Origin of the sequence: Acidisphaera sp. S103, assembly GCF_009765975.1 — a bacterium.
GTDB lineage: Bacteria > Pseudomonadota > Alphaproteobacteria > Acetobacterales > Acetobacteraceae > Rhodopila.
In genome coordinates this window covers 256,336-299,427 of record NZ_LMUJ01000031.1, presented here as the reverse complement: position 1 = coordinate 299,427, position 43,092 = coordinate 256,336, and the positions used below count along the sequence as shown (strand labels likewise).

The window sequence follows — 43,092 nt, the reverse complement described above, 5'->3', positions numbered from 1 at the left end:
GGCCTCGATCCCGGTCCAGGACGGGTGGGCGCTTTCGGTGCCGATGATGCGGATGCCACGCTGCTCCAGCATCTGGAGGAACTGGGCCACGCCTTGCTGTTCGCGCGGGATGGCGCCCAGATCGACCACGACCGGGCGCGAGTCGAAGAAATTCGGCGACCGGTCCATCTGGGCGTCCAGGGCGTTCAGCCAATCGTTCAGCGGGGCTTCAGGCGCCAGCACCAGGGCCATGATGGAGCGGCCACGCAGTCGGATCAGCGGTTTTGTCTCGGATGTTGTCACACTTCCGACCTATCCGCTGACCGCGCGCTGGTCAACGGGAATCCGTGGGGGGTGGCACAAAATACTGTGGATAACCCTTCGCATCGACCGCTAGGTGTTGTGTTTGTGGTTTTCGGGGGCACTATAAGTGGTGGGGGTGGTCGCCATCGGACCGTCCGGATCCAGGCAGCGTGCCTTTATCGCCCGAGTCGAGTCGCGCCGGCCGCGATAATTTTTCTTGGCGGCCTCTGCGTTGAAAACCCCAGGCGTGAAGCCAGACCGGGCTCTCTTTTGGGGCGCCGGCGGCTACCGATCGTGTTCGCTCATAGTCTGCCTGTAACGCAGAGAACGCCGGGCGGGGCGCAAAGCGCTCCGAGATTGACTTTGGCGACCTTTGGCCAAGGGTAATGGCAACAATTCCCGAATCACACGCACCACTTCGTCACGATGAATGACGCTGCCCTGATCGCGTTCGTTTGGGGGCCATTCGAAGTGATAAATATCGGCGGTCCCTCCCGCCCGTGCGGTCAGGACGGATAGGGTCTTGCCATCGGAGAGGCCTCCGCCAGTGCGGCTTGCCGATCCGGCCGGGACGTGAAAACATCGGTGTCAAAGCTGGAGAAGCACGCCCATGATCGAAGAAATCCGTGATATCGCGACCCGCGCCGGCGCGATGGAGACGTTTATCGTGCACCCCGAACGGAATGGTTCGCATCCGGTTGTTTTTCTGCTGATGGATGCCCCTGGAATCCGCGAAGAACTCTACGATATGGCTCGGCGGCTGGGTACCTTCGGCTATTATGTCGTGCTGCCCAATTTGTACTATCGTGCGGGGAAAGATACGAAATACGGCCCTGATGTTACCACCAAGGGCAGCGCCGAGCAGGCCCGGATGCGTGCCGTCCGCACCAAGATGACGATTCCGCCGGTGATGGAGGATTTCGCCGACATGCTGGCCTTCGTCGATACGCAGCCGGCGGCGAAGAAAGGTCCTGTGGGAACGCATGGTTATTGCATGAGCGGGCCATACTCGCTGGCCGCGGCTGCCCGGTTTCCCGATCGTGTTGCCGCAGCGGCGTCGTTCTATGGCACGTGGCTGGTCAGCGAGAATGAGGAAAGTCCGCATCTGACACTGGCGAAAGCCAAGGGAGAACTTTATATCGGCTGTGCCGAACATGACGAACTGGCGCCGTTGCCGATGGTCGCCGAGCTGAAGGGCCTGTTCGACAAATCCGGTAATAGCGGGGAACTGGAAATGTACCCCGAAGTGCATCACGGTTTCGCTTTTCCGCAACGCTGGTGCTACGATAAAGCAGCCGCGGAACGGCATTGGGAACGGTTGATCGCGCTGTATCGGCGGCGCCTCGGGTAGTTCCACGATGACCGACATGGAACTGTGGAATCATTGCGAGAACCCTTATCCGTTCGTTCCGGCGGAGGTGTTGGACGCGGCTGAATCCGTCCGTGCCAGCCTGCCGAACAAATACTGCGAGCCGGACATCGCGGCCCAGTTGTATGATGAGGTGTTCGACGAATATCAGCTTTGTGACGATATCGGCCTGAATATCGTCACGAACGAGCATCACTCCGGTATCAACAATCTGTGGGCCGCCAGCCCGGTGATCACCGGCATCGTTGCCCGTTTGACGAAAAAAGTCCGTATCCTGTCGCTGGGGACCCTGGTCACCGTGCGCCCCGATCCGGTGCGTGTGGCCACGGAATACGCAACGATCGATGTTATCTCCCGCGGGCGGCTCGATATTGGCTTTGTCAAATCGGGCGCAACCGAGATGGTTTCAGGCGATGCCAACCCGATGCGCATCCGGGAACGGGAATGGGAAGCCATCGACCTGATCGAGAAATCCCTGACGTCCCACGATGGTCCGTTCAGTTGGGAGGGGAAGTTCTTCACTCACCCTCACGTGAATGTTTGGCCGCGGCCTTACCAGCAGCCGCGGCCGGAGTTCTGGGCGGCGACCAGCGATATGCCGACCTGCGCGGAACTCGGACGCCGCGGTATCGTCAATACGCTGCTGTTCGGCGGCTATGACCGCACCCGACAGGCGTTCGACACCTATAAGCAGGCTCGCCGCACCGCTGGCTTGCCCGCGCCGGGGGAAGACCGCTTTTCCTATATGGCGTTCTGCTACGTCGGCGACACGGATGAGGAGGCGTTCCGGATCGGTCAGAAAATTCCCTGGTTCCTGACGGTCAGTATCAAAAGCGCGCCGCAGATGTCGAAATTCATGCCCGGCCAGTTGCCGCCGGAGATGACGCCCGGTGCGTGGCGGGCCGGTGCTTCCAAACGCCCGACAAACCTGACGGTGGAGGCATTGATCGCCCAGGGCCAGATGTTCGCCGGCAGTCCTGACACGGTGGTGAAGCAGATCAAGACGTTCCGGGAACGTGTGGGTGGTGTCGGCCGCATCATCATGATGACGCGCCAGGGCCTGGTCACGCACGCCGAAGCGATGAAAAGCTTTCAGCGAGCCGCGAACGACGTATTGCCGCAACTCCGTGATCTGCCGCCGGTCGAACAGCGGGTTGCCGCGGAATGATGCGTCATGAATTGGAGATTTTGCGTGCCGGCGACGAGTCCGCCGATACGCTGCTGCTGATCCACGGGATCAACCCCATCAGTCCGCAGGCGCCGTTCGTGGCGGGACTGGCTCGTACGCGCTATGTCGTCGCGCCGTCGCATCCGGGTTTTGGCGCCTCGCCGCTGCCGGCTGATTTCGATACGATGTATGACCTGGTGAACCTTTACCTGGACGTACTGGACAATCTGCCGGGTGACGACATTGCTGTGTGCGGCTTTGGTTTTGGCGGTTGGATCGCGGCGGAGCTTGCCGTTGCCGGACACAATCGGCTGCGGCGGCTGATCCTGGTGGACCCGGTCGGGATCAAGATCGGCGGACGGGAGGAGCGGGATATCGTCCACATGTTCAATACGAACCCGGTGGAGTTGAACCGTCTCGCCTGGCACGATCCGGCGCGGCGTCCGGCGGGCATTTACGGGCTGGGGTGGCAGGCGACGATCAGCGATACCATGACGGACGCGGAGATGGTTTCACTGGCGCGCAACTGGGATTCACTGTGCCTTTTCGCCTGGCGGCCACATATGTTCAACCCGCAACTGCGGCACTGGCTGCATCGGATCAGCGTTCCCGCGTTGGTGCTGTGGGGAGAGAGCGACCGTATCGTTACGCCATCATATGGCCGTGGTTTCGCCGAGCTGATTCCGGGTGCGGTGTTTGAAACGGTGACGGAGGCGGGCCACCACCCGGAATTGGAGCAGCCGGGCGCTTTCGTCGCCAGTGTAGAACGGTTTTTGTCATGATCTTTATTGTCCGGATCGCCGCCGAACGGGTGCCGCCGTTGGACGTCAAGATGGTCCGGCAGACGCCGGCGATCGTGCCGGACGGTGCCGGATTGGTGGATTTCTTCTGCCTCGGCGACCCCGAGGCGGCGAAGGCCGCGGGCTGGCCGATCGTGCCGGTGCATGACGGCTGGTATACCGACGACGCTTCCGGCGGGATGGCGATCTGGGGGCAGGGATTGTTCTGGGAACTGCGAAGCACGCCGTTCACGGTGGTGGAAGCCTGTGGACCGGAGGCATGGCCGGCGGAGGCGAAACATGACGCCGGTGGCGAGGTCAATGTGCGGCAGGCGATTTTCCGGGGGTAGGCCACCCGGCCGTTGCTGCTCTCAATGGGCATCGGCCGGGGTGACTTTCGGCGCTGCCACCTTGCGCATGGCAGGCACCAGCAGGGTCGCGACGATGAAGGCCAACATGATCGCGCGGAAGGCGTCGGCGAAGGCCAGCGTCGAGGCCTCGCGGTAGGCCAGGTGCCAGAGTTGTTCGAGCGCGGCCTGGTGCCCGATGTCCGGGCCGCCCGGCAATGCCGCGTAGAGGTTGGTCATGCCCCGCACGAAGCGGTCCATCGACAGGTTGGCTGGCGTCAGGTGCGCCGCGATGCGCTGAAAGTGCAGGTTGGTTTGATCGTTGACGATCGCCGCACTGACGGCGATTCCAACGGCGCCGCCGAGGTTGCGCATCATGTTGAATAGCCCGCTGGCATATTTCAGCCGCTCCGGCGGCAGGCTGCCGAGGCCCAGATTGACACCCGGTGCCACCGCGAAGACCTGGGGAAAGCCGCGCAGGATCTGCGGCAACAGCAACTCGGCCGAACCCCAGTCATGGGTGATGAAGCTGTAGGTCCACATTGACAGGGCGAAGCAGCCAAGCCCGAACATCATCAACCAGCGCGTGTCGAACCGGCGCGCCAGCACGATATAGACCGGCGTTCCCAGCAGCGATGCGACGCCGGTAGAGAAGATCGCGATCCCGGTCTGCCATGCGCTGAAGCCGCGCACATACCCCAGGAACAGCGGCGTGAGGTAGATTGTCGTAAAGATGCCGACGCCGGTGATGAAGGACAACGCGCAGCCGATGGCGAAATTGCGGTTGCCCAGGGCGCGCAGATCCACCACGGGATTGCGGTAGGTCAGGCTGCGGGCAGCAAACAGCAGCAGCGTCACGCCGGCAATCCAGGCCGTTGTGGTGATCGTGGAGTCGCTGAACCAGTTCCAGCGCGTTCCCTCCTCCAGGGTGTATTCCAGGGTGCCGAGGCCGATCGCCATCAGCACAATGCCAGGATAATCCGCCCCACGCAGCAGCGACAGGTCCGGCTCATCGATGCGGACAAGCATCGGCACCAGGATGGTGATGGCAATCCCCGGCAGCAGGTTGATGTAGAACAGCCAATGCCAATTCAGCGAATCGGTGATCCAGCCGCCGATCACCGGGCCAAGCGTCGGCGCGATCGAGGCGATGGTGCCGATGACGGCGGCCGAATAGACCCGGCGCTGACCTTGGAAGAAGTAAAACGAGGAGGTGAACACCGTCGGGATCATCGAGGCGCCGAGCAGCCCCTGCAGGGCGCGGAACAGGATCATGCTCTGGATGTTCCAGGCCAGCCCGCACAACATGCTCGCGGCGGTAAATCCGGCCGCCGAAAGAGTGAACAGCCAGCGGGTGGAGAACACCCGCGTCAGCCAGCCGGACAGCGGGATCATGATGATCTCGGCGATCAGGTAGGCGGTCTGCACCCAACTAATCTCATCCTGCGCGGCGGACAATCCGCCGCCGATGTCCTGCAACGAGGATGCAACGATCTGAATATCCAGCAGCGCAATGAACATGCCGAGGCACATCACCACAAAGGGTAGTAGCGACGGCTGTTTTGCAGCGGGTTGGGTCATGGCGCGACCCGCCGATCTGTTGTTACGGCGACCGCCTGCGGGCTGGACCGCGTATCTACTCGCGTGGTGGTCGAAAGCCCCGGCCGCAGCATGCGAAGGTCGACGTCGTCGGCGTCGAGCAGGACGCGGACGGGCACACGCTGCACGATCTTGGTGAAGTTGCCGGTTGCGTTCTCGGCCGGGATCACGCTGAAGACCGCACCGGTCCCGGGCGCCACGCTGGCGACATGGCCATGGAAGACATGGTCGGGCAGCACGTCGGCAACCACCGAGGCGGAGTCGCCGTCGACCATGTGGGTCAACTGGTCCTCCTTGAAGTTGGCATCCACCCACAGCCCGTGGCTGGGGCTGACCGACAGCAGGTACGCACCGGCCGTCACATAGGCACCAACCTGAGCCGCCCGATTGCCGACATAGCCATCGATCGGCGCTCGTATTTCGGTGTAGCCGAGGTTGAGCTGCGCGGTGTGCAGATCGGATTGCGACTGCAGCAGATTCGCCTCGGCCTCGGCAATATCGGCCTCCAGCACCTTGAGTTGCTGACGGCCGGCATCCAGCGCCGCGGACGCGGCGAGTACGGTGTTGCGGGCCTGCTGCTCGAGCGATGAGGTGCGCTGCGCATCCTGGCGAGAGCCCGCGGCGGTCGAGGCCAGGGTGCGGTAACGGTCCGCATCCTGGACGGAGAAATTGAGCTGCGCCTGTTTGCTGGCGAGGTCGGCTTCCTGCTGGCGGATGGTGGATTGCTGCAGGACGTACTGGGCGCGCAATCCGTCCAGGGATGAGCGCCGCGCGTCGACGGCGGCGGCCGCATGGTCAAGCGCCGCCTGGAAGTCGCGGGGGTCCAGCCGGATGAGCACCTGGCCGGCCTGAACCGGCTGGTTGTCCTTCACCAGCACCTCGGCCACGAAGCCGCTGACGTGCGGGGCAAGGGAGGTGACGTTGCCGCCGACATAGGCATCGTCGGTGGTTTCGATAAACCGCCCCGTGGTCCACCAGTCGTGGCCATACCAGGCGCCCCCGGCCAGTATCGCCATAGCGACGCCGGCGAGGGCCAGCCGCTTCATGGGCAAGCGTTTGGTGGTCCGGATCGCAGGGCCTTGCGGCGGGGCGGGAATGGCCTCTCGGGCCACGACCGAACTAGACATGGGTGCCTCCTGTGGGTCGCGCGGCGCGGTGGATTGCTGGGATCGTGGAATGCGTGGTGGGCAGGGCGTGGCGCCTGTGCGTGTCATCGTTGGCGGCGGGACCCGGCGCGGTGCGGAACGCCGGCGCCTTCAAGGGACGCAGGCTGGTGCGATCCATCAGAACCGGGTCGGCCAGCGTGCCAGTCTCCGCGTCCACGATCACGACGCTCGGGCCTTCGGGGGCGAGATGGCGGTTGCCCCAGGCGAGCAACGCCCAAAGCACCGGGCGAAAATCGCGGCCGCGGTCGGTGAGCCGGTATTCGTCACGCGGCGGGTGGTCACTGTAGCGGTGTTTCTCAAACATCCCGGCCTCGACCAGCGCGACGAGGCGGCGGGTCAGGATGTTGGGGGCGATGCCAAGGCTTTTTTGGAATTGATCGAAGCGGGTTGCCCCGAGATAGGCGTCGCGCAGGATGAGGATGCTCCACCATTCGCCGACGCGGTCCAGGCTGCGGGCGATCGGGCATTGCAGGGTCTCAAAGCTTGTGCGGCGCATGGTCGACGGCCTTCGCTATCATCGTGCAAGCTATATAGCAGTCGATTGCATTATGCAAGTCTATTTTGTCGCGAGATCGGCTGGGGTCAGGCTGGTGGTGGAGGCGGGCGCCGATGCGCGCGCCTCGGAGACCGGCGCAGCTACGGCTGAGCCTTCATTTGCCGTTCAAGATTGGTGGGCTGGCAAACTGTCGCCGTCATGGCCGGACTTGTTCCGGCCATCTTCACACCGGCGGACGAAGCGCGGATGGCCGGGACACGTCCGGCCATGACGAGAGAGGGGTGTCCGGCCATGGCGGATGGGCCGCGACCCGTCCGGCCAAACAACTCTCCGTCGACCGCTTATTCCGATGGCGATGGGGTCAAGCCTGACCAGTTTTAGGAGAGTGTCCCCTCACCCCACCTTGATCAGGCCGGATGCCGACATCCGTTCGTGCGATTGCCGCATGCCCTCACCCACGGCCAGTGCCGCCGCCAGGGCGCGCCGTCCCACCGCGGCATCGACCAGAACCGGCGCGCCATCCAGCACCGATGCCGCGAACGCCGCGTGTTCGGCGGCCAGCGAGTCGTGATCGTCCCATGACACGTCCTCGATCCCGAAACCGGCCACGCCGGGCACGGGTTGCTGGCCGGGCGGCAAGCGGCCGTCGCTCCCCGGTGCGCGGGCGATGACGGTCAGCTTCCTCGCCGCGAAATCCGCTGCCATGTATGAATTTTGGGCGAAAATGCGCATCCGGCGTTCGGTTCGCGGGGAAATCCGGCTGGCGGTGATGGTTGCCACGGCGCCGTTGCGGAATCTCAACCTGGCGTTGGCGATGTCCTCGAACTGGCTGGCGACGGGGGCGCCGACGGCATCGACACTCTCGATCTCGCTGTCGATCAGCGCGAGGACCAGGTCGAGGTCGTGGATCATCAAGTCCAGGATGACGGACACATCGGTGCCGCGCGGCTTGAACGGCGCGATGCGGGTGGCCTCGATATACAGCGGTGCGCCGATCCTGCCCGCCATTGCCTGGTAGGCGGCGGAAAACCGCTCCAGATGGCCGACCTGCAGGACAAGGCCGCGTTCCTTCGCCAGGGCGCCGAGTTCATCCGCCTGCGCCAATGTAGCGGCGATCGGCTTTTCGACCAGGACGTGCTTGCCGGCTCGCAGTGCCCGGGCCGCCAGCGCGTAATGCGCCTCGGCCGGGGCGGCAACGATCACCGCGTCGGAGGCGGCCAGCAGATCTTCGTATGACAACTCCTGCGTGCCGGCTTCCCAGCCGACCGTCTTCGCACGCTCCTGGTCCGGATCGTGGATTCCGGTCAGTTTAGCGCGGGTGGAGGCGGCGACCTTCAGCGCGTGATAGCGGCCGAAATGGCCGGCACCGGCGATACCAACCCGCAGTATGGACTCCGGCATAGCAAACCTCGGCTGCGAAAGATGATGTGTGGTGGATGATCTGGCTGACCAGACATCCAATGCGTCACGGTCCTGTCAAGGGGTATCCGCATGGCGCATAGGGCTATCGCGGTTGATGCCGCTCGCCCCGATCGGAAGCAGGCGCGGTAAATCGCTGGAACGCACGGTCGTCCTGTGCTGAATCAGCCCCGCGGCGGCATAAGGAACCTGGCACGTGCGTATAACGATGATTGGCGGCGGCTATGTCGGCCTGGTGTCCGGCGCTTGCTTCGCGGAATTCGGCACCGAGGTGACGGTCGTGGAGACCGACGCCCCCAAGCTTGCCGCGCTGCGCGAAGGGCGGATGCCGATCTACGAGCCGGGGCTGGAACAGCTTGTGCGGGAAAACGTCAAGGCGGGGCGGCTGGCCTTCACCGGCGATCTGGCCGCGGCGGTCGACGGGACCGAGGCGGTGTTCATCGCTGTCGGCACCCCAACACGGCGCGGCGACGGGCATGCCGACCTGACCTATGTCTATGCCGCGGCGGAACAGGTCGCCAAGGCGTTAACCGGCTACGCGGTGATCGTCACCAAATCGACCGTTCCCGTTGGCACCGGCCGCCGCATCCAGGAGATCGTTCGCGCCGTCCGTCCCGACCTGGATTTCGACGTCGCTTCGAACCCGGAATTCCTGCGTGAGGGGAACGCGATCGGCGATTTCATGCGGCCGGATCGCGTGGTGATCGGCGCCCTGACGGATCGCGCGAAGGAGGTGATGCGCCGGCTGTACCGGCCGCTGTACCTGATTGAGGCGCCGATCGTCTTCACTGCCATCGAGACCGCCGAATTGACGAAATATGCCGCCAACGCTTTCCTGGCGATGAAGGTCACGTTCATCAACGAGATAGCCGATTTGTGCGAGAAAGTCGGTGCCGACGTGCATGACGTGGCGCGCGGAATCGGCCTGGACGGCCGCATCGGACGCAAATTCCTGCATCCCGGCCCCGGCTACGGCGGATCGTGCTTCCCCAAGGACACGCTGGCACTGGTCCGCACCGCGCAGGATTACGGCGCCCCGTCCCGCCTGGTGGAGGCCACCGTTGCGGTCAATGATGCGCGGAAGTCGAGCATGGCGATGCGTGTCATCTCGGCCTGCGGCGGATCGGTACGGGGCAAGACCGTGGCCGTGCTGGGGCTGACCTTCAAGCCGGAGACCGATGACATGCGCGATTCGCCGTCGCTGTCGATCGTTTCTCGATTGGCCGGCGACGGCGCGATTATTCGCGCCTTCGACCCCGAGGGGATGGAGCAGGCTCGGCCTTTGCTGCCGGAGGGCGTGCGGTATTGCGCAGATGCGCTGGATGCCGTGGCGGGGGCGGATGCTCTGGTGCTGATAACGGAATGGAACGAATTCCGAGCGCTGGCGCCGATGCGGCTGAGGGATGCGATGCGAGGGCGGGTGATGGTCGATTTGCGCAACGTCTATGATCCGGTGGCGATGCGGGAGGCTGGGTTCGAGTATCACGGCATCGGCCGGCCGGCCATCTGATGCCTGATGCGACGCGCGAGTCGGCCTTCGACCTGCTGACGGCGGTCCTGGAACGGCACCGTCCGCTGGAGGAAGCGTTGACCGCGCTTCCGGCACAGGATTCGCGGGATCGTGCGGCGGGGCACCGGCTGGCCGCGGCGGTGTTGCGGCGGATGGGGACGCTGGATGCGGTGCTGGAGCCGTTTCTGCGCAAGGAGCCTCCCGAACCGGTTCGTAACGTTTTGCGTATTGGCGCAGCGGGTCTGCTGCTGCTGGACACGCCGGTGCATGCGGCGGTGGGGACCGCCGTCGATCTGGCCAAGCGGCGTGGATTGGCGCCGTTCGCCGGGCTGATCAACGCCGTATTGCGCAAGGTCGCGGTGGCGGGACCGGACGCGCTGGAGGACCTGGATGCGCCTCGGCTGGACACGCCCGCGTGGTTGTGGACCGCCTGGGGTGCGTCGGCGCGTGCCATCGCCACGGCGCATCAGATCGAGGCACCGCTGGATGTCACGCTGAAACCAGGGATGCCTGTGCCGGAGGGGGGCGTTTTGCTGCCGACCGGGTCGGTCCGCTTTCCGGCCGGGACTCGCGTTGCTGATATTCCGGGGTTTGAGGCAGGCGATCTGTGGGTGCAGGACGCCGCTGCCGCGCTGCCCGCTGGGTTGCTGGGGGTACAGCCGGGGGAGCGGGTCGCCGATTTGTGCGCCGCGCCGGGAGGCAAGACGGCGCAGTTGGTTGCCGCCGGGGCGGTGGTGACGGCGGTTGAGCGGGATGCCACTCGTATTGAGCGGCTGACCGAGAATTTGCGGCGGTGGGGGCTGTCGGCGGAGGTGGTCAATGCCGATGCCGTAGAGTGGAGCCCGCCCGGGTTATTCGACGCCGTGCTGCTGGATGCGCCGTGCAGCGCCACCGGGACAATCCGGCGGCATCCGGATGTGGGCCGGATCAAGCGGCCGAGGGATGTGCAGACAGTTGTGCAGGCGCAGGACAAGCTGCTGGAGGCCGCCGCGCGGATGCTGCGGCCAGGGGGGCGGTTGGTCTATGCGGTGTGCTCGTTGCAGTACGAGGAAGGTGCGCCCCGGGTTGCCGCCGCTGTTGCGCGGGGTGGGTTGCGGCATGATCCGTTCCGGACGGAGGAATTGGCTGGGTTGCCGGAGGGTTTGACGAAGGAGGGCTTTCTGCGCACCAATCCTGGCCTCTGGCGAGACCGTGGCGGGATGGACGGGTTCTTTGCGGCGCGGTTGGTCAAGGATTGATCGGCTACGGTGTCACGCCCGAGCCTGGAATGGTCGCCCTAGCATCGCCGGGCGGTGGAGCCGGATGAGTCGGGCGTCGCGGGAGATCAGGACCAGCACGACGACGGTGCCGATATAGGGCAGCGCCGACAGCAGTGCCGATGGCACCGGCACCCCCAGTGCCTGGACGTACAGCGACAAATACATCAGCGCGCCGAAGAACCATGCCCCGATCAGCAGCCAGAATGGCCGCCATGCGGAGAACGTGACAAGCGCTACTGCCACCCAGCCTCGTCCAGCCGTCATGTCCTGCGCCCATAGCGGGGTGTAGGCCAGCGACATGTATGCGCCCGCCAAGCCGGCCAAGGCGCCGCCGAATGCCACGGCGGCGTAACGGATGGGAATGACCGGATAGCCCAGCGCGTGGGCGGCGTCGTGGGAGTCACCGACGGCTCGCAGGATCAGGCCCAGGTGGGTGGACCGGATGCACCAGGCCACGGCGGCCAGGATCGCCAGCGACAGATAGACCAGGATGTCGTGGCCAAACACCACTGGCCCCAGCACCGGGATATCCGACAGCAGCGGGATATGGATTTTCGGCAGTGTGGGTGCCGGAATCCCGACATAGCCGACGCCGACGAGGGCGCTGAAGCCTCGGCCGAAAATGGTCAGGGCGAGGCCGGTTGCGGTCTGGTTGGCTTGCAGTGTTAGCGAAATGACCGCGAACAGCAGCGACAACGCGACTCCGGCCAGGAGTGCGGCCAGGACGCCCAGTGAGGTGATGCCCGTTACATTGGCGGTGGCGAAACCGGCGATGGCGCCGGCCAGCATCATGCCCTCGACGCCAAGGTTCAGCACGCCGACCTTCTCCACCACCAGTTCTCCTGTGGCGGCCAACAGAAGGGGGGTGGCGGCGGCGATGGTGCTGACGAGAAACGCAACCAGCAGGGTGGTCATCGGGCGGGTATCCATCTGATCCGGTTCAGCAACAGGAGGTCGCAGCCCAGCAGATAGAACAGCAGGATACCCTGGAAGATGCCGGTCACCGCGTTCGGCAGCCCCAGATTGATCTGTGCCGCGTCGCCGCCGAGGTAGGTCAGGGCCAGCAGCAGGCCGGCCGGAATGACCGCCAGCGGGTTCAACCGGCCCAGAAACGCCACGATGATGGCGGTGAAGCCGTAGCCCGGCGACAGGTTGGTGGTGAGTTGCCCGAGTGTGCCGGTTGCCTCCAGCAGGCCGGCGACTCCGGCGAGGCCGCCGCTGATCAGCATGGCGATCCAGACCAGGCGGTTCTCGCTGAAACCGGCGAACTTTGCCGCCCTTGTCGCCTGGCCCAGGACACGGAACCGGTAGCCCAGAAGGGTTTTCTCCAGCATGAACCACAGGGCGACGGCGATCAGCGGTGCCAGCAGGATGCCGATATGGACGTTGGTGTCGGCGATCAGCCGGGGTGCGAGGGCGTTGTCGGAGAACAGGGCGGTTTGCGGGAAGCCGAACCCCTGGGGGTCCCGCCAGGGGCCGGTGACGAGATATACCAGGAGATATTGAGTGATGTAGGCGAACATCAGGCTGGTCAGGATCTCGTTGGCGTTGAAGCGGATGCGCAGCCAGGCCACCAGCCCGCCGTTCAGCATGCCGCCGATCGCGCCCGCGATCATCATGGCCGGGAACAGAACCCAGGGGGTTACGTCCGGACATGCCAGCGCAACCCCGCCTCCGCAGATGGCACCCAGTGTGAACTGGCCGTCGGTTCCGATGTTCCAGACGTTGGCCCGGTATGCCAGCGACAGTCCGACTCCCATCATGATCAGTGGTGCGGCTTTCACGACCAGTGCCTGGATGCCGTCTTGCTGCAGGAGAGGGGCGATGAGGAAGGTGTAGACGGTCAGTCCGGGAGGGCGACCCATGGCGGCGAAAATCAGGCTTGAGGTGACGCCTGTCAGCAGCAGCGCCAGGACGGGGGCGGCGTAGCGCCAGAATTTCGATTCGGTGCCGCGGGGTTCGATTTTAGGCACGGGGGCGGGTCATCGTTGGTTTCGCGTTTTGGGTTTGAGGGCACCCGCGATCGGGGATTTTGCCGTGGCCGACGCTGAAAGACGTGGGTGGCTGGGCTAGGCCCAGCCATGACACGGGGGGCATGGGTTTGGCCATGACGCAAATACAATGGCGACGATCTGCCGGGCTATCGCGCAGTGGCCATCTCCTCGAGCGTGGCGGTGCGGCCGCCCATGAGGCGCCCGATTGATTCGATCGTTGCGTCGCGCATCGGGATCGGCGGCGAAACGTGGCCGCCGGCGATCACGGCGATCCGGTCGGCCAGTGCGAAGATTTCGTCCAGATCCTGCGAGATGATCATGACCGCGGCTCCGGCCTGAGCCAGGGCGACGATGGCTTCGTGGATCGCCAGGGCGGCGCCGGCGTCGACGCCCCAGGTTGGCTGATTGATCACCAGCACCGCCGGATTTTGCAGAATTTCGCGGCCCACAAGGAACTTTTGCAGATTGCCGCCGGAGAGCGATCGCGCCTGCGCGTTTGGGCCGGTGGTGCGGACATCGAACCGTTTGATGATGTTGGTCGCGAACGCCGAGGTTTTTTTCGTGTCGATCGTGCCGAAACGAACCAGCGCCTGCCGGGTGAATCCCGACAGGAAGGCGTTCTGCGACAGGGTCATGGTCGGGACCGCGGCGTGGCCGTTGCGTTCTTCGGGCACGAAGCAAGCATGCAAGCGCCGGCGGTCGTGCGGGCCCATATGACCGGCGGCCACGCCGTCGATCAATACGCTTTCCGGCCGGTCGGCGAGGATTTCGCCCGACAGCGCATCCATCAGCTCGCTTTGGCCGTTGCCGGCGATGCCGGCGATACCCAGGATCTCGCCGCCGGCCAGGGACAGCGAGATGTTTTCCAAGCCCGAACCGAAATAATGGGGCGAACGAATGGTTAGCTTGTCCAGCACCAGCCGGGGCGGTGCCGCCCTGGCGGCGTGCGGCCGTGGCGCCAGCACGTTCAGGGGCATGTTGATCATGATTTCCGCCAGTTCCTTGACGGATTTTTCCGCCGGCGCGCAGGTGCCGACGGTCCTGCCCAGCCGCATGATGGTGGCATGGGAACACAGCGACCGCACTTCCTGCAGCTTGTGGCTGATATAGAGGATCGAGCAGCCCTCGGCCGCCAGCCGGCGCAGCGTCACGAACAGTTTCTGGACCTCGGACGGCGTCAGGACGGAGGTCGGTTCGTCCATGATCAGAAGTTTGGGATTTTGCAGCAGGCAGCGGACAATTTCGATGCGCTGGCGTTCGCCGACGGACAGGTCGTGCACCATACGGGCGGGGTCGAGCGGCAGGCCATATTCGTTGGAAATGCGAACGATCCGGTCTCGCAGTCCGATGCGGTCGTTGGCGCTGGCCAGGCCGAGGGCAATGTTCTCGGTGACCGTCAGCGCCTCGAACAGGGAGAAATGCTGGAACACCATGCCGATACCCAGGCGCTGGGCATGGCGGGGGTTCTGGATGGCGACTTTTCGGCCTTCCCAGACGATCTCACCAGCGTCGGGCTTCACCACGCCGTAGATGGTTTTCACCAGCGTGCTTTTGCCGGCGCCGTTTTCACCCAGCAGCGCGTGGATCTGGTTACGTTCGACGGTGAGCGAAACATGATCGTTCGCCAGGCAGCCGGGGTACTGCTTGGTCATTCCGGTCATGGTCAGCAGCGGGCCTGGTGGCGTTGGATCGGGCATGACTCACTCGCTGTCGGACGGCGGCGTTCGCGTCAGGTCAGCCTGCCTTCGACACCTTGGGCGAGCCACTGCATTTTGGACAGCGCGTCGTCATCCATCGTGGTGCCGGCGGCCACCTGCACCTTGCCGGACTGGTCCGCGATCGGGCCGGTGAACACCTTGTTCTTGCCGGAGGCGATGTCGGCGACAGTGGCTGCGGCCAACGCGGCAACATCGGCGGGCATGTTGGCGAACGGCGACATGACCAGCATGCCACTGTCGAAACCGCCCCAGGTGTCGGTGCTTTTCCAAGTGCCCGACAGCGCGTCCTGGATGCGTTTCACGTAGTATGGCGCCCAGACGTCGGTACTGGCGGTCAGTTCGGTGGCCGGGGCGAATTTCGCCATGTCGGTGGACTGGCCGAAGGCCTTGACGCCTCGGCTGGCGGCCGCCTGCAACGGCGCCGGCGAGTCGGTGTGCTGGGTGATAATGTCGCAGCCCTGGTCGATCAGTGCCTTGGCCGCCTCACCTTCCTTCGGCGGCTCGTACCAGGAATTGATCAGCACGAACTTCATCCTCGCCGCCGGGTTGACCGACCGCATGCCCAGCATGAAGGCGTTGATGCCCTGCACCACTTCCGGCACCGGCACCGATCCGACATAGCCGGCGAGACCGGCCTTGCTGAGCTTGCCGGCGATCACGCCCTGCACGTACCGTCCCTGGTAGAACCGGATATTGTAGGTGGCGACGTTGGCCGAACGCTTGTAGCCGGTCGCGTGCTCAAAGAAGACCTTGGGGTGTTTCCTGGCGGCGTTCACCACGTAGTTCATGTAGTCGAACGAGGTAGCGAAGATCAGCTTGTTGCCCTGGTTCGCCAGGTCGTTCAGCACTTTTTCGGAATCCGGGCCGTCGGGCACGTTCTCCACGAAGGTGGTCTTGATTGTGTCGCCGAAGTGTTCGGCCGCCGTCTTGCGCGCGACGTCGTGCTGGTAGGTCCAGCCGAAATCACCGACGGGGCCGAGGTAGATGAAGCCGACTTGCAGCGGTTCGGCCGCTGAGGCGGGTGCGATCAGGGCGGGCAACGTCGAGGCGGCCGCGCCGGCGCCGATCAGCCGGGTGAATTGACGTCGTAGCATGGCGAACTCCGTGATCCTGGTGGCCGATTGTGACGAAACGCGTTTTTCCCGCCGCTGCGTGTTGGCGCGTTGTCATGTTTCCCGTGCTTTTTTCTCTCTCTCACGGAACTGTGAGAGTGTGCAACGCATGTGCCGTCGGCGATCATCAAAATCCGTGGCAGGACTTGCCTCATTAGTACCTCGGCACAGTGATTTTGACCGGTTGAACGAAGGCGGAACAAATCTGCCAATGGCCGGGGCACATATCCCGACGGACTGGTTCGAATCTTTGCAAGGATCGATTTCAAAGAGTCGAAATCACTGTGCAGAGGTACTAGACGATTTCCGTCGGGACTACCGGACGAAGGCGCATGTGACGGTCGCGGATGCGCTTGTGACGTTCATTGTTGGCCATGTTCCGAACGCATGGGGGGCCAGTTCGACTGGTCATTTGTCAGCCGGAGCAGAGCAAGAATTTGAAAATCTCCGGAAATAGCGAGCGTCCAAGGCGGCTACTCCCACCTGGGCGTTGCCACTGACTTCTGTTGCCCCCGAGGCATCGTTGGTAATCGAGATGAACCAGCCTTTGGGGATGTTCGGGAACGATCGTATCGCGCCAGCCGATGCCTTGAGGTCAAAACGATTGCTGCAACTTCACCCATGTTCCAGTAGCCAGATGACTATGGGCACAAGAGTTCCAATCAGTAGGCCGGTTGATACCGCCTTTCGAATTGGCGTTTTCCAAAACATTCGAAATCCCCCGAACAGAAAGCAGAATACTGTCCAGTAGAATGCCATATAATCCCATCGTTGCCATGAAAATACCAGTAAGGCCGCCCAAAATGGAGCACTGACACACCCCAACAATAACGGGTACAAGTGGTTATTCTGAAGTTTTTGGGCCAAATGGTTCAATGCGATGTCCCGGGTCCGTTGGCGCAACACCTGCGATCCCACCTTAAATGAACGACTTGAGACCGTTGTGTCCTTTTTGAACTGCTTGCAAGGCATCTCCGATGCGACGCTGCTGGCCCAATCCCAGTTGCAATCCCAAAAGCCAAGCGACCAGCCATATAATATCTGAACAGTGGATTTTGGCCGAGTATTTTAAGTGCGTCTTTCGCAATATTATATGTCGCTTAAGGATATCGTGTCGTTGCGATTTCCACATGGTGCACGCCCGCGATTCTTTGTCGAAATCTTGGAATTTTTGTGAGCCGAGAAGCCCTGTTCCTCGGGCCGCCTGATGAACAGCGTTCTCTACTCCGACAATCACCGAACAGGCGCCATTTACGAATGGCGTTGGCTTTCGGAGCTACCCCATTCCACACCACGTCCGCTTCATTAACCGTTGCGCCCCGAACCGAACGGCTTGGAGCGACTTTGTTGATCGACTCATTTTCGGCGTCTGCAGGATGGCTTATCCCATTGGATATGGTGTCGTAATGTTCTTCCACAGATCTACCGGGCAACGGTGGAGCAATGCTAACATGATCGCCTTAGGTTTCGGCCGCGACGTCTGAATGCTTCCTGAAATCGCCCGTCCTGCGAACCGGTGCGAGAGGCTGCATCCCGTACGCAGCCGGCAAAGTGGTTGTGTCGGACCGTTTCGGGTGGGCGTCAGCCTCGGGGGGTCGCGTGGAACGCTGCCGCGCATGCGCCAAAGCCTCAGCCCCGCCCTCCTGCTCCGTATCCAGCACCGCCGTCACGTTCGGCGTAGTGCCGTTGCCCAGGATACCGCTGGGCAGGTCGGGCTGCTCACCCACCACCACCGGGACAGTGATGGTCTCGGCAAACCCCGCCTCAGCCAGCGCCGCGCTGGCGTCCTCACCCTCATGGACCAACACCGCTCGGATCGAGACCCGGTTGTGTGCCGGCACCTTGTCCAACGGGCTATCACTCATGTTGCCAAACCTATAAGTTCTCTATGTGTTCTTATCGTATTTCGTCATTTTTGGCAAGCAGTATCGTCGATCCGCTTGCGGCACCCCGTTGACGCTGCGTCACGACCACCCGTAGATCGGTCCTCCAAAGCAATGCCGCCGAAGCGCGGTTCCGTATCCGGAAGCGGTTCCGGACCTCGCTGCATGGCAAGCATGTGATCTGACTCGACATACCCGATCGTTACGGGTTCATGGACCGGGCGCTCGTGACGCTGCTGCAAGCGCGGCTCGCCCGCCACCTGCCACCACTGGCCTGACAGGCATCACCGCAACGGCAGGAACAGATCGGTCACAGCCTCATGCTCCGGCACGTCCGGAAAAAAGCTGATGCGCTGGCAATACTGGGGGAAGTCGCGCGTTTCTTCGCCACTGGCAGGCAGCCAGTCGCGGTAAAGAAAATTCGCCGGCGCCGACAGATCGTCGCTCGACCCGACGACCCGCAGCACGGCACAGCGTCCAGCCGGGATCACACCGGCCTTCACACCATGATCGCCGAACGAAACAGGCCGAACAGTGCCGGCACAGAGATCGATGTGGAAATCCTCCGGCTCCTCAGGGTCCGGATCGTGAAAGACGGTAAAGGTCGCGCTGACCTTCGGAACCAATCCCGACAGCTTGCGCCAGGCGATGAAGCGTTGGATCGTCTGACCCAACCTGGCCGGGTCGCCCCGATGTTCCATCAGCGCCACCGGGGTCGCTGCCACATCGATGATTGTTACGTCATTGCCGGTATAGGTCTTCATTTGGATTGTCCTTGCCGCGTTGAGTGGCCCGAAGGCCGCGAGCCACGGCTCCCAATCGGGAGATATCCGAAACGCCGACGGCGATTGCCCCAGGCACTGCCTGAACGCTCGGGCGAACGCCTCCGGGGCGTCATAGCCGGCATCCATCGCGATGTCCGTGATGGTGTCCCCGTCGCGGAACGCCAGCCTAAACGACGCCCGTTTCATGCGCATGAGCCGGACGTAGCGATGCGCGGACACACCAAAGGTCGCGGTGAACTGCCGGTGGAAGTGATGCTTGGAAAAGGCGGCAACGCCGCTCAACGTGTTCAGCGCGAGATCGTCGTCCAAATGCTGGTCGATATAGTCCAGCACCCGTTGCATTCGGGCATGGTAGCGTTCGAGCGCCGCCTTCGACATGGCATCCTCCGTGGCGCCGCCAAACTAGGCTGACGCGACACAGGCCGCCTGACCGATCTTGCGGACTATCCGCGATGGCTCATCAGTCGGGCTTTGTCCCGCTTCCAGTCACGGTCCTTGATGGCCTCGCGCTTGTCCTGCTTCTGCCGTCCCAGCCCAACCCCCAGCAGCACCTTCGCTCGTCCCTGGTCGTTGAAATGAATCTGCAACGGCACCAGCGTCGCGCCCTGCTTCGCCACGGCGGTCAGAAGCTGCACGATCTGTTTCTTTTTCAGCAGCAATTTGCGCGGCGCCCGCGGCTCGAACCGCGACAGGACGCCGCCCTGGTATTCGGGGATGTAGGAATTGAACAGCCACATCTCCCCTTCCCGCTCGCCGGCCCAGGCCTCGGTCAGCGTTGCGCGGCCGAGGCGCAGCGACTTCACCTCCGGGCCTTTCAGCACCATGCCGGCTTCCATCGTGTCCTTGATGGTATAGTCGTACCGCGCCTTGCGGTTCTGCGCCGCGACGCCGTGGGAGATCATGCCTTTCTTCTTGGCTTCAGCCATGGGGACAGCCACCCACATCCGCTGAGGCCGGCGCGACCATGCCCCCGCGGTCAGGCGTCGACGGCGGGCCTTCGCCCGCCATGACGGGAAAAAATGCGGGTGTCACGCCAACGGCCTCAAGCGGAGTCCTCAGTTCAGCAATCCAACGTCGGTCATGGCTGCCTTCACCCGTTCCCGCGTCGGTCCCATGAGCGGGGCGAGTGGCAAGCGGCAGCGCTCCGAGGTTTTGCCCAGCAGGGACGCCGCGTATTTCACCGGACCCGGGCTGGTTTCGGCGAACAGCGCGTCGTGCAGCGGCACCAGCCGGTTCTGCAGCGCCATGGCTTCGGTCACGCGTCCCTCGGCCCAGGCGGTCTGCATCTGACTGCACAACCGGGGTGCCACGTTCGCCGACACACTGATGCAACCGACACCACCGGCCGCGTTGAACGCCAGCGCGGTGTGATCTTCCCCCGACAACTGGCAGAAATCGTCCCCGCACGCCCGCCGCGTGTGCAATGGGCGCACCAGGTTGGCGGTCGCGTCCTTCACGCCGATGATGTTCCGGTGCTTCGCCAGCCTGGCCATCGTCTCCACGCTCATGTCGACAACCGAGCGGGGGGGGATGTTGTAGATGATGATCGGCAAGTCGACGGCGTCGGCGATGGCGGTGAAGTGCAGGAACATCCCTTCCTGGGTCGGCTTGTTGTAGTATGGCGTGACGATCAGCGCCGCATCGGCGCCCGCTTCCTTGGCGTGGCGCGCCAGGGCGATGGCTTCTTCCGTGCTGTTCGATCCGGCACCGGCGATCACCGGCACGCGGCCGCGGGAGACCTCGATCGCGATCTCCACCACCCGGCGGTGTTCGGCATGGGAAAGCGTTGGGCTTTCGCCGGTGGTGCCGACCGGGACGACACCATGGGTGCCTTCCTTGATCTGCCAGTCCACGAAATCGGCATAGGCTTTCTCGTCGACGGACCCATCTTCCCGCATGGGCGTGATCAACGCGACGAGCGATCCCTTGAACATTTCCCTTCTCCCGAACGGATTTTCTAACGAAGAGGCGGAACCTAGGCGCGGGATGGGTGCGCTGCAAGGCTGAGCTTGATAGAAGGAGGCATGCGTGTCCCGATTCGCTTTGTCCTGACCGGCCTCGCCTTGTTCCTGGCCGGGGGTGCCCGCGCGCAGGGACCCAATCCGTTGGACTACATCAGGGCCGACCGCTGGGCCGACGCGCAGGCGGAAGCCGCTCGGTTCGCCGATCCGGTGGCGGAGAAACTGGTGCTGTATTTCCGTCTTCGCGCACCCGGCGCCGCCACGGCGGCCGAAATCGCCGACTTCATGCAGCGCAACCCGGATTGGCCCGCGCAGGCGATCCTGGAACGCCGCCGTGAGGAGGCCATTGCCTCGGATCCGGACGACGCCGCGGTGCTGGCGCAGTGCACGCCGACGCCGGCACTGGCCGCCGCCATGCTGCGCTGTGCCGACGCCACCGCCAATGCCGGCCACGTCGCGGACGCCGACGCGATTGCCCGCCGAGCGTGGGTCGACTCCATCACCACGGCAAACGATGAGGCGGCGTTCCTTCGCCGGTGGAGTGGCATCGTCACCGCCGACGACCAGTGGGCTCGTTTTCAGCGGCTCGCGTGGCTGTCGGATTCATCGGCCGCCGCTCGCCAGGTGGCCCGCCTCGATCCAGCCTATCAGGCAGCGGCTGAGGCCCGCCTTGCGGCGAAACGCGACGACCCGCGAACCGAGGCGCTGGTGGCCGCACTTCCGCCGGCCTTGCGCGACGACCCCGGCCTGACGCTGGATCGCGCTCGGTCGATGCGCCGCACCGATCACGATGCCGAGGCGGCCGCTTTGCTGATCCGGACACCGGATGCGGGCAACCTGCCGGCGTTCTGGTCGGAACGGAACCTGCTGGCCCGCAAGCTGCTGCGTGAGGGGGACGCCAAGACCGCCTATGCCGTGGTCGTGGCCAATCGCCAGACCGCGGAGGAACCGCGTGCGGACGCGGCATTTCTCGCTGGTTTCATCGCGCTGCGGATGCTGCATGACCCGGCGGCCGCCGCGCGCCATTTTTCGGTGCTGGCCGAATCCCACTCCATCATCACCCAGGGACGTGCGCATTACTGGCTGGGGCGGGCGTTGGCGGCGGAGGGCAAGGATCCGAAGCCGGAATATGAGAAAGCGGCCACCTGGCCGACCACGTTTTATGGTCAGCTCGCCATCCTCGCGCTTGGTGAACGTCCGGCGGTTCGGATCGCCAAATTGCACGACCCGACCTGGACCCGGGACGCCGCGCTGGCGTTTACCGAACACGAGGTTCTGCGCGCCGCCGCCTGGCTGATCGCCTGGGGTGACCCGTCGCGCGCCCGGGTATTCCTGACGCGCATGGACGAACTCGCCCCAATCCCCGCCGAACGCGCCTTGACCGCCACGTTCGCGTTGCAGGCCGGCATGCCGGATGGCGCGGTGTTCGTCGCCCGCCGCATGGGGCGGGACGGGCTGGCGTTGCCGCATGCCGGTTGGCCCACGCCCTACGATCCGGCCGCGCCGCCCGATCCGGCTTTCTCCCTTGCTATCATGCGGCAGGAGAGCAGTTTCGAAATCGGCGCCCTCAGCCCATCGGGGGCGCGTGGGCTGATGCAGTTGATGCCTCCCACGGCGCAGGCGGTGGCCAGGGAACTTGGCATCCAGATCTCGGTCCCGGCGTTGACGATAAACGCGGGGGAAAATATCCGCCTCGGCACGGCCTATCTGCAGGAGATGTTGACGCACTTCGACAACAGCCTGCCGCTGGCCGCCGCTGCCTACAACGCTGGACCGGCGCGCGTGGGACAATGGTTGAATGAGAACGGCGACCCGCGCACCGGTCCGGTCGACATGGTCGATTGGATCGAGCTGATCCCGGTGGGCGAAACCCGCAACTATGTCCAGCGGGTGACCGAGAATGTGGTGATGTACCGCGCCGCTCTGCACGACCCGGCACCGATCCTGACGAACACGCCGTGGACCCGGTAGTCCACCGCATCAGTGCGTGGGACCGGCTGCCGATCCATGTCCGGGAATGGGATGGGGGCGACAGCCTGTCGCCGGTCCTGTGCCTGCCGGGGCTGGTCCGCACCGGCGCGGACTTCGAACTGCTGGCGCCGGCGATCGGTGACGGCCGCCGCGTCGTGGCCATTGATTATGCGGGTAGGGGCGACTCCGGCCGGTCCCGCGATGTCGCGCGCTTTGCGCCGGAGGCTTGCGTTCGGGACGTCATGGATGTCTGCGCCGCCGTTGGCGTCCACCATGCGGTGGTTATCGGCACCAGTTTCGGCGGGCTGCTGGCCATGGGCCTGGCCGCCACCCGCCCGGCCCTGATCCGCGCTGTCGTGCTGAACGATATCGGCCCGGATATCGGTTCGGAGGGCGCCGATTTCGTCCGCGATTTCGTTGGTAATGACCCGGCGCTGGAGAGCCTGGACGCCTGCGCCGCGTTCCTGCGCACCACGCTGCCGCCGATGTCACTGGACGGTGACGCCGCGTGGCGCCGCATGGCGGAACTCACCTACCAGGCGGGATCGGACGGCCGGTTCCATCCGGTCTGGGATACCGCGATCGCGCAACTGCTGAACCGACCCGCCCCGGACTTGTGGCCGTTGTTCGGCGGGCTCGCCAACTTGCCAAGCCTGTTGATTCGCGGCGGCGTCAGCAACATCCTGCTGCCGGCCACCGTGACGCGCATGCAGGACGTCCACCCGGACATGACCGTGGTGACGCTTCCCGGCATAGGCCACGCCCCCATTCTGACGGAGCCACCGGCACTGACCGCCATCCAGACTTTTCTAGCGCAAAACACATGAGGTTGGCGCGCTTCATCGCCGCCGGTTTCGGCACCGGCTATGCGCCGCTGGCTGCCGGGACCGTCGCGTCGGCCGCCGCTGTCGTGACGGGTGCCGGATTCCTGCTGTTATCCCCATGGACGCTTGCATTCATGGCGTTACTTGCAACCATCGGTGGATATCTTTCAGTGAAACGAGCGAACATCGAAGGCGACCCCGGCTGGGTCGTGATCGATGAGTTCGCTGGTCAGTGGATTACCATGCTCGCCCTGGCCCGCCCCACGATTCCGGGCCTTGTCGCCGCCTTCATGCTTTTCCGCCTGTTCGACATCACCAAGTGGGGGCCGGTGGGGTGGGCCGACCGCAGGCATGGCGCGTTCGGCATCATGGCCGACGATGTGATCGCTGGTTTTATCGCGGCGGCGCTGCTGTTGGCGGTGCGGTTTTCGCAACCGGAATGGTTAATGTGACAGTATCAAGACGGAATCGGCCAAAAATTCATCGAATTAGTGCTATCCGGTAGTTTTAACACTTGCGATTCTTGCAGATCAAGGTGTGATATACTGAAACTTCCCGGAAACGCCCCAATGCCCTTGGAGCATATGCAGACGGCAACCGTTCTGCCCGCGATGGAGCGGCGTCAGGCTGGTCAGGCACTTCGCAAGATCGTGCCGCGGAGTTTGCACGCGCATTGGGCACCCTCGGCCACGCGCCGCGATCCGGTGGATATCCTGCTTGAAGCCGGCCGTCACCGCATCGCCAGCCTGTTACCTATACGTTACGACCGTATGCGGGCTTCGCCGTTTGCCTTTTTCCGCGGCGGCGCGGCCATCATGGCGGCCGACCTGGCGGACACGCCGGTGACTGGCCTGTGGGTGCAGGCCTGTGGCGACTGTCATCTGGCGAATTTCGGTACGTTCGCCTCGCCCGAGGGCACGCCGGTCTTCGACGTCAACGATTTCGACGAAACCCTGCCAGCTCCATTCGAGTGGGACCTCAAGCGCCTTGCCGCCAGTTTCGCCGTCGACGCCCAGTCACGTGACCTTGGCGACCGGACCGCACGTCACCTCGCTGGAGCCGTCGTGCAGGCGTACCGGCGGCATATGCACGAACTTGTGCGGCTGGCTCCCCTGGCGTCCTGGCGGTCCCGTGTCGACGTCATCGAGGTGCTGGATGGGGTGGAGGACCCGAGGCTGCGCGACCGTGAGCTGAAGCGGCTGGATACCGCGGTTGAAGCCGGGCATGCTGGCTACCCGAAGCTGATCGAACGGACCAAGGGCCGGTGGCGTATCAAGGAAAAGCCGCCGCTGATCTTCCCGCTGTCCGGGCAGCGCGACGACACGCACGAAATCGTCGCCCGCACGGCGTTCGAATCCTACAAATTGTCGCTGCCGGAGGAACGCCGCATCCTGCTGGATCGTTATGAATTGGCCGATGTCGCGTTCAAGGTGGTCGGTGTGGGCAGTGTGGGCACGTTCTGCGCGATCGGGCTGTTTGTCACACGCGACGACCAGACCCTGCTGCTGCAGCTGAAGGAGGCGCAGCCCTCGGTCCTGGCGCCGTTCGCGGGGCCAAGCGTGTATGCCAATCAAGGTCAGCGGGTGGTCGTGGGGCAGCGCATCATGCAGACAGTGCCCGATCTTTTCCTCGGCTGGACGGAGGATCGCGGCGACGACCAGCAATGCTATATCCGGCAGTTGAAAGACAGTCGCCTGGCGGTGATCGGCGCCGACCTGGCGGAGGGCGCGCTGCCCTATCACGCGACGCTGTGTGGGGTAACGTTGGCCCGTGCCCATGCGCGATCGGGGGATCCGGCTCGTATTGCCGGGTATATCGGCTCCGGCACGGCGTTCGACTCCGCGATTTCCGCCTTTGCGCTCGCTTACGCGGCGCAGAACAAGGCCGACTGGCGGCTATTCGTGGAAGCGATCAAGGCCGGCCAGATCGACGCGCACGGGGCGTAAGGATTGTAAGGTCGGCGATAGGCCGCAAACCCGTTTACACACCCTGGAATGTCACACGCGTGTGCATATGTGACAAAGACATTATCGGTAGTGGACACCGCATCCCGCGCCGTGCCCAAATACCGATAGCCGCTGGGACACCGGTCATTTAATCGTCCCGAGCGGCCTGTCGAACTGGTCGGGAGAAAATGATGCAGATCACAGTCTCCGGCAAACAAGTCGATTTGTCGGATGCATTGCGGACCCGGGTGTCCACGCAGATGGACACGATCGCGGGCAAATATTTCGACCATGCGTTGGAGGCGCTGGTTACGTTCAGCCGGGCACGAAGTTTTTTCACGTGCGATATCAATGTTCACGCGGGACGAGGGTTACAACTGCGCGGCGAGGGCGAAGCGGCAGACGCCAATACCGCCTTCGATGACGCGGCTGAGCATATCGCCAAGCGCCTGCGCCGCTATCGCCGGCGGGTGAACGAACATCACCGCGACCTCGCCCAGCGCACCAAGCCCGAGGCCGCCCGGCAATACATTCTTCAGGAAGAAGTGAACGGGGTGGACCACGCCGCGACCGATGGCCGCACGCTGGATGAAGCGTTCGCCACCGTGATCGCGGAGACCCAGACCGAGATCGCCAGCCTGTCGGTGGGCGAGGCGGTGATGCGGATGGATCTGGCGGATCAGATGGTGATGATGTTCCGCAACAGTGCCTCCGGCGTGCTGAACGTGGTGTATCGGCGCGGCGACGGCCATATCGGGTGGATCGACCCGGGGGTGTAGCGCGTTCGGCCTGTTCCCTGTCCGGGATGGAGAAGGAACAGGATGCCGAGGCAGCGATGCCCGGCGTGCCGGCACAGAAGCTGTCGGGCAAATACCCGACAGCTGCGATTGGATCGATCGCGAAACCGCCCAGCGGACTTTCGATGCCGTCATAGGGCACGGAACCGGTCTTGCGGCGCGCATGCGTCAGGTGGCTACAGGGTCGCTCCGCCGTCGATCGCGACCTCGGCGCCGGTGATGTAGCCGCTTTCCTCCGAGAGCAGGAAGAGCACGAGGTTCGCAACCTCTTCCGCGGTGCCCTGGCGGTTCATCGGCACGGCCTTCAGGCGTTGCTGGTTTTGTTCCGGTGTGCGTACCTTCAGCATTTCGGTATCGATCGGTCCGGGATGCACGGAGTTGACCCTGATCTTGCGCGGCGCCAGATCGACCGCGGCGGCCTTGGTCATCCCGCGCAATGCCCATTTCGTTGCGCTGTAGGCGATCGCGCCCGGTGACCCTCGCAAGCCGGCGACGGACGAGATATTGACGATCGATCCGCTACCGGATTGCTCCATCAAGGGGACGACCGCCTTCATGCCGAGGAAGCAACCAAGCTGGTTGACCCGCATATGCCGTTCGAACAACGCGGCGTCAGTCTCCATCAGGGTCGCCGGCTGATAGATACCGGCGTTGTTGACCAGTCCGTGCAGACCACCCAGCCCGGCGGCGGCGTTCACCGCCTTGGTCCAGTCTTCCTCGCGCGTCACGTCCTGGCGCACGAAGACGACGGCGTTCCCCAGTTCCTCGGCGAGGCGTTTCCCTTCCGATTCCAGAACATCACCGATGACGACTTTCGCGCCTTCGGCAACGAACAGGCGGGCCTCGGCGGCGCCTTGTCCGCGCGCGCCGCCACTGATCAACACGATCTTTCCGGCTAGACGGTTCATTGGTTCCTCCCTGGCAACAGACGATCAGCCGGCGATCGGGGGCAGGTTTTCCTGCGCGCGGACTTCGTTGATGATTTGGAGCACGCGCTGGCGGAACGGGCGGTATTGGATGCCGAACTCCTCGATCAGCCGGCTGTTGTCGATCATGTAATTGCCGGAGATCTCCTTGCCGCCGGTTTCCTTTTCGAAGGCAATCCTGGCGTCCGGCAGGTAGCCACGCACGATGTCGGCAAGGTCGCCGAGGCTGATCGCGGTGCCGCCGGTGTTATAGACGCTCTGGCGCGGCTTGTCGGTCATCAGTACGCGGGTGAAGACTTCGGCGATGTCGTCGACATGCACCGGGCAGCGCATTGCATCCTTGTGCGGGAACGATACCGGCTTGCCGCGTGCCGGCTGGGTGACGCAGTTGACGTGATCGACGGAGCCGCGGACCTTGTCGGGGCCGGTCACGTTGGCGGGACGGATGCCGGTGATCGTCATGCCGTGCTTTTCGTTGTAGTCGGCCGCCTGGAATTCGTTGAAAATCTTGTGCACCGCGTATTGGTTGGTGCCGTGGCGGAAGTCGTCCTCGGTGATCATCCTGTCGCCGTAATGCTTCTGCATTCCGTTGACGGCGAGCGAACTGGCATAGACCACGCGGTTGACGCCGCAGATACGCGCGGCCTCGAAACAATTATCCATCCCGAGGATATTCAGCTTGGTCGCGACGTGCGGCGCATGCTCGCTGCCCAGGTAGTAGGACAGATTGATCACCCGGGACGGTTTGGCGGCGCTCATGTTGGAGATGACGTCGTCGAACTGCGTGACATCGCCGCGGAGAACGCGCACCTGGCTGCCGAGGTCGGCGAACGGTGCGGCGTTCGGGTTGATGTCCATGCACACGACCTGCTCGCCGCGTGCCGCGAGCAGCCTGATGACGCGGAGTCCGATGAATCCGGTGCCGCCGATGACAAAGACTGACATGGTGATTTCCTTCCCGAGCGTTGTTTTGTGGGAGGTTAGCTTGGGTGAGGGCGGGTGGCAAAAGCCGGCGGATCGACTCGGGCGTGGTAACGCAACCTTGGCCCGGCCTATTGTTCCTGGGATGAAGCCATTTGTATCGGTCTCGGCATGTGTCGCGATCGTTTGGAGGCCAGGCGACATGGGGAGAGAATCATCGCCGGATGATGCGCGATCGGGCGACGGCATCGAGCCGGATGAGTAACAAGGTGACTGAGACAACACCGCGTGTTCTGATCGTAGGCGGGACCGGCGTTTTCGGTGAGCGGCTTGTCACCGGGCTGCTGCGGCGCACTGCGTTGAACGTGGTCATCGCCGGGCGTCATGAAGCGCGTTTGGCCGCCATGGTCCAGCGCTGCGACGCGATACCGGACGCGGCAGGGCGGACCAGCGCGCTGGTGATGGACGCTCGCACGGTCACGCCCGATCGCCTGATCGCCACTGGTGCTTTTGCCGTCGTGGATGCGGCGGGTCCTTTCCAGGGTGGCGATTATCGGTTGGCCGAAGCGTCGATCGCCGCCGGTATCCACTATATCGACCTCGCGGACGCTCGGGATTTCGTCGCCGGCTTCAGTGTGCTGGACACCGCCGCGAAGCAGGCTGGCGTGGTCGCACTGACCGGCGTGAGCACCACACCCGCGTTATCCAACGCCGTCCTGGAAGCGCTGACGGCCGGATGGCGAGCGGTGGACGGTGTGGAGATCGCGATCTCTCCCGGCAACCGGGCGCCGCGCGGCCTGGCCGTGGTACGCGCCATCCTGAGCTATGCGGGCCGGCCGGTGCGCGTTTTCACCCACGGTGCCTGGCGCACGCGGCCAGGCTGGGGGATGACAGTGCGACGAGACATGCCGGGGTTGGGAAGGCGTTGGTTGTCATTGGTCGAGACTCCCGACCTCGACATCGTTCCCGCCCGTTTCATGGTCACATCGTCGGCCGTGTTGCGCGCGGGGCTGGAAATGCCGTTGCTGCACCTAGGTCTATTGGCAACCAGCCTGCCGGTGCGGTTGGGATTGGTCCGGTCGCTCGCGCCACTGGCACGTTCGTTCCGTTGGGTGGCCGGCCTGCTGGAACGGTTCGGAACCGATCGGGGTGGCATGACCGTTGAGGCGATCGGCACAGACCAGAATGGCGACAAGGTCAGTGGGATTTGGTCGTTGGTGGCCGAAGCGGGAGATGGTCCGTTCGTGCCGACACTGCCGGCACTCGCCGTGCTGCGCGCGCTGGATGAGGGTCGTATTACGCGGCCTGGTGCCTCGGCCTGCGTCGGCGTCTTGCCGCTCGCGGATATCGAGGCCGAATTCACCCTGTATCGGATCCACAGCACCACACGCTTCGAATGCGTCGGACCCCGTCTGCATTGGCCCAATCATCATTAGGCGCTTTTCGCCTAGCTGTTGATGCTTTCCGTAAACAATCCGTTGCGATTGCAATGCCGGCGTGTGGTGGTGGCTTGTCTTTTTTGAGGCGGATGAAGCGGGATGAGGGGGGATGAAGGAGATTGTTTTCGCGATCTGGCTTGGGCGGTGATGCGGCGGATTTCGACTTGGGATCGGCCGAAGTTGATCAGTAGGCGTGGGGGCTTGCCGGTCGGCCGTCGATCGTTTCGGCATTGCGGGGTTTGCACGTTGCTCAGCGTGCCGCCCACCTTGAGTTCGACTATGACCTGGTCTTCGACTATCACGTCGACGGTGTACTCGTCGACTATCAGGTCATCGTAAAAGACCACGATGCCCCCTGCTGCACGACGCGTGGCCTGGACTTCCTCATTTCGTGGGTAACGGCGTTCTCGTAGACCTTTTCAATGAACCCATGACCGAGCACATTGGCGATCTTGAAAGCGCAGCCAATGATCCGTTCGGTCAACGACCCCAACAAACACTCATCCCCTTCATCCATCTGCATCCCGCTTCATCCGCCTTAAAAGCCTGCCTTGGCATCCCCGACACCTGACGGGGTGCGAATGTCCTACCCCGCGAGTGCTAACGAAAGATGCCCCCTCAGGTCGTAATGGCCTGAACCGGAATCGTTCTTTTGCACTCGAAGACCGTGGGAATGGTCGGGCGGATGTGGTTCGACGGATCATCCGAAATCGCCTGCATAGCCGAGTGGGGGTCACTTTCTCCCTTTGGTTCCGGCTCGTCCGGCTCTGGCTAATTTGGCTTAGGCTAATTCCCTACCCGAACACCCGCTCGAAAATCCGGTCGACGGACCGCAGGTGCAGCGCTGGGTCCATGGCCGCGTCCAGTTCCGCGGGTTTGACCATACGCGCGACATCCGGATCGGCTTCCAGATTGACCCGGAACGACTGGCCTTCCGGTGTGCCCAGCTTGGTCCACGTGGCCATCGCGCAACTTTGCACGATCCGGTAGGCGTCCTCGCGCAGGATGCCGGCCTTGGTCAGCGCCAACAGCACCTCACCCGAGTGAACGACGCCGCCCAGGCTTTCCAGGTTCGCCAGCATGCGCTGTGGGTAGACCAACAACTTCTCCATCATGCCGGCCAGACGCATCAGGGCGAAATCCAGGGTGACCGTGGCGTCCGGTCCGATGGCGCGCTCCACCGAGGAGTGGCTGATGTCGCGTTCGTGCCATAGGGTCACGTTCTCCAATGCCGGGGTGACGGCGGAGCGGACGATGCGGGCCAGGCCGCACAGGTTCTCACTGAGCACCGGGTTCCGCTTGTGCGGCATCGCCGAGGAGCCCTTTTGGCCGGGGTGGAAGAATTCCTCGGCTTCGCGGACCTCACTGCGTTGCAGATGGCGCACTTCGGTGGCCAGGCGCTCCACCGCGCTGGCGATGATACCCAGGGTGCAGAAAAACGCGGCGTGGCGGTCGCGCGGGATGACCTGGGTGGAGACGGGTTCGGGGCTCAGGCCCAGCTTGGAGGCGACGTATTCCTCAACGCTGGGATCGAGGTGGGCAAACGTGCCGACGGCGCCGCTGATGGCCGTGACGGCAACCTCGGCTCGGGCAGCGACCAGGCGGGTTCGGTTGCGGGCAAATTCGGCATAGTGGCCGGCGAGTTTCAACCCGAACGTCGTCGGTTCGGCGTGGATGCCGTGGCTGCGGCCGATGGTCAGGGTGTATTTGTGCTCCATCGCCCGTGACTTCAGCGCGGCCAGCACGGCGTCGATGTCGGCCAGCAGAATGTCCGCGGCCTGGGTCAGTTGCACCGACAGCGTGGTGTCCAGAACGTCGGAGCTGGTCATGCCCTGATGCACGAAGCGGGAATCGGGACCGACCGCCTCGGCCAGCCAGGTCAGGAAGGCGATCACATCGTGGCGAGTCTCACGCTCGATCGCGTCGATCCGCTCCACATCGGCGGCGTTCATGACGGCGAGCTTCGGGGCACCTTTTTCGCGGATGGTGCGGGCGGCGGACTCAGGGATGGCGCCGATGCGGGCCATGCCCTCGGCGGCGAGGGCTTCCACTTCGAACCAGATGCGGTAGCGGTTTTCGGGCGCCCAGATGGCGGCCATTTCGGGACGGGAGTAACGCGGAATCATCGCTGCCTTGCCCGGTGCGTTGGGAAGGACCAGCTAGACCCAGACATCCTGGAAGGCAAGCATGGATTGGACTCAGGACCTGGTCGCGTTGGCTCAGGTGGTAATGATCGACGTGGCGTTGGCGGGCGACAACGCGGTGGTGGTGGGGCTGGCGGTGGCCGGTCTGCCGGTGCGGCAGAAGCGGCCGGCGATCCTGCTGGGGATTGGCGGAGCGACGGCGATCCGGATCGCGATGGGCGCGGTGGCGTTGCAGTTGCTGGCGATCATCGGGCTGCTGCTGGCCGGCGGGGTCCTGCTGCTGTGGGTCTGCTGGAAGATGTTTCGCGAGCTGCGGCGTTCGCACAGCGTTGTTGCCGGCGGCGAGGGGACCAAGACCCTGCGCCAGGCCATGACGCAGATCATCCTGGCGGATGTGTCGATGAGCCTGGACAACGTGCTGGCCGTCGCTGGCGCGGCGCACGACCGGTTCTGGGTGTTGGTGGCGGGGCTGCTGCTGTCGGTCGGGCTGATGGGTCTGGCCGCCGGCCTGATCGCCCGGTTGCTGGAGCGGCACCGCTGGATCGCATGGATCGGGCTGCTGATCGTGCTGTACGTGGCGGTGACCATGATCTGGCATGGCGGGCACGAGGTCGCGGGGGCGATTTAAGGTGGTTTGGTCAACAATCCCGCGGTTTGCCCGCGGGCTTTCGCGTGCGGCCTTCGGGCAGTGCGTCAAGCCTCCGCATGCTTGTCGCACTGCCCGTTCATAGCTGCGTCGGACGCCCGGAGAGCCGGCGATGACGCCGTTTTCAGGCTGTCTTGGATTTGAGCTCGTCGAGCTGCGCCCGAGCACCGGCGATCATGCAGGACAGGTCGGACGTCAGCATCACCATGTCGAAGCCGCGCTTCACCGCGCCTGCCGCGAACGCCGCGCTGGCACAGTGCATGACGCACTTGATGCCGTGCTTATGCGCTGTCGCCAGGATCTTGTCGCAGGTGGCGAGATGGAGCGGGTCGGGGTTATCGCCGCGCGGGGCCAGACCGAGTGCGAACGACAGGTCGGCCGGCCCGATGTAGACGGCGTCGAGGCCGGGCGTGGCGCAAATGGCATCGAGGTTGGCGAGGCCCTCCTTCGTCTCGATCATGGCCATGATGACGATCTCATTGTTGGCGTTGGCCACATAGTCGCCGCCACCGTAATGAATGGCCCGCACCGGCCCGTTCGAGCGCATGCCGACGGGCGGATAGCGGCAGGCGGACACCGCCAATGCTGCTTCCTCGGCGGTGTTGATCAGCGGCACGATGATGGCATAGGCGCCAAGGTCCAGGGCTTTCATGATGGCCACCGGCTCATTCCATCCGACCCGCACGACCGGGACCGTGTCGGTCTGCGAAATCGCTTGCAGCATCGGTCCGACGTCTTTCATTTCGGAGGTGCCGTGCTGCAGGTCGACGCACAGAGCATCGAAGCCCTGGCGTGCCATGACCTCGGCGGTGAAGCCGTGGGACACGGAGAGCCAGCCCAGGGTCACGCATTGGCCGGCCTGCCACATCTGCTTGATTTTGTTCAGTCGCATGGTCGCACCTCGGGTGTTGTTCATTGATCCGGCAAATGGATTACGCCCTATCAAACGCAAACACGCGCCCGAGGCAAGGGGTGCGCCGGGTCATGGCCTGCACAATTGGGGCTAATATCCCGTCGTGAGGTCGACTTCCTGCAAGAGACGTCCGCCGGCCTGGATGCTTCGGATATTGGCCGCAATCTCCGTCACAAGTTGAGCGACCGTCGGCCGCCGAGCCACGTGCGGCATCACGGTGACCTTGGGGTGCAGCCAGAGCGGACTTGTCGGCGGCAGGGGCTCCGGCCATAGCGCATCCAACGCGGCGTATGACAACTGCCCCGAATCGAGCGCGTCGATCAGATCCGCATCCACCACATGCTTGCCGCGCCCGACATTCACCAGCATCGCGCCGCGTGGCATCATGGCAAAGGTGCGCGCGCAGAATATGCCTTCTGTTTCCCTTGTCAGGGGCAGCAGGCAGACGGCGATGTCGGTTTGCTGGAGAAATGGCTCAAGCTGGTCGGGGCCGTGATAGATCGGGACGTCGGCTTCCGTTCTTGGGTTGCGGACCCAGGCCGAGACCTTGAATCCGAGGGACTTCAACACGAGCGCCGGCGCTTTCGCCATCATGCCGAAACCGAGGAAGCCGACACGCCTCTGTTCGGGGCGCACGATCGTCGTGCGGCGCCACTCCCGATTGGCCTGAGCTGCCTGATAGCCGGGCATGTCGCGATGAAAACGAAGAACGTGCATGACGACGTATTCCGTCATCATCGGATCGCCGCCTGGCGGCTCGACTTTGCATAGCGGGACCTTCGGCAGCTTGGGATGGCTGATAAAGGACTCGACCCCGGCGGAGCGGCTGAACATGACTTTCAAATTCGGGAGAATGGGAAGCTGATCGAAATCGGGGTGCATGAAAGCGAGATATTCGATATCCGCCAGATTTCCCGCCTCAGGCCAAATGCGGATTTCCAGGTCCGGTAGCTGTCCGGCGAACGTATCCCGCCATGCCGTGGCGTTGCCGATGTGTTTGTCGAGATCAACGATGAGCAATGCCACAATAGCCTCCTGCGTCGTTCGATCGTGCCCAGCCCCGGGCGGACATGGCGACTCTACCGTGTGTCGCCATTCCGCCGTCGGCCGGACGTTAGGCCTTACCTGGTTGGGGCCTATCGTTGATCGTGTTTTTCGCCCGTCACCACCTGCGCCGCGGCGCCGGTCAGCTTCAGGATCGTCAGGCCTGAACCGGCTCGGTCGAAGTTATAGATGTAGCCACGATCATCCACCTCCCCCAGGTCGGAAAATATCGCTTTACGGCAGTAATGGGGGTTGCCGCGATAGGGGCCGCAGCTCTCGTGCGTATTCTTGTTGGGCGCCTGGATGAAATAGGCGACACGGCGTGGATTGTACGGGTCGCGGATGTCCCAGACCTGAAGCCCGGCGTTGAACATCGCGACGATCACCAGCCTGCCGTAGAAGGGCGCATAGATCTGCCGGTTCAGTTCATGCACGCCGAATCGCGATCCCTTGGCGCAGAAATCCCCCGGGAACTGTCCGACGTCGAGCACCGCGATCGGCCAAGGCGTCCGTTCGTCGGTGATATCCAGCAGGAATGGGTTTTTCCATGCCTGTTTGAGACAATCGTTGGTCGTCTCCTCCGACGTGACCCCCAAAAGGTCCCACCGTTGCGGCTTGCCGTCGAGATAGTTCTGTTGCTCTTCCGGAATCGGCACGCCGAAGATCGGAACGGCGGTATGGCCGCCCTGATTCGGATTGGTCGCGATATAACTGATCTGCGGATACAACAGGTCCGCCTGAGTCGGACGTGTCGCACATTGCGGCGAAGCGGTTGGGACCTTGCAGCCGTCGAGCAGCTTCTGGCGATCCAGTATCTGGAGGACACCATCGAAATCGACACCATACGCGAGATAGACGCGGTTTTTGTTCACCCCCGCCGAATAGATCTGGTGAATGCCGCCAGGCGGGTTGGTCACACCTTCGTAGCAACTCGGTCCTGGCGCATTGGTGCAGCTTTGCGCGGTCTTGACCGGCGCATCGGGCTGCTGTCCGACCAGCCCGAATTGGCGGATGAAGACGGGCTTCGCCGGATCGCTGAGGTCATAGATGTACATGTGCTGAGCCGAGCCGCTTTCCTGCCAGCCGTCGGTCGGCGTCTGTGAGACCGTGTAGGCGATACCGGTGTCGCATTCCCACCAGTCGTGGTGGGTCATGTTCAACCCGCCGATGATGACGGTCAGCCGCTTGGGCGCCACCGGATCCGTCACGTCCCAGATTTCCTGGTTTGTCATGCCGTCGTGACGCAACAGATACCAGTGGTTTTTCTCGGCATGCGGCAGCGTGTTGCCACCGCACACGGCGAGATGCGTGGCGCCGCTGCCGCTCGGGGCCGGGATGTGCGACAGGAACCGCGGATGTGCCACGTCGGTCACGTCGATCAGCGAGGTGCCATTGTCCTCGATCTTGCCGGTCAGCGGATTCAGCGCTTTGCCGGGGCTGTCGGCCATATAAGCAATGTAACGACCGTTCTGGTTTTCGATCCAGCCATCGTCGGAACTCGCGCGCCCCTGATTGTCCTGGAACCCGACCACCTGCATGTTCCAGATCGATTGCTGGTCCCACCCTTTCGGCGGTGGCACCGGCAGCGGCGCCAGGCCGGCTGCCCCGCTGGGTCCCTCGTTCAGCGTAATGGCTGGAACGTTCGGTCCGTCCGGTATGTAGGATGGCGGCGCTGCGGCCTGGGACACCAATGACCAGAGACCCAGGGCGATGACGCCAACGCCAAGAGCGAACCTACGCAGATCAATCACGGCAATCCCCCATGCAGCCTTGCCGCAATCATGTCGCATCCGGGCGGAGTGTCAAATCCGTGTGCCGGCGCTTAGGGGTTTGAGCGTCAAGTCGGCCGGTTCGGGACTTGTTTCGGCAAACGACCGCAGTGCCGTGGTGATGCCGCAAACGATACGATTCACCTGGTCGCGCGATCGCTGATTGCCGCTAGCAGCGCATCCACGTCCGCCGCGGTCGTGCAAAAGGCCGTAACCAGACGAACCACCGAACCGGACACGCCGGCCGGGGCGGGCCAGCGGTGAAACTCGAACCCTTCGGCCAAAAGCGTGGCGATCATGGCCTCGGGCATTACGACGAACAACTCATTGGCCTGTACCGGCTGCACCAGTTGGATGCCTGATAGGGCCGTCAAGCCCGCGGCCAACCGCGCGGCCATGGCGTTGGCATGCCGGGCGTTGCGCAGCCAAAGCCCATCCTCCAGATACGCTATCAACTGTGCGCTGAGGAACCTCATCTTCGACCATAGGTGGCCGGCGCGTTTACGCCGTGATTCGAACCCGGCCGCGCGCGTGCGGTCGAAGAAGACCACCGCTTCGGCTGCCATCGCACCATTCTTTGTGGCGCCAAGACACAGTGCATCGACGCCGGATTTCCAGGTGATTTCCGCCGGGCTGCAGCCGAGACAGGCGATGGCGTTGGCAAGACGGGATCCGTCCATGTGAACACCAAGACCGTAAGCATGAGCTGCGTCCGACAGAGCGCTGACTTCAGCCGGCGTATAGACGGTGCCCCATTCGGTTGACTGCGTGAGGCTCAGCGTCGCCGGCCTGACGTGATGCACGCCGGTGTCCTGGGCAAAGCGCAGAGGATTATCGAGTTGAGCGGGCACAATCTTGCCGTCCGCGGTTGGCAGGCCGATGATTTTGGCTCCCCCCGTGTAGAATTCGGGCGCCCCACACTCGTCGGTCATGATGTGTGCGGCCTCGTGACAGTAAATCGCACCGTAGGGGGGTGTCAGCACCGATAGCGCCAAGGCGTTGGCGACCGTTCCGGTGGCGACCGGGTAGATGGTCACCTCGGTTTCGAATAATGTGGAGGCCAAGGTTGTCAGGCGGTGCGTATAGGGGTCGTCGCCATAGGACTGCAGGGAACCAACATTGGCCGCGACGATGGCGTCGATCACCTCCGGCGAGGCTGGGGTAACGTTGTCGCTGCCAAAATTCCTTCCTATCGTGTTCATGTTGCCCCTTTCTCTTAACTTTGCACTCACGAGTCTGGCCTTTCCGATAGGTGTATCGCACCTACCAGGCCGTTCGGACTCGATTTTTTGCCATGGTCAAACGCCACCGACCGCTCTGGTAGCACGGCTACACGTTCCGGGTATCCTTAATCGATTCGGCGGCCATCGGCACGTCGAGGTTCAGCAGGGTCGTGGGTTTTCCCGCCGTCAGGTTGACGGCGCCGCTGCGCTGGAATGCGTCGCGGCGCCGCTGGCAGGTGGACGTCAGGTCGAAAGCTGCTGACCGATCGGCAGGCTGCGGATGCGCTTGCCGGTCGCCGCGAAGATCGCGTTGCACAAAGCCGGGGCGAACGGCGGCAGCCCGGGCTCACCGACGCCGCTGGCCGGCACGCTCCAATCGGCCGGAACGATGTCGACATGCACGTGCAACGGCGCCTCATCAATCCGAGCGACCATGAAGCCGTCGAAGTTCTGCTGCTCCACGCGCCCGTTCTTGAAGGTGATCTCGCTGTTCTTCGCGAGGGCGAGACCCATCACCGCCGCGCCCTCGATCTGCGAGCGGATTCGTTCGGGGTTGATATGAAAGCCGCAATCCATCGTGGTGTAGACGTTGGGGACGCTGAGGTTACCGTGGTCGTCCACCGCCACGTGCGCCACCGTCGCCACGTAGGTCAGGAAGCTGCGATGCGCCGCGATGCCAAGCCCCTGGCCTTTCGGCAGGGTCTTGCCCCAGCCTGCCGCCTGCGCCGCCCGCTCCGCCACGCGGCGCAGCCGGGCGGTGTCGATCGGATAGGTGTCGAACGGATCGCCATAGTTCCAGAATCCCTTCACGCCCGGCGATTTGCGCGGATCGACGATGCGGTCCGGCCCGATCAGCGTCAGCAGCATGTCCTTGGGATCGCGTCCTAACGCCGCGGCCAGTTCCGCCACCATGGATTGCACGGCAAAGCCGTGCGGGATGTTGGACACCGACCGGAACCATCCGATCCGCGTGTGCGCTGTACAGGCTCCGTTCTCGCAGCGCAGATTGGGAATGTCGAACGGATTGTCCACCAGTCCCATGCCGAGTTCGAACGGTGCCTCATGGTCTACGCCGGCTTTGAACGTCGAGGCGATCGACGGTGCGACGCTGCGGTGCCGCCAGGCGACAACCTTGCCGCTGGCATCCACCCCGGCGTCGATCCGCTCCACCGAGACGGTGTGGTAGAAATCGTGCTGAATGTCGTCCTCACGCGTCCAGGTCAGCTTGATCGGCGCGTTCACCGTCTTCGACACCAGGGCAGCTTCCAGCACGTAGTCCCATTTCGACTTGCGGCCGAAACCGCCGCCAAGTAGCGGCACGTTCACCGTGACGTCGTCGACGGACAAGCCCAGTATCTTTGCCAGATCGTCCCGACACCCGCCGGGACTCTGCGTCGCCGCGTAGGCCACGCATTTGCCGTCCGCAACGTTTACCGTCGCCGACGGCGGCTCCATGGTGGCGTGGGACAAATGTGGGATGTAGTACTGCGCGGTGACCACCTTGGCGGCGGATTTCAGCGCTGCGTCGGCATCGCCGTCATTGCGGACCACCAGCCCGGGTTGGCTCGCGGTCTCCTCCATCGCCTTGCGGAAGGCGCCCGAGTCGTAGGTCGCGTTCGCCCCATTGTCCCAGACGATCTGCAGTTTCTCGCGCCCCTTGATCGCCGAACCCGTGTTGCGGGCGACGACGGCGACGCCGCCGACCGGCATGAACTTCGACGGCCAGGGCCACCCCTTCACCTCCACGACCTTCTCGACGCCCGGAACCTTCAGCGCCTCGGTCGCATCGAAGGATACCAGCTTGCCGCCGACGACCGGCGGGCGGGCGACGACGGCGAACTTCATCCCGGGGATCTTGGCGTCGATGCCGTACGGCGCATGACCGGTGGTGATGTCGTGCAGATCGACGATCGAGATCGTGCCAGTCCCGATATAGCGGAACTGGCTTGGATCCTTCAGTTTCAGCGTCGATACCGGGGGGGTCAGCAGCGCCGCCGCGGCGGCCGCCAGTTCACCGAAGCCGGCCTTGTAGCCGGAGGTGAGGTGGACGACGACGTGGTTGTCGGCCTTCACCTCCGACGGATCGACGCCCCAGCGTTTGGCCGCGGCCTGTTCGAGCATCGTCCGCATCGCGGCGCCGCATTGGCGCATTGGCTGGACGAAGTGCCGCACGCTGCGCGATCCATCGGTATCCTGGTTGCCGTATTTCGTTTCGTCGCCCGGCGCCTGCTTCACCTGAACGCGGGACCAGTCGGCCTCCATCTCATCGGCAACGACCATCGGCAGGCTGGTGCGTACACCGGTGCCCATCTCGGAGCGGTTGGTGAGGATCGTCACCAGTCCGGACGGATCGATGGCGATATAGACATGCGGATCGTTGACGGTGCCGCCCGGCATCGCGCCGGCGCCGGTCGCCCATTCCGCCATCGCTCGGCCAGGCAGCAGGCTGGCCCCCAGCACCAGCGTTCCGGTCGCAACAGCGCCCTTCAGCAGGAAACGGCGGCTGACATTGACAATCGCGCCGGCCGGGATCGGTTCGGGATCGAACATGTATGTCATGGCTCAGGCTCCTGTCGAAGCGAGAGCGATGGCCTCGGCGATGCGCTGATAACAGCCGCAGCGGCAGATGTTCCCGGACATGGTTTGCATCACATCGTCCGGGGCCGGCTTCGGGTTGGCGGCGAGCAGCGCCGCGGCCTGCATGATCTGTCCGGCGTGACAGTAGCCGCATTGCGGCACATTCGCCTCCCGCCAGACCCGCTGAACCAAATGGTCGCCATGCGGGTCCAGTCCTTCGATGGTAACGATTGTCTTGTCCGCGGCGTCGCTCACCTCCACACTGCAGGATCGCACCGCGGTGCCGTCAAGATGCACGGTGCAGGCGCCGCAAAGCCCGGCACCGCAGCCGAACTTCGTGCCTGTCAGGCCAAGCTCATCACGCAGCACCCACAGCAGGGGCACCTCCGGGTCCCCGTCATATGTGAAATTCTGGCCGTTGACTTTGAGCGTAACCATGTCTTCGCCTTTCATTCTGAAAATTGCGGGACGCGCCCCGACGCATTTGGCTAGTTGTGGTGCCGCACGGCAAACACCCAGACGACGCCGCCTTGCGGGACCTCATCAGGGTCGAGCTTCATCGATGTCTTCGCCAGCGAGTTCTGAATTCGCTGGGCATCCACGCCCCAGCCAGACTGCACGGCGATATATTCGGTATCGCCCACCTGAAAGGCGACGGGCATGCCGATGATCCCCGAATTGGTGCGCTGCTGCCACAGCAGTTCACCCGTCTTGGCATCGAAGGCCCGGAACATGCGGTCATTGGTGCCGCCCACGAACACCAGGCCGCCCGCGGTGGTCAGCACCGAGGCGAAAAGCTGATTGGGGAACGGATACATCCAGGCCTGCTTGCCTGTCGCCGGATCCCAGGCCTGCAATTCGCCGATATGCTGGCCGTTGGGTACCAGTTTGTTGGTGCTGGGATCAACGCCGAGCCACAACTGCCCGACCAGAAGTTTCTTGTCGACGCCTTCGTTGGAGCCGCACATGTTGTTGTTGGCCGGAATGTAGACCAGGTGCGTCTCGTCGCTATAGGCCGACGACGTCCAATCATCCCCGCCCCATAGCGACGGGCAGAACGTTACGGTCTTGCCGACAACAGGCTTGTGGTCCAGGTCGTACGTGGGACGCCCGGTCTGCGGATCGAGACTCTTGAAAGCATTCTGGTAAACAAACGGCTTGCCGGAGATGAACTTGATGCCGTCATCGGTCTGCTGCAGCACCCACAGATAGCCGTCACGTGCCGGATGCACCAGCGCATCGATTGTCTTCCCGTCACGAGTCATATTGATCAGTATCGGCGGCCGCACTTCATCCCAATCCCAGGAATCGTTCTGATGATACTGGTGATATGCGACGATCTTGCCGGTGTCCGGATCAAGCGCGATGGTCGAACTGGTGTAGAGATTGTCGCCCGGATGCAGGTCGCCGGGCCATGGGGCGGCGTTACCGACCCCCCAATAGGCGAGGTTGCGCTTTGGATCGTAATTGCCGGTGATCCAGACCGAACCACCGCCGGTCTTCCAGGCATCGGTATTCCAGGTGTCGCCGCCGGGTTCGGACGGGCTTGGCACGGTGTAGGTCTTCCACAGTGCCTTGCCGGTATCGGCGTCATAGGCGGCGATATAAGCGCGGACGCCGAATTCGCCGCCCGACGTGCCGATTATCACCTTGCCGTTCACCACCAGGGGTTCGAGCGTCATGTATTCGCCGTGGTGATAGTCGCCGACCGTTGCCTCCCACACGACTTTACCGGTCTTCGCGTCGAGCGCGATCAGGCGTGAGTCCGTCGTCGCCAGATAGAGATTGTTGCCCCAGAACGCGACGCCGCGATTGGTCGGGTGCAGTTGAAAGAGGTCTTCCGGCAGCTTCGGCGCGTAGCGCCACAGCAGGTCGCCGCTGGCCGCATCGAGCGCGAGCACCTGATCGCCTGGCGTGGTCACGAACATGACGCCGTTGTTGACCATGGGCGGCGCCTCATGCCCCTCCACCACGCCGGTCGAGAACGTCCAGACGGGCGTCAGGTCCTTGACGTTGTCGACGTTGATCTGCCGCAGCGGGCTGTCACCGTGGCCGTCATAGGTGCGCCGGTAAAGCAGCCAATCGGCGGGTCCCGGATTGTCCAGCCTGTCCTGGGTGACCGGCTGATAGCCGGTTACCGAGCCCGCGAAGGCGGTCGTGCCGCTCACCCCCCACGACAACCCAGCGGCCACTGCCAGCGGAACTATGTAGCTTATACCTTTCATCGACGTTCTCCCCGGTTGCGTTTTGCTTTGGCATTACCGTCGTGCCCTGCTTTTGGCGGGACGTCGCAGCCTCGTCACAGTTCGCGCGTCGCTGCGTTGTCTATAGCTTTTGGCCTCCCACACGATCGGTGAATGGGCCGGCGACGACCAGTTTGCCGTCGGCTACCTTCAACGGCAGCCCCGCGAGTCCGCGCGGTGCCGGTCCGGACACCACTTTTCCGCCCTGCCGCAGATCGTATTCGGACTGATGGCAAGGGCACTGAAGCAACTGCTTGGACGACAGCCAGTCGGTCACCCAACAGGCCTGATGGGAACAGACCGCCGTGAAAGCGACGATGCCATTCGCGGCGCGCGCCGTTTCCGGCCCGGACAGGCTGGATGGGTCGAAGTGCATCAGAATGATGAGGTTCAGCCGAGACGCATTGCGCGCGACACGACGCGCCGTATCGAGCGGCCAGGCCAGGACGACGTCGCTGTGAGGCGGGATATCCGACACCGCGAGGGGAGCACCGCCGTCTTCGCTGCCGAAGGCAACCAGTTGATCGCCGACCTGCGCCAACATGCCGCGGGCGGCATCCGGCGGGTCATCCGCGCGGGCAGGGAGGCTGGTTCGGGTCGCCGCGGCCAGTACATAGGCCACTCCCAGCATAGACCGCCGGGGCCATAACTCTGTCCAGGATCGATGGTCGTTCACGTTGCGCGCGCCGCTGCCGAACGGCCCGGGACATCGTACTGACACCTGATAGGATCAGCACAATCAGCACTGTTCCAGTTCATTGCAAATTATTTCCTGACGTTGCTAGTCCATCGGGAACTTTTCCCTACTTGCCAGTATTATTTGCCATTTGACCGTAGCGACCGCCGAAAACACTGTCAAGCA

Annotated in this window: 38 protein-coding genes and 1 pseudogene; 13 read left to right on the top strand and 26 right to left on the bottom strand. The window is 63.7% G+C overall.

The features are described 5' to 3' along the window. Positions 1 to 282 (bottom strand): annotated as a pseudogene (locus GSQ89_RS05905) (septum formation inhibitor MinC); the annotation flags it as partial. Positions 283 to 892: 610 nt separating this feature from the next. Between GSQ89_RS05905 and GSQ89_RS05900 the strand changes: the two are divergent. From GSQ89_RS05900 to GSQ89_RS05885, 4 genes are read left to right on the top strand one after another with little or no spacing between them, the layout of a single operon-like run. Further along, positions 893 to 1,633, top strand: a complete 741-nt coding sequence (locus tag GSQ89_RS05900) for a dienelactone hydrolase family protein (protein WP_158922959.1) — start codon at positions 893 to 895, stop codon at positions 1,631 to 1,633. Between the two features lie 7 nt (positions 1,634 to 1,640). Beyond that, the gene (locus tag GSQ89_RS05895; protein ID WP_158922957.1) at positions 1,641 to 2,819 is read left to right on the top strand and encodes an LLM class flavin-dependent oxidoreductase; all 1,179 of its coding nucleotides are present in this window, start codon (positions 1,641 to 1,643) and stop codon (positions 2,817 to 2,819) included. After that, on the top strand, positions 2,816 to 3,601 hold the full coding sequence (locus GSQ89_RS05890; RefSeq protein ID WP_158922955.1) for an alpha/beta fold hydrolase: 786 nt from the start codon (positions 2,816 to 2,818) through the stop codon (positions 3,599 to 3,601). The genes GSQ89_RS05895 and GSQ89_RS05890 overlap by 4 nt, the downstream gene beginning before the upstream one ends. Then, the gene (locus tag GSQ89_RS05885) at positions 3,598 to 3,948 is read left to right on the top strand and encodes a hypothetical protein (protein WP_158922953.1); all 351 of its coding nucleotides are present in this window, start codon (positions 3,598 to 3,600) and stop codon (positions 3,946 to 3,948) included. Before GSQ89_RS05890 ends, GSQ89_RS05885 begins: the two co-directional genes overlap by 4 nt. Before the next feature lie 21 nt (positions 3,949 to 3,969). Here GSQ89_RS05885 and GSQ89_RS05880 read toward each other — a convergent pair whose 3' ends face one another. The 4 genes from GSQ89_RS05880 to GSQ89_RS05865 form a co-directional block, all read right to left on the bottom strand. Beyond that, a complete protein-coding gene (locus tag GSQ89_RS05880) occupies positions 3,970 to 5,526 on the bottom strand; it encodes a DHA2 family efflux MFS transporter permease subunit (protein ID WP_158922951.1) in 1,557 nt (518 codons plus the stop codon). Then, complete coding sequence (locus GSQ89_RS05875) at positions 5,523 to 6,671, bottom strand: HlyD family secretion protein (RefSeq protein ID WP_158922949.1); 1,149 nt, start codon at positions 6,669 to 6,671, stop codon at positions 5,523 to 5,525. The genes GSQ89_RS05880 and GSQ89_RS05875 overlap by 4 nt, the downstream gene beginning before the upstream one ends. Next, on the bottom strand, positions 6,664 to 7,206 hold the full coding sequence (locus tag GSQ89_RS05870) for a helix-turn-helix domain-containing protein (RefSeq protein ID WP_158922947.1): 543 nt from the start codon (positions 7,204 to 7,206) through the stop codon (positions 6,664 to 6,666). The genes GSQ89_RS05875 and GSQ89_RS05870 overlap by 8 nt, the downstream gene beginning before the upstream one ends. A gap of 393 nt (positions 7,207 to 7,599) precedes the next feature. Then, on the bottom strand, positions 7,600 to 8,607 hold the full coding sequence (locus GSQ89_RS05865) for a Gfo/Idh/MocA family protein (protein ID WP_158922945.1): 1,008 nt from the start codon (positions 8,605 to 8,607) through the stop codon (positions 7,600 to 7,602). Between the two features lie 214 nt (positions 8,608 to 8,821). On the opposite strand from GSQ89_RS05865, the gene GSQ89_RS05860 reads away from it, so the two are divergent. Continuing rightward, on the top strand, positions 8,822 to 10,135 hold the full coding sequence (locus GSQ89_RS05860; protein ID WP_158922943.1) for a UDP-glucose/GDP-mannose dehydrogenase family protein: 1,314 nt from the start codon (positions 8,822 to 8,824) through the stop codon (positions 10,133 to 10,135). Beyond that, positions 10,135 to 11,373: an RsmB/NOP family class I SAM-dependent RNA methyltransferase gene (locus tag GSQ89_RS05855; protein WP_158922941.1), complete on the top strand. Its 1,239-nt coding sequence runs from the start codon at positions 10,135 to 10,137 to the stop codon at positions 11,371 to 11,373. Before GSQ89_RS05860 ends, GSQ89_RS05855 begins: the two co-directional genes overlap by 1 nt. A 12-nt stretch (positions 11,374 to 11,385) precedes the next feature. On the opposite strand, the gene GSQ89_RS05850 is transcribed toward GSQ89_RS05855, so the two are convergent. From GSQ89_RS05850 to dapA, 8 genes are all read right to left on the bottom strand, one after another. After that, the gene (locus tag GSQ89_RS05850) at positions 11,386 to 12,309 is read right to left on the bottom strand and encodes an ABC transporter permease (RefSeq protein WP_158922940.1); all 924 of its coding nucleotides are present in this window, start codon (positions 12,307 to 12,309) and stop codon (positions 11,386 to 11,388) included. Next, entirely contained in the window at positions 12,306 to 13,367 is a 1,062-nt protein-coding gene (locus GSQ89_RS05845; protein WP_158922938.1) for an ABC transporter permease, read from the bottom strand. Before GSQ89_RS05845 ends, GSQ89_RS05850 begins: the two co-directional genes overlap by 4 nt. Before the next feature lie 167 nt (positions 13,368 to 13,534). Beyond that, entirely contained in the window at positions 13,535 to 15,085 is a 1,551-nt protein-coding gene (locus GSQ89_RS05840; RefSeq protein WP_158922936.1) for an ABC transporter ATP-binding protein, read from the bottom strand. Between the two features lie 32 nt (positions 15,086 to 15,117). Next, positions 15,118 to 16,200 (bottom strand): BMP family ABC transporter substrate-binding protein, encoded by a 1,083-nt coding sequence (locus tag GSQ89_RS05835; protein WP_158922934.1) that lies wholly within the window; start codon positions 16,198 to 16,200, stop codon positions 15,118 to 15,120. A gap of 1,478 nt (positions 16,201 to 17,678) precedes the next feature. Next, positions 17,679 to 18,083 carry a hypothetical protein gene (locus GSQ89_RS05830; RefSeq protein WP_158922932.1) on the bottom strand — a complete coding sequence of 135 codons (405 nt, stop codon included), beginning with the start codon at positions 18,081 to 18,083 and terminating at the stop codon, positions 17,679 to 17,681. Between the two features lie 302 nt (positions 18,084 to 18,385). Continuing rightward, the gene (locus tag GSQ89_RS05825; protein WP_158922930.1) at positions 18,386 to 19,264 is read right to left on the bottom strand and encodes a GyrI-like domain-containing protein; all 879 of its coding nucleotides are present in this window, start codon (positions 19,262 to 19,264) and stop codon (positions 18,386 to 18,388) included. A gap of 65 nt (positions 19,265 to 19,329) precedes the next feature. Beyond that, positions 19,330 to 19,812 (bottom strand): SsrA-binding protein SmpB, encoded by a 483-nt coding sequence (gene smpB / locus GSQ89_RS05820; protein WP_158922928.1) that lies wholly within the window; start codon positions 19,810 to 19,812, stop codon positions 19,330 to 19,332. Between the two features lie 129 nt (positions 19,813 to 19,941). Then, entirely contained in the window at positions 19,942 to 20,820 is an 879-nt protein-coding gene (dapA, locus tag GSQ89_RS05815) for a 4-hydroxy-tetrahydrodipicolinate synthase (RefSeq protein WP_158922926.1), read from the bottom strand. A gap of 90 nt (positions 20,821 to 20,910) precedes the next feature. Here dapA and GSQ89_RS05810 point away from each other — a divergent pair, with 90 nt between their 5' ends. The 5 genes from GSQ89_RS05810 to hpf all read left to right on the top strand — a co-directional run bounded on the left by GSQ89_RS05810 (position 20,911) and on the right by hpf (position 26,367). Continuing rightward, positions 20,911 to 22,818, top strand: coding sequence for a lytic transglycosylase domain-containing protein (locus GSQ89_RS05810; protein WP_158922924.1), 1,908 nt, complete (start codon positions 20,911 to 20,913; stop codon positions 22,816 to 22,818). Then, positions 22,806 to 23,645 carry an alpha/beta fold hydrolase gene (locus GSQ89_RS05805; RefSeq protein ID WP_158922922.1) on the top strand — a complete coding sequence of 280 codons (840 nt, stop codon included), beginning with the start codon at positions 22,806 to 22,808 and terminating at the stop codon, positions 23,643 to 23,645. Before GSQ89_RS05810 ends, GSQ89_RS05805 begins: the two co-directional genes overlap by 13 nt. Continuing rightward, positions 23,642 to 24,094 carry a phosphatidylglycerophosphatase A gene (locus GSQ89_RS05800; protein ID WP_158922920.1) on the top strand — a complete coding sequence of 151 codons (453 nt, stop codon included), beginning with the start codon at positions 23,642 to 23,644 and terminating at the stop codon, positions 24,092 to 24,094. Before GSQ89_RS05805 ends, GSQ89_RS05800 begins: the two co-directional genes overlap by 4 nt. A gap of 117 nt (positions 24,095 to 24,211) precedes the next feature. Beyond that, positions 24,212 to 25,588 (top strand): DUF2252 domain-containing protein, encoded by a 1,377-nt coding sequence (locus tag GSQ89_RS05795; protein WP_158922918.1) that lies wholly within the window; start codon positions 24,212 to 24,214, stop codon positions 25,586 to 25,588. A 191-nt stretch (positions 25,589 to 25,779) separates the two neighbouring features. Continuing rightward, entirely contained in the window at positions 25,780 to 26,367 is a 588-nt protein-coding gene (gene hpf, locus GSQ89_RS05790; protein ID WP_158922916.1) for a ribosome hibernation-promoting factor, HPF/YfiA family, read from the top strand. A 194-nt stretch (positions 26,368 to 26,561) separates the two neighbouring features. On the opposite strand, the gene GSQ89_RS05785 is transcribed toward hpf, so the two are convergent. Then, entirely contained in the window at positions 26,562 to 27,293 is a 732-nt protein-coding gene (locus tag GSQ89_RS05785) for an SDR family NAD(P)-dependent oxidoreductase (RefSeq protein WP_158922914.1), read from the bottom strand. Between the two features lie 24 nt (positions 27,294 to 27,317). Continuing rightward, positions 27,318 to 28,256 carry an NAD(P)-dependent oxidoreductase gene (locus GSQ89_RS05780; RefSeq protein ID WP_158922912.1) on the bottom strand — a complete coding sequence of 313 codons (939 nt, stop codon included), beginning with the start codon at positions 28,254 to 28,256 and terminating at the stop codon, positions 27,318 to 27,320. A gap of 245 nt (positions 28,257 to 28,501) precedes the next feature. On the opposite strand from GSQ89_RS05780, the gene GSQ89_RS05775 reads away from it, so the two are divergent. After that, positions 28,502 to 29,668, top strand: coding sequence for a saccharopine dehydrogenase family protein (locus tag GSQ89_RS05775; RefSeq protein ID WP_216856026.1), 1,167 nt, complete (start codon positions 28,502 to 28,504; stop codon positions 29,666 to 29,668). 11 nt (positions 29,669 to 29,679) lie between these two features. On the opposite strand, the gene GSQ89_RS05770 is transcribed toward GSQ89_RS05775, so the two are convergent. The 3 genes from GSQ89_RS05770 to purB form a co-directional block, all read right to left on the bottom strand. After that, a complete protein-coding gene (locus tag GSQ89_RS05770) occupies positions 29,680 to 30,018 on the bottom strand; it encodes a GxxExxY protein (protein WP_216856025.1) in 339 nt (112 codons plus the stop codon). Next, positions 29,997 to 30,194, bottom strand: a complete 198-nt coding sequence (locus GSQ89_RS38365) for a GxxExxY protein (protein ID WP_216856024.1) — start codon at positions 30,192 to 30,194, stop codon at positions 29,997 to 29,999. The genes GSQ89_RS05770 and GSQ89_RS38365 overlap by 22 nt, the downstream gene beginning before the upstream one ends. A 271-nt stretch (positions 30,195 to 30,465) precedes the next feature. Then, positions 30,466 to 31,797, bottom strand: a complete 1,332-nt coding sequence (gene purB, locus GSQ89_RS05765; RefSeq protein WP_158922908.1) for an adenylosuccinate lyase — start codon at positions 31,795 to 31,797, stop codon at positions 30,466 to 30,468. Between the two features lie 61 nt (positions 31,798 to 31,858). Here purB and GSQ89_RS05760 point away from each other — a divergent pair, with 61 nt between their 5' ends. Then, positions 31,859 to 32,443, top strand: coding sequence for a YjbE family putative metal transport protein (locus GSQ89_RS05760; RefSeq protein WP_158922906.1), 585 nt, complete (start codon positions 31,859 to 31,861; stop codon positions 32,441 to 32,443). A gap of 142 nt (positions 32,444 to 32,585) precedes the next feature. On the opposite strand, the gene GSQ89_RS05755 is transcribed toward GSQ89_RS05760, so the two are convergent. The 8 genes from GSQ89_RS05755 to GSQ89_RS05720 form a co-directional block, all read right to left on the bottom strand. After that, complete coding sequence (locus tag GSQ89_RS05755; protein ID WP_158922904.1) at positions 32,586 to 33,353, bottom strand: HpcH/HpaI aldolase/citrate lyase family protein; 768 nt, start codon at positions 33,351 to 33,353, stop codon at positions 32,586 to 32,588. A 111-nt stretch (positions 33,354 to 33,464) separates the two neighbouring features. Next, on the bottom strand, positions 33,465 to 34,400 hold the full coding sequence (locus tag GSQ89_RS05750; RefSeq protein WP_158922902.1) for a glyoxylate/hydroxypyruvate reductase A: 936 nt from the start codon (positions 34,398 to 34,400) through the stop codon (positions 33,465 to 33,467). A 110-nt stretch (positions 34,401 to 34,510) separates the two neighbouring features. Next, positions 34,511 to 36,169, bottom strand: coding sequence for an LVIVD repeat-containing protein (locus GSQ89_RS05745; protein WP_158922900.1), 1,659 nt, complete (start codon positions 36,167 to 36,169; stop codon positions 34,511 to 34,513). A 158-nt stretch (positions 36,170 to 36,327) separates the two neighbouring features. Next, positions 36,328 to 37,389 carry a low specificity L-threonine aldolase gene (locus GSQ89_RS05740; protein WP_158922898.1) on the bottom strand — a complete coding sequence of 354 codons (1,062 nt, stop codon included), beginning with the start codon at positions 37,387 to 37,389 and terminating at the stop codon, positions 36,328 to 36,330. 264 nt (positions 37,390 to 37,653) lie between these two features. After that, a complete protein-coding gene (locus GSQ89_RS05735; protein ID WP_158922896.1) occupies positions 37,654 to 39,969 on the bottom strand; it encodes a xanthine dehydrogenase family protein molybdopterin-binding subunit in 2,316 nt (771 codons plus the stop codon). A gap of 3 nt (positions 39,970 to 39,972) precedes the next feature. Further along, positions 39,973 to 40,425 carry a (2Fe-2S)-binding protein gene (locus GSQ89_RS05730; protein ID WP_158922894.1) on the bottom strand — a complete coding sequence of 151 codons (453 nt, stop codon included), beginning with the start codon at positions 40,423 to 40,425 and terminating at the stop codon, positions 39,973 to 39,975. 50 nt (positions 40,426 to 40,475) lie between these two features. Continuing rightward, entirely contained in the window at positions 40,476 to 42,212 is a 1,737-nt protein-coding gene (locus GSQ89_RS05725; RefSeq protein WP_158922892.1) for a PQQ-dependent dehydrogenase, methanol/ethanol family, read from the bottom strand. Positions 42,213 to 42,312: 100 nt separating this feature from the next. Continuing rightward, positions 42,313 to 42,852, bottom strand: coding sequence for a ubiquinol-cytochrome c reductase iron-sulfur subunit (locus GSQ89_RS05720; protein ID WP_158922890.1), 540 nt, complete (start codon positions 42,850 to 42,852; stop codon positions 42,313 to 42,315). Between the last annotated feature and the right edge of the window lie 240 nt (positions 42,853 to 43,092).

Coding starts and splice junctions, on each gene's coding strand:
- GSQ89_RS05900 (WP_158922959.1), top strand. CDS start 893: ATGATCGAAGAAATCCGTGATATCGCGACCCGCGCCGGCGCGATGGAG.
- GSQ89_RS05895 (WP_158922957.1), top strand. CDS start 1,641: ATGACCGACATGGAACTGTGGAATCATTGCGAGAACCCTTATCCGTTC.
- GSQ89_RS05890 (WP_158922955.1), top strand. CDS start 2,816: ATGATGCGTCATGAATTGGAGATTTTGCGTGCCGGCGACGAGTCCGCC.
- GSQ89_RS05885 (WP_158922953.1), top strand. CDS start 3,598: ATGATCTTTATTGTCCGGATCGCCGCCGAACGGGTGCCGCCGTTGGAC.
- GSQ89_RS05880 (WP_158922951.1), bottom strand. CDS start 5,526: ATGACCCAACCCGCTGCAAAACAGCCGTCGCTACTACCCTTTGTGGTG.
- GSQ89_RS05875 (WP_158922949.1), bottom strand. CDS start 6,671: ATGTCTAGTTCGGTCGTGGCCCGAGAGGCCATTCCCGCCCCGCCGCAA.
- GSQ89_RS05870 (WP_158922947.1), bottom strand. CDS start 7,206: ATGCGCCGCACAAGCTTTGAGACCCTGCAATGCCCGATCGCCCGCAGC.
- GSQ89_RS05865 (WP_158922945.1), bottom strand. CDS start 8,607: ATGCCGGAGTCCATACTGCGGGTTGGTATCGCCGGTGCCGGCCATTTC.
- GSQ89_RS05855 (WP_158922941.1), top strand. CDS start 10,135: ATGCCTGATGCGACGCGCGAGTCGGCCTTCGACCTGCTGACGGCGGTC.
- GSQ89_RS05850 (WP_158922940.1), bottom strand. CDS start 12,309: ATGACCACCCTGCTGGTTGCGTTTCTCGTCAGCACCATCGCCGCCGCC.
- GSQ89_RS05840 (WP_158922936.1), bottom strand. CDS start 15,085: ATGCCCGATCCAACGCCACCAGGCCCGCTGCTGACCATGACCGGAATG.
- GSQ89_RS05835 (WP_158922934.1), bottom strand. CDS start 16,200: ATGCTACGACGTCAATTCACCCGGCTGATCGGCGCCGGCGCGGCCGCC.
- GSQ89_RS05830 (WP_158922932.1), bottom strand. CDS start 18,083: ATGAGTGATAGCCCGTTGGACAAGGTGCCGGCACACAACCGGGTCTCG.
- GSQ89_RS05825 (WP_158922930.1), bottom strand. CDS start 19,264: ATGTCGAAGGCGGCGCTCGAACGCTACCATGCCCGAATGCAACGGGTG.
- smpB (WP_158922928.1), bottom strand. CDS start 19,812: ATGGCTGAAGCCAAGAAGAAAGGCATGATCTCCCACGGCGTCGCGGCG.
- dapA (WP_158922926.1), bottom strand. CDS start 20,820: ATGTTCAAGGGATCGCTCGTCGCGTTGATCACGCCCATGCGGGAAGAT.
- GSQ89_RS05810 (WP_158922924.1), top strand. CDS start 20,911: ATGCGTGTCCCGATTCGCTTTGTCCTGACCGGCCTCGCCTTGTTCCTG.
- GSQ89_RS05800 (WP_158922920.1), top strand. CDS start 23,642: ATGAGGTTGGCGCGCTTCATCGCCGCCGGTTTCGGCACCGGCTATGCG.
- GSQ89_RS05795 (WP_158922918.1), top strand. CDS start 24,212: ATGCCCTTGGAGCATATGCAGACGGCAACCGTTCTGCCCGCGATGGAG.
- hpf (WP_158922916.1), top strand. CDS start 25,780: ATGCAGATCACAGTCTCCGGCAAACAAGTCGATTTGTCGGATGCATTG.
- GSQ89_RS05785 (WP_158922914.1), bottom strand. CDS start 27,293: ATGAACCGTCTAGCCGGAAAGATCGTGTTGATCAGTGGCGGCGCGCGC.
- GSQ89_RS05780 (WP_158922912.1), bottom strand. CDS start 28,256: ATGTCAGTCTTTGTCATCGGCGGCACCGGATTCATCGGACTCCGCGTC.
- GSQ89_RS38365 (WP_216856024.1), bottom strand. CDS start 30,194: ATGCAGATGGATGAAGGGGATGAGTGTTTGTTGGGGTCGTTGACCGAA.
- purB (WP_158922908.1), bottom strand. CDS start 31,797: ATGATTCCGCGTTACTCCCGTCCCGAAATGGCCGCCATCTGGGCGCCC.
- GSQ89_RS05760 (WP_158922906.1), top strand. CDS start 31,859: ATGGATTGGACTCAGGACCTGGTCGCGTTGGCTCAGGTGGTAATGATC.
- GSQ89_RS05755 (WP_158922904.1), bottom strand. CDS start 33,353: ATGCGACTGAACAAAATCAAGCAGATGTGGCAGGCCGGCCAATGCGTG.
- GSQ89_RS05740 (WP_158922898.1), bottom strand. CDS start 37,389: ATGAACACGATAGGAAGGAATTTTGGCAGCGACAACGTTACCCCAGCC.
- GSQ89_RS05735 (WP_158922896.1), bottom strand. CDS start 39,969: ATGACATACATGTTCGATCCCGAACCGATCCCGGCCGGCGCGATTGTC.
- GSQ89_RS05730 (WP_158922894.1), bottom strand. CDS start 40,425: ATGGTTACGCTCAAAGTCAACGGCCAGAATTTCACATATGACGGGGAC.
- GSQ89_RS05725 (WP_158922892.1), bottom strand. CDS start 42,212: ATGAAAGGTATAAGCTACATAGTTCCGCTGGCAGTGGCCGCTGGGTTG.